Origin of the sequence: Bacillus sonorensis NBRC 101234 = KCTC 13918 (assembly GCF_001592005.1) — a bacterium.
Classification (GTDB): Bacteria; Bacillota; Bacilli; order Bacillales; family Bacillaceae; genus Bacillus; species Bacillus sonorensis.
This window is the reverse complement of record NZ_BCVZ01000020.1, coordinates 1-53,875: the sequence shown is the minus strand read 5'-3', so window position 1 is coordinate 53,875 and position 53,875 is coordinate 1. Positions and strand designations below refer to the sequence as shown.

76 protein-coding genes, 1 pseudogene and 1 other annotated feature (2 of these 78 running past the window's edge) are annotated in these 53,875 nt (G+C 44.4%); of the genes and pseudogenes, 64 read left to right on the top strand and 13 right to left on the bottom strand.

Features of this window, described 5'->3' with window-relative positions:
• Positions 1–4, top strand: a pseudogene (locus tag BTR1S_RS17965) (Mini-ribonuclease 3); it begins 456 nt to the left of the window's first position.
• On the top strand, positions 1–707 hold the 3' portion of the coding sequence (rlmB, locus tag BTR1S_RS17960; RefSeq protein ID WP_006640301.1) for a 23S rRNA (guanosine(2251)-2'-O)-methyltransferase RlmB. 43 nt of this gene lie to the left of the window's left edge; only the last 707 of its 750 coding nucleotides appear in the window; its start codon lies off the left edge, out of view; its stop codon occupies positions 705–707. The pseudogene BTR1S_RS17965 and the gene rlmB overlap by 47 nt, the downstream one beginning before the upstream one ends.
• Before the next feature lie 6 nt (positions 708–713).
• The gene (gene rae1, locus BTR1S_RS17955) at positions 714–1,226 is read left to right on the top strand and encodes a ribosome-dependent mRNA decay endonuclease Rae1/YacP (protein WP_006640302.1); all 513 of its coding nucleotides are present in this window, start codon (positions 714–716) and stop codon (positions 1,224–1,226) included.
• Positions 1,227–1,289: 63 nt separating this feature from the next.
• On the top strand, positions 1,290–1,961 hold the full coding sequence (gene sigH, locus BTR1S_RS17950) for an RNA polymerase sporulation sigma factor SigH (RefSeq protein ID WP_006640303.1): 672 nt from the start codon (positions 1,290–1,292) through the stop codon (positions 1,959–1,961).
• 83 nt (positions 1,962–2,044) lie between these two features.
• Positions 2,045–2,194, top strand: coding sequence for a 50S ribosomal protein L33 (gene rpmG, locus BTR1S_RS22160; protein ID WP_006640304.1), 150 nt, complete (start codon positions 2,045–2,047; stop codon positions 2,192–2,194).
• A gap of 34 nt (positions 2,195–2,228) precedes the next feature.
• The gene (secE, locus tag BTR1S_RS17945; protein WP_006640305.1) at positions 2,229–2,408 is read left to right on the top strand and encodes a preprotein translocase subunit SecE; all 180 of its coding nucleotides are present in this window, start codon (positions 2,229–2,231) and stop codon (positions 2,406–2,408) included.
• Positions 2,409–2,585: 177 nt separating this feature from the next.
• The gene (gene nusG / locus BTR1S_RS17940) at positions 2,586–3,119 is read left to right on the top strand and encodes a transcription termination/antitermination protein NusG (protein WP_003178298.1); all 534 of its coding nucleotides are present in this window, start codon (positions 2,586–2,588) and stop codon (positions 3,117–3,119) included.
• Positions 3,120–3,288: 169 nt separating this feature from the next.
• Entirely contained in the window at positions 3,289–3,714 is a 426-nt protein-coding gene (gene rplK, locus BTR1S_RS17935) for a 50S ribosomal protein L11 (RefSeq protein WP_003178300.1), read from the top strand.
• Positions 3,715–3,815: 101 nt separating this feature from the next.
• Complete coding sequence (gene rplA, locus BTR1S_RS17930; RefSeq protein WP_006640306.1) at positions 3,816–4,514, top strand: 50S ribosomal protein L1; 699 nt, start codon at positions 3,816–3,818, stop codon at positions 4,512–4,514.
• A 48-nt stretch (positions 4,515–4,562) separates the two neighbouring features.
• Positions 4,563–4,704 (top strand) — a sequence feature (ribosomal protein L10 leader region).
• Between the two features lie 67 nt (positions 4,705–4,771).
• Positions 4,772–5,272 carry a 50S ribosomal protein L10 gene (gene rplJ / locus BTR1S_RS17925; protein ID WP_006640307.1) on the top strand — a complete coding sequence of 167 codons (501 nt, stop codon included), beginning with the start codon at positions 4,772–4,774 and terminating at the stop codon, positions 5,270–5,272.
• 43 nt (positions 5,273–5,315) lie between these two features.
• A complete protein-coding gene (gene rplL / locus BTR1S_RS17920) occupies positions 5,316–5,684 on the top strand; it encodes a 50S ribosomal protein L7/L12 (protein ID WP_006640308.1) in 369 nt (122 codons plus the stop codon).
• 137 nt (positions 5,685–5,821) lie between these two features.
• Positions 5,822–6,427: a class I SAM-dependent methyltransferase gene (locus tag BTR1S_RS17915; protein ID WP_029418440.1), complete on the top strand. Its 606-nt coding sequence runs from the start codon at positions 5,822–5,824 to the stop codon at positions 6,425–6,427.
• A gap of 251 nt (positions 6,428–6,678) precedes the next feature.
• Complete coding sequence (gene rpoB, locus BTR1S_RS17910; protein ID WP_006640310.1) at positions 6,679–10,260, top strand: DNA-directed RNA polymerase subunit beta; 3,582 nt, start codon at positions 6,679–6,681, stop codon at positions 10,258–10,260.
• Between the two features lie 59 nt (positions 10,261–10,319).
• A complete protein-coding gene (rpoC, locus tag BTR1S_RS17905) occupies positions 10,320–13,919 on the top strand; it encodes a DNA-directed RNA polymerase subunit beta' (RefSeq protein WP_006640311.1) in 3,600 nt (1,199 codons plus the stop codon).
• Positions 13,920–14,040: 121 nt separating this feature from the next.
• Positions 14,041–14,289: a 50S ribosomal protein L7ae-like protein gene (locus tag BTR1S_RS17900; RefSeq protein ID WP_006640312.1), complete on the top strand. Its 249-nt coding sequence runs from the start codon at positions 14,041–14,043 to the stop codon at positions 14,287–14,289.
• A 105-nt stretch (positions 14,290–14,394) separates the two neighbouring features.
• A complete protein-coding gene (gene rpsL, locus BTR1S_RS17895) occupies positions 14,395–14,811 on the top strand; it encodes a 30S ribosomal protein S12 (protein ID WP_006640313.1) in 417 nt (138 codons plus the stop codon).
• A gap of 165 nt (positions 14,812–14,976) precedes the next feature.
• Entirely contained in the window at positions 14,977–15,447 is a 471-nt protein-coding gene (gene rpsG, locus BTR1S_RS17890; protein WP_006640314.1) for a 30S ribosomal protein S7, read from the top strand.
• Between the two features lie 48 nt (positions 15,448–15,495).
• Positions 15,496–17,574, top strand: coding sequence for an elongation factor G (gene fusA / locus BTR1S_RS17885; RefSeq protein ID WP_006640315.1), 2,079 nt, complete (start codon positions 15,496–15,498; stop codon positions 17,572–17,574).
• A 119-nt stretch (positions 17,575–17,693) separates the two neighbouring features.
• The gene (gene tuf, locus BTR1S_RS17880) at positions 17,694–18,881 is read left to right on the top strand and encodes an elongation factor Tu (protein ID WP_006640316.1); all 1,188 of its coding nucleotides are present in this window, start codon (positions 17,694–17,696) and stop codon (positions 18,879–18,881) included.
• Between the two features lie 347 nt (positions 18,882–19,228).
• Positions 19,229–19,537 carry a 30S ribosomal protein S10 gene (rpsJ, locus tag BTR1S_RS17875; protein WP_003156464.1) on the top strand — a complete coding sequence of 103 codons (309 nt, stop codon included), beginning with the start codon at positions 19,229–19,231 and terminating at the stop codon, positions 19,535–19,537.
• A 37-nt stretch (positions 19,538–19,574) separates the two neighbouring features.
• Positions 19,575–20,204, top strand: a complete 630-nt coding sequence (rplC, locus tag BTR1S_RS17870) for a 50S ribosomal protein L3 (protein ID WP_006640317.1) — start codon at positions 19,575–19,577, stop codon at positions 20,202–20,204.
• 27 nt (positions 20,205–20,231) lie between these two features.
• Entirely contained in the window at positions 20,232–20,855 is a 624-nt protein-coding gene (gene rplD / locus BTR1S_RS17865; protein WP_006640318.1) for a 50S ribosomal protein L4, read from the top strand.
• Positions 20,855–21,142, top strand: coding sequence for a 50S ribosomal protein L23 (gene rplW / locus BTR1S_RS17860; RefSeq protein ID WP_006640319.1), 288 nt, complete (start codon positions 20,855–20,857; stop codon positions 21,140–21,142). Before rplD ends, rplW begins: the two co-directional genes overlap by 1 nt.
• 31 nt (positions 21,143–21,173) lie before the next feature.
• The gene (gene rplB / locus BTR1S_RS17855; RefSeq protein ID WP_029418439.1) at positions 21,174–22,007 is read left to right on the top strand and encodes a 50S ribosomal protein L2; all 834 of its coding nucleotides are present in this window, start codon (positions 21,174–21,176) and stop codon (positions 22,005–22,007) included.
• Between the two features lie 57 nt (positions 22,008–22,064).
• Positions 22,065–22,343 (top strand): 30S ribosomal protein S19, encoded by a 279-nt coding sequence (gene rpsS / locus BTR1S_RS17850; protein WP_006640321.1) that lies wholly within the window; start codon positions 22,065–22,067, stop codon positions 22,341–22,343.
• 17 nt (positions 22,344–22,360) lie between these two features.
• Positions 22,361–22,705: a 50S ribosomal protein L22 gene (rplV, locus tag BTR1S_RS17845; RefSeq protein ID WP_006640322.1), complete on the top strand. Its 345-nt coding sequence runs from the start codon at positions 22,361–22,363 to the stop codon at positions 22,703–22,705.
• Positions 22,706–22,708: 3 nt separating this feature from the next.
• A complete protein-coding gene (gene rpsC, locus BTR1S_RS17840) occupies positions 22,709–23,365 on the top strand; it encodes a 30S ribosomal protein S3 (RefSeq protein ID WP_006640323.1) in 657 nt (218 codons plus the stop codon).
• 1 nt (position 23,366) lies between these two features.
• Positions 23,367–23,801: a 50S ribosomal protein L16 gene (gene rplP / locus BTR1S_RS17835; protein ID WP_006640324.1), complete on the top strand. Its 435-nt coding sequence runs from the start codon at positions 23,367–23,369 to the stop codon at positions 23,799–23,801.
• On the top strand, positions 23,791–23,991 hold the full coding sequence (gene rpmC, locus BTR1S_RS17830; protein WP_003178343.1) for a 50S ribosomal protein L29: 201 nt from the start codon (positions 23,791–23,793) through the stop codon (positions 23,989–23,991). The genes rplP and rpmC overlap by 11 nt, the downstream gene beginning before the upstream one ends.
• A gap of 24 nt (positions 23,992–24,015) precedes the next feature.
• Positions 24,016–24,279 (top strand): 30S ribosomal protein S17, encoded by a 264-nt coding sequence (gene rpsQ / locus BTR1S_RS17825; protein ID WP_006640325.1) that lies wholly within the window; start codon positions 24,016–24,018, stop codon positions 24,277–24,279.
• 40 nt (positions 24,280–24,319) lie between these two features.
• The gene (rplN, locus tag BTR1S_RS17820; RefSeq protein ID WP_006640326.1) at positions 24,320–24,688 is read left to right on the top strand and encodes a 50S ribosomal protein L14; all 369 of its coding nucleotides are present in this window, start codon (positions 24,320–24,322) and stop codon (positions 24,686–24,688) included.
• A gap of 37 nt (positions 24,689–24,725) precedes the next feature.
• Complete coding sequence (rplX, locus tag BTR1S_RS17815) at positions 24,726–25,037, top strand: 50S ribosomal protein L24 (protein WP_006640327.1); 312 nt, start codon at positions 24,726–24,728, stop codon at positions 25,035–25,037.
• 25 nt (positions 25,038–25,062) lie between these two features.
• Complete coding sequence (rplE, locus tag BTR1S_RS17810) at positions 25,063–25,602, top strand: 50S ribosomal protein L5 (protein WP_006640328.1); 540 nt, start codon at positions 25,063–25,065, stop codon at positions 25,600–25,602.
• 22 nt (positions 25,603–25,624) lie between these two features.
• Positions 25,625–25,810, top strand: coding sequence for a 30S ribosomal protein S14 (gene rpsN / locus BTR1S_RS17805; protein ID WP_003178353.1), 186 nt, complete (start codon positions 25,625–25,627; stop codon positions 25,808–25,810).
• 31 nt (positions 25,811–25,841) lie between these two features.
• Complete coding sequence (gene rpsH, locus BTR1S_RS17800; RefSeq protein ID WP_006640329.1) at positions 25,842–26,240, top strand: 30S ribosomal protein S8; 399 nt, start codon at positions 25,842–25,844, stop codon at positions 26,238–26,240.
• A 30-nt stretch (positions 26,241–26,270) separates the two neighbouring features.
• Positions 26,271–26,807 (top strand): 50S ribosomal protein L6, encoded by a 537-nt coding sequence (rplF, locus tag BTR1S_RS17795; RefSeq protein ID WP_006640330.1) that lies wholly within the window; start codon positions 26,271–26,273, stop codon positions 26,805–26,807.
• A gap of 31 nt (positions 26,808–26,838) precedes the next feature.
• On the top strand, positions 26,839–27,201 hold the full coding sequence (rplR, locus tag BTR1S_RS17790; RefSeq protein ID WP_006640331.1) for a 50S ribosomal protein L18: 363 nt from the start codon (positions 26,839–26,841) through the stop codon (positions 27,199–27,201).
• A gap of 24 nt (positions 27,202–27,225) precedes the next feature.
• Positions 27,226–27,726 (top strand): 30S ribosomal protein S5, encoded by a 501-nt coding sequence (rpsE, locus tag BTR1S_RS17785; protein ID WP_006640332.1) that lies wholly within the window; start codon positions 27,226–27,228, stop codon positions 27,724–27,726.
• A 13-nt stretch (positions 27,727–27,739) separates the two neighbouring features.
• A complete protein-coding gene (rpmD, locus tag BTR1S_RS17780; protein ID WP_006640333.1) occupies positions 27,740–27,919 on the top strand; it encodes a 50S ribosomal protein L30 in 180 nt (59 codons plus the stop codon).
• 30 nt (positions 27,920–27,949) lie between these two features.
• Positions 27,950–28,390: a 50S ribosomal protein L15 gene (gene rplO, locus BTR1S_RS17775; RefSeq protein ID WP_029418438.1), complete on the top strand. Its 441-nt coding sequence runs from the start codon at positions 27,950–27,952 to the stop codon at positions 28,388–28,390.
• A 1-nt stretch (position 28,391) separates the two neighbouring features.
• Complete coding sequence (gene secY / locus BTR1S_RS17770) at positions 28,392–29,687, top strand: preprotein translocase subunit SecY (protein ID WP_006640334.1); 1,296 nt, start codon at positions 28,392–28,394, stop codon at positions 29,685–29,687.
• A gap of 54 nt (positions 29,688–29,741) precedes the next feature.
• A complete protein-coding gene (locus BTR1S_RS17765) occupies positions 29,742–30,395 on the top strand; it encodes an adenylate kinase (protein ID WP_006640335.1) in 654 nt (217 codons plus the stop codon).
• Positions 30,392–31,138, top strand: coding sequence for a type I methionyl aminopeptidase (gene map / locus BTR1S_RS17760; protein WP_006640336.1), 747 nt, complete (start codon positions 30,392–30,394; stop codon positions 31,136–31,138). The genes BTR1S_RS17765 and map overlap by 4 nt, the downstream gene beginning before the upstream one ends.
• 9 nt (positions 31,139–31,147) lie before the next feature.
• Positions 31,148–31,477, top strand: a complete 330-nt coding sequence (locus BTR1S_RS23410; protein WP_006640337.1) for a KOW domain-containing RNA-binding protein — start codon at positions 31,148–31,150, stop codon at positions 31,475–31,477.
• On the top strand, positions 31,455–31,673 hold the full coding sequence (gene infA / locus BTR1S_RS17750) for a translation initiation factor IF-1 (protein WP_003178377.1): 219 nt from the start codon (positions 31,455–31,457) through the stop codon (positions 31,671–31,673). The genes BTR1S_RS23410 and infA overlap by 23 nt, the downstream gene beginning before the upstream one ends.
• Positions 31,674–31,706: 33 nt before the next feature.
• Entirely contained in the window at positions 31,707–31,820 is a 114-nt protein-coding gene (gene rpmJ / locus BTR1S_RS17745; RefSeq protein WP_003156543.1) for a 50S ribosomal protein L36, read from the top strand.
• A 22-nt stretch (positions 31,821–31,842) separates the two neighbouring features.
• Entirely contained in the window at positions 31,843–32,208 is a 366-nt protein-coding gene (gene rpsM, locus BTR1S_RS17740) for a 30S ribosomal protein S13 (RefSeq protein WP_006640338.1), read from the top strand.
• Between the two features lie 20 nt (positions 32,209–32,228).
• Entirely contained in the window at positions 32,229–32,624 is a 396-nt protein-coding gene (rpsK, locus tag BTR1S_RS17735) for a 30S ribosomal protein S11 (RefSeq protein ID WP_006640339.1), read from the top strand.
• Between the two features lie 174 nt (positions 32,625–32,798).
• Positions 32,799–33,743, top strand: a complete 945-nt coding sequence (locus BTR1S_RS17730; RefSeq protein ID WP_006640340.1) for a DNA-directed RNA polymerase subunit alpha — start codon at positions 32,799–32,801, stop codon at positions 33,741–33,743.
• A gap of 77 nt (positions 33,744–33,820) precedes the next feature.
• On the top strand, positions 33,821–34,183 hold the full coding sequence (gene rplQ / locus BTR1S_RS17725; protein ID WP_003178384.1) for a 50S ribosomal protein L17: 363 nt from the start codon (positions 33,821–33,823) through the stop codon (positions 34,181–34,183).
• Between the two features lie 123 nt (positions 34,184–34,306).
• Positions 34,307–35,152 carry an energy-coupling factor ABC transporter ATP-binding protein gene (locus tag BTR1S_RS17720; RefSeq protein ID WP_006640341.1) on the top strand — a complete coding sequence of 282 codons (846 nt, stop codon included), beginning with the start codon at positions 34,307–34,309 and terminating at the stop codon, positions 35,150–35,152.
• Positions 35,128–35,997, top strand: a complete 870-nt coding sequence (locus BTR1S_RS17715; RefSeq protein ID WP_006640342.1) for an energy-coupling factor ABC transporter ATP-binding protein — start codon at positions 35,128–35,130, stop codon at positions 35,995–35,997. Before BTR1S_RS17720 ends, BTR1S_RS17715 begins: the two co-directional genes overlap by 25 nt.
• Positions 35,994–36,791 carry an energy-coupling factor transporter transmembrane component T family protein gene (locus BTR1S_RS17710; RefSeq protein WP_029418437.1) on the top strand — a complete coding sequence of 266 codons (798 nt, stop codon included), beginning with the start codon at positions 35,994–35,996 and terminating at the stop codon, positions 36,789–36,791. The genes BTR1S_RS17715 and BTR1S_RS17710 overlap by 4 nt, the downstream gene beginning before the upstream one ends.
• Before the next feature lie 10 nt (positions 36,792–36,801).
• Positions 36,802–37,545 (top strand): tRNA pseudouridine(38-40) synthase TruA, encoded by a 744-nt coding sequence (truA, locus tag BTR1S_RS17705; RefSeq protein WP_006640344.1) that lies wholly within the window; start codon positions 36,802–36,804, stop codon positions 37,543–37,545.
• A gap of 161 nt (positions 37,546–37,706) precedes the next feature.
• Positions 37,707–38,144: a 50S ribosomal protein L13 gene (gene rplM / locus BTR1S_RS17700; RefSeq protein WP_003178393.1), complete on the top strand. Its 438-nt coding sequence runs from the start codon at positions 37,707–37,709 to the stop codon at positions 38,142–38,144.
• Positions 38,145–38,162: 18 nt separating this feature from the next.
• Positions 38,163–38,555 carry a 30S ribosomal protein S9 gene (rpsI, locus tag BTR1S_RS17695; RefSeq protein ID WP_006640345.1) on the top strand — a complete coding sequence of 131 codons (393 nt, stop codon included), beginning with the start codon at positions 38,163–38,165 and terminating at the stop codon, positions 38,553–38,555.
• A gap of 309 nt (positions 38,556–38,864) precedes the next feature.
• Here rpsI and BTR1S_RS23405 read toward each other — a convergent pair whose 3' ends face one another.
• The 11 genes from BTR1S_RS23405 to BTR1S_RS17645 form a co-directional block, all read right to left on the bottom strand.
• Positions 38,865–38,984, bottom strand: coding sequence for a hypothetical protein (locus BTR1S_RS23405; RefSeq protein ID WP_255265728.1), 120 nt, complete (start codon positions 38,982–38,984; stop codon positions 38,865–38,867).
• A gap of 176 nt (positions 38,985–39,160) precedes the next feature.
• Positions 39,161–39,334 carry a DinB family protein gene (locus BTR1S_RS23400; protein WP_236834668.1) on the bottom strand — a complete coding sequence of 58 codons (174 nt, stop codon included), beginning with the start codon at positions 39,332–39,334 and terminating at the stop codon, positions 39,161–39,163.
• Between the two features lie 549 nt (positions 39,335–39,883).
• Entirely contained in the window at positions 39,884–41,287 is a 1,404-nt protein-coding gene (locus BTR1S_RS17685) for a S8 family peptidase (protein WP_034325644.1), read from the bottom strand.
• Positions 41,288–41,365: 78 nt separating this feature from the next.
• Positions 41,366–42,124 (bottom strand): ABC transporter permease, encoded by a 759-nt coding sequence (locus BTR1S_RS17680; RefSeq protein WP_006640348.1) that lies wholly within the window; start codon positions 42,122–42,124, stop codon positions 41,366–41,368.
• Between the two features lies 1 nt (position 42,125).
• Positions 42,126–42,824 carry an ABC-2 transporter permease family protein gene (locus BTR1S_RS17675; protein WP_006640349.1) on the bottom strand — a complete coding sequence of 233 codons (699 nt, stop codon included), beginning with the start codon at positions 42,822–42,824 and terminating at the stop codon, positions 42,126–42,128.
• Positions 42,821–43,726, bottom strand: coding sequence for an ABC transporter ATP-binding protein (locus tag BTR1S_RS17670; RefSeq protein ID WP_029418435.1), 906 nt, complete (start codon positions 43,724–43,726; stop codon positions 42,821–42,823). Before BTR1S_RS17670 ends, BTR1S_RS17675 begins: the two co-directional genes overlap by 4 nt.
• 24 nt (positions 43,727–43,750) lie before the next feature.
• Entirely contained in the window at positions 43,751–43,984 is a 234-nt protein-coding gene (locus BTR1S_RS17665; protein WP_006640351.1) for a helix-turn-helix transcriptional regulator, read from the bottom strand.
• 23 nt (positions 43,985–44,007) lie between these two features.
• The gene (locus BTR1S_RS17660; protein ID WP_029418433.1) at positions 44,008–44,748 is read right to left on the bottom strand and encodes an ABC transporter permease; all 741 of its coding nucleotides are present in this window, start codon (positions 44,746–44,748) and stop codon (positions 44,008–44,010) included.
• Between the two features lies 1 nt (position 44,749).
• Entirely contained in the window at positions 44,750–45,457 is a 708-nt protein-coding gene (locus tag BTR1S_RS17655; protein WP_006640353.1) for an ABC transporter permease, read from the bottom strand.
• Positions 45,454–46,374 (bottom strand): ABC transporter ATP-binding protein, encoded by a 921-nt coding sequence (locus BTR1S_RS17650; protein WP_006640354.1) that lies wholly within the window; start codon positions 46,372–46,374, stop codon positions 45,454–45,456. Before BTR1S_RS17650 ends, BTR1S_RS17655 begins: the two co-directional genes overlap by 4 nt.
• A 52-nt stretch (positions 46,375–46,426) precedes the next feature.
• A complete protein-coding gene (locus BTR1S_RS17645) occupies positions 46,427–46,729 on the bottom strand; it encodes a hypothetical protein (protein ID WP_006640355.1) in 303 nt (100 codons plus the stop codon).
• 194 nt (positions 46,730–46,923) lie between these two features.
• On the opposite strand from BTR1S_RS17645, the gene BTR1S_RS17640 reads away from it, so the two are divergent.
• The 7 genes from BTR1S_RS17640 (at position 46,924) to salA (ending at position 51,505) form a co-directional block, all read left to right on the top strand.
• On the top strand, positions 46,924–47,379 hold the full coding sequence (locus BTR1S_RS17640) for a sensor histidine kinase (protein WP_029418432.1): 456 nt from the start codon (positions 46,924–46,926) through the stop codon (positions 47,377–47,379).
• Positions 47,372–47,788, top strand: coding sequence for an accessory gene regulator B family protein (locus BTR1S_RS17635; protein WP_029418431.1), 417 nt, complete (start codon positions 47,372–47,374; stop codon positions 47,786–47,788). Before BTR1S_RS17640 ends, BTR1S_RS17635 begins: the two co-directional genes overlap by 8 nt.
• 213 nt (positions 47,789–48,001) lie before the next feature.
• Positions 48,002–48,142 carry a cyclic lactone autoinducer peptide gene (locus tag BTR1S_RS22155; RefSeq protein WP_081723718.1) on the top strand — a complete coding sequence of 47 codons (141 nt, stop codon included), beginning with the start codon at positions 48,002–48,004 and terminating at the stop codon, positions 48,140–48,142.
• Entirely contained in the window at positions 48,135–48,842 is a 708-nt protein-coding gene (locus tag BTR1S_RS17630; protein WP_255265727.1) for a LytR/AlgR family response regulator transcription factor, read from the top strand. The genes BTR1S_RS22155 and BTR1S_RS17630 overlap by 8 nt, the downstream gene beginning before the upstream one ends.
• A gap of 281 nt (positions 48,843–49,123) precedes the next feature.
• A complete protein-coding gene (locus BTR1S_RS17625; RefSeq protein WP_006640360.1) occupies positions 49,124–49,567 on the top strand; it encodes a YbaK family protein in 444 nt (147 codons plus the stop codon).
• A gap of 81 nt (positions 49,568–49,648) precedes the next feature.
• Positions 49,649–50,362, top strand: coding sequence for an N-acetylmuramoyl-L-alanine amidase CwlD (gene cwlD, locus BTR1S_RS17620; protein WP_029418429.1), 714 nt, complete (start codon positions 49,649–49,651; stop codon positions 50,360–50,362).
• A gap of 87 nt (positions 50,363–50,449) precedes the next feature.
• Positions 50,450–51,505: an iron-sulfur carrier protein/transcriptional regulator SalA gene (gene salA / locus BTR1S_RS17615; RefSeq protein WP_029418428.1), complete on the top strand. Its 1,056-nt coding sequence runs from the start codon at positions 50,450–50,452 to the stop codon at positions 51,503–51,505.
• 51 nt (positions 51,506–51,556) lie between these two features.
• Here the strand turns inward: salA and gerD are convergent, their stop codons facing one another.
• Positions 51,557–52,138 carry a spore germination lipoprotein GerD gene (gene gerD / locus BTR1S_RS17610; protein WP_029418427.1) on the bottom strand — a complete coding sequence of 194 codons (582 nt, stop codon included), beginning with the start codon at positions 52,136–52,138 and terminating at the stop codon, positions 51,557–51,559.
• Positions 52,139–52,251: 113 nt separating this feature from the next.
• On the opposite strand from gerD, the gene BTR1S_RS17605 reads away from it, so the two are divergent.
• Positions 52,252–52,851 carry a KinB-signaling pathway activation protein gene (locus BTR1S_RS17605; protein ID WP_006640364.1) on the top strand — a complete coding sequence of 200 codons (600 nt, stop codon included), beginning with the start codon at positions 52,252–52,254 and terminating at the stop codon, positions 52,849–52,851.
• A 5-nt stretch (positions 52,852–52,856) separates the two neighbouring features.
• On the opposite strand, the gene pdaB is transcribed toward BTR1S_RS17605, so the two are convergent.
• Entirely contained in the window at positions 52,857–53,621 is a 765-nt protein-coding gene (pdaB, locus tag BTR1S_RS17600; protein ID WP_006640365.1) for a polysaccharide deacetylase family sporulation protein PdaB, read from the bottom strand.
• Between the last annotated feature and the right edge of the window lie 254 nt (positions 53,622–53,875).

Here is a 53,875-nt window from a genome sequence, read left to right as displayed (position 1 = left end):
TTGAGACGTTAAAATCCGGCCGTGAACTTTACAAGCTATGGATGGCGGAAAACACGGTGAAGGGACAGGCTCAGCAAGTCGTTGATCTCGCAGCTAAAAAAGGCATCACGATTCACTATGTCCCGCGCAAAAAACTCGATCAAATGGTTTCTGGCCAGCATCAGGGCGTCGTCGCTCAAGTCGCGGCTTATGAGTACGCCGAATTGGAAGACCTTTTTCAAAAGGCCGAGGACAGGGACGAACAGCCGTTTTTGATCGTGTTGGATGAAATCGAAGACCCGCATAATCTTGGATCGATCATGCGTACGGCTGACGCTGTCGGGGCCCATGGCATTATTATTCCGAAAAGGCGTGCCGTCGGCCTTACGACAACTGTCGCAAAAGCCTCGACAGGAGCGATTGAGCATATCCCGGTAGTGAAAGTGACGAACCTTTCGCGGACATTGGAAGAATTGAAAGAGCGGGGCGTATGGATCGTCGGCACCGATGCTTCAGGCCGGCAGGACTACAGGTCGCTGGATGGAAACATGCCTCTCGCGCTTGTGATCGGCAGCGAGGGCAAAGGCATGGGAAGGCTTGTCAAAGAGAAATGTGATTTTCTCATCCGCCTCCCGATGGCAGGAAAAGTCACATCCCTAAACGCTTCAGTTGCAGCCGGACTGCTGCTGTATGAAGTGTACCGTAAACGAAGCCCCCTGGGAGAATAGAAAAGGATGGACATCCTGTTAGTCGATGGCTATAACATGATCGGGGCATGGCCACAGCTGAAGGATCTAAAAGCGAACAGTTTTGAGGAAGCAAGGGACCTTTTGATTCAAAAAATGGCGGAATATCAATCTTATACCGGTTATCGGGTGATTGTCGTATTCGATGCGCATCTTGTAAAAGGAATCGAGAAGAAAAGGATCAATCACCGCGTGGAGGTGATCTTCACGAAGGAAAATGAAACGGCTGACGAACGGATTGAAAAGCTTGCGTCAGATCTGAACAATATCCAGACGCAAATCCATGTCGCCACATCAGATTATACCGAGCAGTGGGCGATCTTTGGACAGGGAGCGCTTCGAAAGTCTGCGAGGGAGCTGCTGAGGGAAGTTGAAGCGATCGAAAGAAAAATTGAAAAAAGGGTAAAAAAAATTACGTCCGAGCGTCCCGCCGGAAAGATTCCTTTATCAGAGGATGTCTTAAAGATATTCGAAAAATGGCGGCGGGGCGACTTGGAGTAGGTTGACGCTTTTTTGCCCATTACTGTATAATATTTCTATCTACGTGCGGTCGGGGGGATCGGAGTGAACTTACAAAACAACCAGGGAAAATTCAGCAAAGAACAGTTCAACAAAGAACGGTTTTGCCAGTTGGAAGACGAGCAGGTCATTGAAATGGTTCATGTCGGAGACAGTGATGCGTTAGATTACTTGATTACAAAGTACCGTAACTTTGTAAGGGCAAAAGCGAGATCCTATTTTCTGATAGGGGCTGATCGTGAGGATATCGTTCAGGAAGGCATGATTGGACTCTACAAATCTATCCGTGATTTTAGAGAGGACAAGCTGACTTCATTTAAAGCTTTTGCAGAATTGTGCATTACCCGCCAAATTATTACCGCTATTAAAACAGCTACTCGCCAGAAACATATTCCGCTGAATTCTTATGTGTCGCTGGACAAGCCTATTTATGACGAAGAGTCAGACCGGACGCTTCTTGATGTAATTTCAGGAGCCAAAGTGATGAATCCGGAGGAACTGATCATCAATCAGGAAGAATTTGATGACATCGAACTGAAAATGGGCGAACTGCTCAGCGATTTGGAAAGAAAAGTTCTTACGCTCTATCTCGACGGAAGATCCTATCAGGAAATATCCGAAGAATTAAACCGCCATGTAAAATCAATTGATAATGCGCTCCAGCGCGTCAAAAGAAAGCTGGAGAAGTACCTGGAGCTCCGCGAAATCAGCTTGTAGTCAATGCCTACGGCATATTGACATCAATTTTGGGACTGTGATAATGTTACTAAAGAAATGATTGTCCAGAAAAAGGTGTAGACATGAAGAAAAAAATAACGTTGGCCTGTAAAAATTGCGGGAACCGTAATTATACGACAATGAAAAGCTCCGCAGCTTTGGCTGAACGACTCGAAGTAAAGAAATACTGCAATAACTGCAATTCACATACAGTACATCTGGAAACAAAATAGGATTTTTGTTTTTAGGTTGTGGAGGTTTCTTACCATGGGTATTATGAAATTCTTTAAGAATGTCGGAAAAGAAATGAAAAAGGTCACATGGCCTAAAGGAAAAGAATTAACGCGCTATACCATCACTGTTATTACCACCGTTATCTTTTTCGCCATTTTTTTCGCATTGATCGATTCAGGAATTACGCAATTAATTCGTTTAATAGTTGAATAATGATCAGCATAACGTGTTATAATAGATCTTAATATGACTAGCCAAAAAACCCGTTCAACGGGTTTTTTCATTGTTTCAAAATATGAGGCTCGTATAAAAGAAAGCGTCAGTTTCCCGGTACGGCCAATAAACATTAAGGTGTGGGGAGGGAAGGACTTTAAAGGGTCCTGAATGAGAATGGAAAAGAAATGGTATGTTGTGCATACGTACTCCGGCTATGAAAACAAGGTAAAAGCGAATTTGGAAAAACGGGTCGAATCGATGGGTATGCAAGATAAAATCTTCCGCGTCGTCGTGCCTGAAGAAGAAGAAACAGATATTAAAAACGGCAAGAAGAAAGTTGTGAAAAAGAAAGTCTTCCCTGGCTATGTTCTTGTAGAGCTTGTCATGACGGACGATTCCTGGTATGTTGTGCGGAATACGCCGGGTGTGACGGGATTTGTCGGATCTGCCGGATCAGGCTCGAAGCCGACGGCTCTCCTTCCGGGCGAAGCCGAAAAAATTCTGAAGCGCATGGGGCTTGAAGAACGGAAAACAGAAATTGACTTTGAATTGAAAGAAACCGTGAAGGTGATTGACGGGCCGTTTGCTGATTTCACAGGGACGATCGAAGAAATCGACCATGATAAAAACAAAGTCAAAGTATTCGTTAACATGTTCGGGAGAGAGACCCCTGTTGAACTTGAATTTACTCAAGTTGACAAATTGTAACGGAAAAGCGCTTGAAATCACTATATAAAAGTGGTAATATACAAAGGTGCGTCTTGGCAAATTGGTCAAGGCAGCTAGCTTGATATTTTCATCATTCATATAAAGAATGAGACCTTGAGTGGGAGGGTTCACCCTATTACCACATCACGGACTTAAGGAGGTGTGTCTCGTGGCTAAAAAAGTAGTTAAAGTTGTGAAATTGCAAATTCCTGCTGGAAAAGCGAATCCAGCTCCGCCAGTTGGTCCTGCATTAGGTCAAGCCGGTGTTAACATCATGGGATTCTGTAAGGAGTTCAACGCTCGTACATCTGACCAGGCTGGTCTTATCATTCCTGTAGAAATTTCGGTTTACGAAGACCGTTCATTTACATTTATCACAAAAACTCCGCCTGCTGCTGTATTGCTTAAAAAAGCGGCTGGAATTGAGTCAGGTTCTGGTGAGCCTAACCGTAATAAAGTCGCAACCGTTAAACGCGATAAAGTACGTGAAATCGCCGAAACAAAAATGCCTGACTTGAATGCGGCAGATGTTGAAGCGGCTATGCGTATGGTTGAAGGAACTGCCCGCAGTATGGGTATTGTGATCGAAGACTAATTTTTTGTTTCTTTGTGGGTTGCGAGTTTGGATCAGACAAGTTCGCAACCCTTATTCGTGGGAGGTTATTCCGCTAAAACCACTAAGGAGGAAATTTTAAAATGGCAAAAAAAGGTAAAAAGTACGTCGAAGCTGCCAAGCTTGTAGACCGTACAAAAGCTTACGATGTAAACGAAGCGATTGAGCTCGTGAAAAAAACAAACACAGCTAAATTCGATGCTACTGTTGAAGCGGCATTTCGTTTAGGTGTTGACCCTCGTAAAAACGACCAGCAAATCCGCGGTGCGGTTGTTCTTCCAAACGGAACAGGAAAAACTCAGCGCGTCCTTGTTTTCGCTAAAGGAGAAAAAGCGAAAGAAGCAGAAGCTGCTGGTGCAGATTATGTAGGCGATACAGATTACATCAACAAAATCCAGCAAGGCTGGTTTGAATTTGATGTGATCGTTGCGACTCCTGACATGATGGGTGAAGTCGGTAAAATCGGACGCGTGCTTGGACCAAAAGGTCTTATGCCAAACCCTAAAACAGGAACAGTAACATTTGAAGTTGAAAAAGCAGTTAAAGAAATCAAAGCGGGTAAAGTTGAATACCGCGTTGATAAAGCCGGAAACGTACATGTTCCAATCGGTAAAGTGTCATTCGAAGAAGGGAAGCTTGTTGAAAACTTCGCGACAATGTATGACACAATTCTAAAAGCGAAACCTGCTGCTGCTAAAGGTGTATACGTGAAGAATGTATCCGTTACATCTACAATGGGACCTGGAATCAAAGTGGACCCTTCAACTTTCAACGTAAAATAATATTGACTCGCATCACACGTTCTGATATAATTCAAAACGTTGTAAAATAAAATATGTCCATTTATACCGTAGACAGTAGGTGCCCCAAAGGCTTAATTTCCTACCGAGGTGTATATATATCACAGCTTTTACGCTACGTATGCTTGTATATACAGCCTCCATGTCGAATGGAGGCTTTTTATATGGAACCCGTCGTTAAAGAACGTGATCACCAAACGGTATAAGTGTTACACATGAATCTAACAGGAGGTGTAACCATGAGCAGCGCAATTGAAACAAAAAAAGTTGTTGTTGAAGAGATTACTTCTAAACTGAAAGAAAGTAAATCAACGATCATCGTTGACTACCGCGGTCTTAACGTATCTGAAGTAACAGAACTTCGTAAACAGCTTCGCGAAGCTAACGTTGAGTTCAAAGTTTACAAAAACACAATGACTCGCCGTGCGGTAGAACAAGCTGAACTTGATGGTTTGAACGATTTCTTAACTGGACCGAATGCGATTGCATTCAGTACTGAAGATGTTGTCGCTCCGGCTAAAGTTCTTAACGAGTTTGCTAAACAGCATGAAGCTCTTGAAATCAAAGCTGGCGTTATCGAAGGCAAAGTGTCTACTGTTGAAGAAGTGAAAGCTCTTGCTGAACTTCCATCACGCGAAGGCTTGCTTTCTATGTTGCTTAGCGTACTTCAAGCTCCAGTTCGCAACCTTGCTCTTGCTGCAAAAGCTGTGGCAGATCAGAAGGAAGAACAAGGCGCTTAATTCAATCAGTTATTAAAAATTAAAACAAATGGAGGAATTACAAATGGCTTTAAATATCGAAGAAATCATTGCTTCCGTTAAAGAAGCAACTGTTCTTGAGTTGAACGACTTAGTAAAAGCAATCGAAGAAGAATTCGGCGTAACTGCTGCTGCTCCTGTAGCTGTAGCTGGCGGAGCTGCTGCCGGTGCTGCTGAAGAGAAAACTGAATTTGATCTTATCCTTGCTGGTGCAGGAGACCAAAAGATCAAAGTTATCAAAGTTGTGCGTGAAATCACTGGTCTTGGCTTGAAAGAAGCTAAAGAACTTGTTGACAACACTCCAAAACCTCTTAAAGAAGGTATTGCGAAAGAAGAAGCTGAAGAGCTTAAAGCTAAACTTGAAGAAGTTGGCGCTTCTGTAGAAGTTAAGTAATCTTCGCCTAATCTTTAGGGGAAAGCTCGCTTTTAAAAGCGGGCTTTTTCTTTGCTAAATAATGAGTCCTTTCCGCATAAGATAAGCCATCTTGTTTCAAGATATTCAGAGAGTTCACCAACTGAGGAGGTTCTAGGATGACTGACCATTATTATTCGGAAAAACCTTCAGCAAAAAGCAGCAGAAAAACGTGGACATTCCAATTAAGAAACCGGGCGTTTGCATTTATCAGCGACAGCGGAGTCTTTTCAAAAAAAGAGGTGGACTTTGGTTCCAGACTGCTGATTGAAGCTTTCCGTGAACCTGATGCAGACGGTGATTTTTTGGATGTGGGCTGCGGCTACGGCCCGATTGGCCTTTCTCTTGCTGCGGATTTCGAAGATCGAACGGTTCATATGATCGATGTCAATGAAAGAGCTGTCGAACTTTCAAAGGAAAATGCGTTAAATAATCAGATCGTGAATGTTGAAATTTATCAAAGTGATCTGTTTTCCAACGTCGAACCTGCAAAACAATTCGCTTCCATTATCACCAATCCCCCCATACGAGCCGGGAAAAAAACCGTACACGCCATTTTTGAAAAAAGCGCTGAACACTTAAGACCTTCTGGTGATTTGTGGGTCGTCATTCAGAAAAAACAAGGCGGACCTTCTGCCATTGAAAAATTAAAAGAACTTTTTGCGGATGTTGAAGTCGTCCAGAAAAAGAAAGGCTATTATATCCTCAGAGCAAAAAAAGTTTGACTCGGATTTTCAGCTATGTTAACATTATAAAATGCCAATGTATATATTTTGCCTGCCGTTTTTAAGAAACGCCCAGGCTTGTATAAAATATACATTTATGGGAACACTAATAAAATCGGTATTTTGTTTTTGGATGTGGTTTTCTAAATTAGAAACCCTTTTTTCTTTTGTCTTGTAAAAGTATTTCTTACATATATGAGGGAGAAATACTTGTTACACATATATTACGCATGATTTGAGGGGTGAATCAGTTGACAGGTCAACTAGTTCAGTATGGACGACACCGCCAGCGCAGAAGCTATGCACGCATTAGCGAAGTGTTAGAATTACCAAATCTCATTGAAATTCAAACCTCTTCTTATCAGTGGTTTCTTGATGAGGGGCTTAGAGAGATGTTTCAAGACATATCGCCAATTGAGGATTTCACTGGTAACCTCTCTCTGGAATTTATCGACTACAGCTTGGGTGAGCCTAAGTATCCGGTAGAAGAATCAAAAGAACGAGATGTGACTTACTCAGCACCGCTGCGGGTCAAAGTTCGCTTAATCAACAAAGAGACCGGCGAGGTTAAGGACCAGGATGTCTTTATGGGCGATTTCCCTATTATGACTGACACTGGAACCTTCATTATTAACGGTGCGGAGCGTGTTATCGTATCTCAGCTCGTCCGTTCTCCAAGTGTATATTACAGTGGTAAAGTAGACAAAAACGGTAAAAAAGGTTTTACTGCGACTGTCATTCCAAACCGTGGCGCATGGTTAGAATACGAGACTGATGCGAAAGATGTTGTTTATGTCCGCATTGATCGCACACGTAAGTTGCCGGTTACGGTTCTTTTGCGTGCTCTTGGCTTCGGATCTGATCAGGAAATCATCGATCTGATCGGTGAAAACGAGTACTTGCGCAATACACTTGATAAAGATAATACAGAAAACACCGACAAAGCGCTGCTTGAAATCTACGAGCGCCTCCGTCCGGGAGAGCCGCCGACAGTAGAAAACGCGAAAAGCTTGCTTGATTCCAGATTCTTTGATCCAAAAAGATATGATCTTGCAAGTGTAGGACGCTACAAAATTAATAAAAAGCTTCATATCAAAAATCGCCTTTTCAACCAGCGGCTTGCTGAAACGCTTGTGGATCCTGAAACAGGTGAAATCCTTGCTGAAAAAGGAGCGATTTTAGATAGAAGAACCCTTGACAAAGTGCTGCCATACCTGGAAAACGGAATCGGTTTTAAAAAGCTGTATCCAAATGGCGGAGTAGTCGAAGATGAAGTGACGCTTCAATCTATTAAAATTTATGCTCCGAATGACCCAGAAGGGGAGCAGACGATCAATGTGATCGGAAATGCTTATATCGAAGAAGGCGTAAAAAACATTACACCTTCCGACATTATTTCTTCCATCAGCTATTTCTTTAACCTGCTTCACGGAGTAGGCGATACTGATGATATCGACCATTTAGGAAACCGCCGTCTTCGTTCCGTAGGCGAGCTTCTGCAAAATCAGTTCAGAATCGGTCTCAGCAGAATGGAGCGCGTTGTTCGTGAAAGAATGTCCATTCAGGATACAAACACGATTACGCCTCAGCAGCTGATTAATATTCGCCCTGTCATCGCGTCAATTAAAGAGTTTTTCGGAAGCTCTCAGCTTTCTCAGTTCATGGATCAGACGAATCCGCTTGCTGAGCTGACGCATAAACGCCGTTTATCAGCCCTTGGGCCAGGTGGTTTGACGCGTGAACGCGCCGGAATGGAAGTGCGTGACGTTCACTACTCCCACTATGGCCGGATGTGTCCGATTGAAACGCCTGAGGGTCCGAACATCGGACTGATCAACTCGCTTTCTACATTTGCGAAAGTGAACCGGTTCGGCTTTATTGAAACGCCTTACCGCCGCGTTGATCCTGAGACTGGAAAAGTAACGCCGAGAATCGATTATTTGACGGCTGATGAAGAAGATAACTATGTAGTGGCACAAGCAAACGCCCGCCTTAATGAAGACGGTTCATTTGTAGACGACAGCATCGTCGCCCGCTTCAGAGGGGAAAACACCGTTGTCCCTAAAGACCGCGTTGATTACATGGACGTTTCGCCTAAACAGGTTGTTTCTGCGGCGACTGCATGTATTCCTTTCTTGGAGAACGACGACTCCAACCGCGCCCTGATGGGAGCGAACATGCAGCGTCAGGCTGTTCCGCTTATGCAGCCTGAGTCTCCGATCGTCGGAACTGGAATGGAATATGTATCTGCGAAAGACTCCGGCGCCGCCGTTATTTGCCGCCACCCGGGTATCGTTGAACGGGTAGAAGCGAAAAACATTTGGGTGCGCCGATACGAAGAAGTAGACGGACAAAAAGTAAAAGGAAACCTTGATAAATACAGCCTGCTGAAATTCGTCCGCTCCAACCAGGGAACGTGCTACAATCAGCGTCCGATCGTAAGCGTCGGAAACGAGGTTGAAAAAGGTGAAATTTTAGCTGACGGTCCATCTATGGAAAAAGGCGAGCTTGCCCTGGGACGCAACGTCATGGTCGGCTTTATGACATGGGATGGCTACAACTATGAGGATGCCATCATCATGAGCGAACGCCTTGTAAAAGACGACGTTTATACGTCTATCCATATTGAAGAATACGAATCAGAAGCCCGGGATACAAAACTCGGACCTGAAGAAATCACCCGTGATATTCCAAACGTCGGTGAGGATGCTCTCCGCAATCTGGATGAGCGCGGAATTATCCGCGTTGGTGCTGAAGTAAAAGACGGAGACCTGCTGGTAGGAAAAGTAACACCAAAAGGGGTTACAGAGCTTACAGCGGAAGAACGCCTGCTTCATGCCATTTTCGGAGAAAAAGCGCGCGAAGTCCGTGATACGTCACTCCGTGTTCCGCACGGCGGCGGCGGTATCATCCTTGATGTGAAAGTCTTCAACCGTGAAGACGGAGATGAACTTCCTCCTGGCGTCAACCAGCTTGTCCGCGTGTATATCGTTCAGAAGCGTAAAATTTCTGAAGGGGACAAAATGGCCGGACGTCACGGTAACAAAGGTGTTATTTCGAAGATTCTTCCTGAAGAAGATATGCCGTATCTTCCAGACGGAACACCGATTGACATCATGTTAAACCCGCTCGGCGTTCCATCGCGTATGAACATCGGGCAGGTACTGGAGCTTCACCTTGGTATGGCTGCACGCCGTCTCGGCCTGCACGTCGCATCACCGGTATTTGACGGTGCCCGTGAGGAAGACGTTTGGGAAACGCTTGAAGAAGCCGGCATGTCAAGAGATGCGAAAACCGTCCTATATGACGGCCGTACCGGAGAGCCATTTGATAACAGGGTTTCCGTGGGTATCATGTATATGATCAAACTTGCCCACATGGTTGATGACAAACTCCATGCCCGTTCAACTGGTCCTTATTCACTCGTTACCCAGCAGCCTCTCGGAGGTAAAGCGCAGTTCGGCGGACAGCGCTTCGGTGAGATGGAAGTATGGGCGCTTGAAGCTTACGGCGCAGCATACACGCTTCAAGAAATTCTTACTGTTAAATCCGATGATGTCGTGGGTCGTGTGAAAACATACGAAGCTATTGTAAAAGGCGACAACGTTCCAGAACCGGGTGTTCCGGAATCATTCAAAGTATTGATTAAAGAGCTTCAAAGCTTGGGAATGGACGTCAAAATTCTGTCAAGTGATGAAGAAGAAATTGAAATGAGAGACTTGGAAGACGATGAAGATGCAAAACAAAACGAAGGCCTTTCATTAGCCAATGATGAAGAAGCTGAAGAGTTTGTTTCTGCCGACGCAGAACGCGATGTCGTCACAAAAGAATAAACGATTTTTTACGCAAGTGACATGGGTATAACCCGAAGATAAAAAGGGAGGTAGGCCCCTTGCTGGATGTGAACAATTTTGAGTATATGAACATCGGTCTCGCTTCACCTGATAAAATCCGTTCATGGTCTTACGGAGAAGTGAAAAAGCCTGAAACAATCAACTATCGTACTTTGAAACCTGAAAAAGATGGTCTGTTCTGCGAGCGCATTTTCGGTCCTCAAAAGGACTGGGAATGCCATTGCGGAAAGTACAAGCGAGTTCGTTATAAAGGCGTAGTTTGCGACCGTTGTGGAGTTGAAGTAACCCGGGCTAAAGTCCGTCGTGAGAGAATGGGGCATATCGAACTGGCAGCCCCGGTTTCTCACATCTGGTATTTTAAAGGAATTCCAAGCCGTATGGGTCTTGTGCTGGATATGTCTCCGCGTGCATTGGAAGAAGTCATCTACTTTGCTTCTTATGTCGTAACAGATCCGGCAAACACGCCGCTTGAGAAAAAGCAGCTTCTTTCTGAAAAAGAATACCGTGCGTACCTTGATAAATACGGCAATAAATTTCAAGCTTCCATGGGGGCTGAAGCGATTCATAAGCTCCTTCAGGATATCGATCTTGATAAAGAAGTCGATATGCTCAAGGAAGAGCTGAAAACGTCACAGGGGCAGCGTCGTACACGTGCGATCAAGCGTCTTGAAGTGTTGGAAGCATTCCGTAATTCCGGAAATAAACCGTCTTGGATGATCCTTGATGTTCTTCCGGTTATTCCTCCTGAGCTGAGACCAATGGTACAGCTTGATGGCGGACGTTTTGCGACTTCCGACCTTAACGATTTGTACCGCCGCGTGATCAACCGTAACAATCGCTTGAAACGCCTGCTCGATCTTGGAGCCCCAAGCATCATCGTTCAAAACGAAAAGCGGATGCTTCAAGAAGCCGTTGACGCATTAATCGATAACGGACGCAGAGGCCGTCCGGTTACGGGTCCTGGAAACAGGCCGCTAAAATCCCTTTCCCACATGCTGAAAGGTAAACAAGGCCGTTTCCGTCAAAACCTTCTCGGTAAGCGTGTTGACTATTCAGGACGTTCGGTTATCGTCGTTGGTCCGAACCTGAAAATGTACCAATGCGGCCTTCCGAAAGAAATGGCTTTGGAACTGTTCAAGCCTTTCGTCATGAAAGAGCTTGTTGAAAAAGGTCTTGCTCATAACATTAAGAGTGCGAAGCGTAAAATTGAACGCGTTCAGCCTGAAGTTTGGGATGTTCTTGAGTCAGTTATCAAGGAGCACCCGGTTCTTCTCAACCGTGCACCTACGCTTCACAGACTCGGAATCCAGGCATTTGAGCCTACGCTTGTTGAAGGCCGTGCCATCCGTCTTCACCCGCTCGTATGTACGGCATACAACGCCGACTTTGACGGTGACCAAATGGCGGTTCACGTTCCTTTATCAGCAGAGGCGCAAGCTGAAGCGCGCATTCTCATGCTTGCTGCGCAAAACATCTTAAACCCTAAAGACGGAAAACCGGTTGTTACGCCGTCTCAGGACATGGTTCTTGGAAACTACTACCTCACGCTTGAACGGCCAGGCGCTGTCGGCGAAGGTATGATTTTCAAAGATACGGATGAAGCGCTGCTTGCATATCAAAACGGATATGTTCATCTGCATACAAGAGTGGCCGTTGCGGTCAACTCCTTGAAAAATGAAACATTCACGGAAGAACAGCGTTCCAAACTGCTGATCACAACAGTCGGTAAGCTGATCTTCAACGAAATTCTTCCGCCATCGTTCCCGTACATGAACGAACCGACGAAGAGCAACATCGAAGAAAAAACGCCTGACCGTTTCTTCGTGGATTACGGCGTCGATGTAAAAGAGGCAATCCGAAACCAAGAAATCAATGCGCCGTTCAAAAAAGGCATTTTGGGTAAAATCATTGCGGAGATCTTCAAAAGATTCCACATTACCGAAACGTCCAAAATGCTTGACCGCATGAAAAACCTCGGCTTTAAATATTCAACAAAAGCCGGAATTACGGTCGGTGTTTCTGATATCGTCGTTTTGGATGATAAGCAGGAAATTCTTGAAGAAGCACAAGGAAAAGTCGATAATGTCATGAAACAGTTCAGACGCGGTCTGATTACTGAAGAAGAGCGTTATGAACGCGTCATTTCCATCTGGAGCGCCGCTAAAGATACCATTCAAGGCAAGCTGATGAAATCCTTGGATGAAATCAACCCGATCTACATGATGAGTGACTCTGGAGCCCGGGGTAACGCGTCAAACTTTACACAGCTTGCAGGAATGCGCGGTCTGATGGCCAACCCGGCCGGACGGATTATCGAGCTTCCGATCAAATCAAGCTTCCGCGAAGGTTTAACAGTGTTGGAGTACTTTATCTCCACCCACGGTGCGCGTAAAGGTCTTGCCGACACAGCCCTGAAAACGGCTGACTCAGGTTACTTGACACGCCGTCTCGTAGACGTGGCTCAGGATGTCATCATTCGTGAGACAGATTGCGGTACTGACCGCGGTATTCTGGCGAAAGCCATCACTGAAGGCACTGAAGTGATCGAGCGTCTTGAAGAACGTCTCGTCGGCCGCTTTGCAAGAAAACCTGTGAAACATCCTGAAACGGGAGAAATCCTTGTTAAAGAAAATGAACTGATCGACGAAGACAAAGCGATCGAAATTGTCGAAGCAGGCATTGAAGAAGTGTGGATCCGCTCCGCATTTACATGTAATACGTCGCACGGAGTATGCAAACGATGCTACGGCCGCAACCTGGCGACTGGAACCGATGTTGAAGTCGGGGAAGCAGTCGGAATCATCGCCGCCCAGTCTATCGGTGAGCCGGGTACTCAGTTAACAATGCGTACCTTCCACACAGGCGGGGTTGCCGGAGACGATATTACACAAGGTTTGCCGCGTATTCAGGAATTGTTCGAAGCGCGTAATCCTAAAGGCCAGGCGACGATCTCCGAAATTGACGGTGTCGTAGCCGAAATCAATGAAGTGCGCGATAAGCAGCAGGAAATCGTCGTTCAGGGTGAAGTTGAAACCCGCTCCTACACGGCGCCTTACAACGCCCGCCTGAAAGTGGCAGAAGGCGATAAGATTTCCCGCGGTCAAGTCCTGACAGAAGGTTCGGTTGATCCGAAAGAGCTTCTGAAAGTAACGGACATCACAACCGTTCAGGAATATCTTCTGCATGAGGTGCAGAAGGTTTACCGCATGCAGGGTGTTGAAATCGGGGATAAACACGTCGAGGTTATGGTTCGCCAGATGCTTCGCAAAGTTCGTGTCATCGATGCCGGCGACACAGACGTGCTGCCTGGCACATTGCTCGACATTCACCAGTTTACTCAAGCAAACAAAAAAGTGCTGCTTGAAGGAAAACGACCTGCGACAGGCCGTCCGGTGCTTCTCGGTATCACAAAAGCATCACTTGAAACAGATTCCTTCCTGTCTGCCGCATCATTCCAGGAGACAACACGTGTCCTGACAGATGCAGCGATCAAAGGAAAACGAGATGAGCTTCTCGGTCTGAAAGAGAATGTCATTATCGGTAAGCTTGTTCCGGCTGGAACAGGTATGCTGAACTACCGTAAAGTGAAGCCGGTGCTGCAAGTCAAATCTTCCGAAGAAATGGTTCCGGCAGAATAGAGATAAAGAATCCTAAAGAAGGATGTCACTAAAAATTGTCATACTGTGTTGACATCCTTCTTTCAGGATGATAATATAACCAAGGTGCTCAATTTAAACCTGTTACTTTGGAGGATGTATAATGTCTTATGATAAAGTATCACAGGCTCAATCTATTATTATCGGTACGAAGCAAACAGTCAAAGCGCTCAAACGCAATTCTGTAAAGGAAGTTGTCGTCGCAAAAGACGCAGATCCTTGTCTGACGGCAGGTGTTATCAATCTGGCAAATAAACAAGGCATTCCCGTCTCAATGGCGGAGTCCATGAAAAAGCTCGGCAAAGCCTGCGGAATTGAAGTCGGTGCGGCAACTGTTGCCATTATTCAATAACGTACTCGCTGTTTTTGCTAATCTTGCAAAGACATTGTTTTTTGGTTTTAAATGAACCACCTGGGTATGTGGGTTATAAAACATGATGAAGGGAGGAAATACAACATGCCTACAATTAATCAATTAGTACGCAAGGGACGCGTGAACAAAGTAGAAACTTCTAAGTCTCCTGCACTTAACAAAGGATACAACAGCTTTAAGAAAGAGCACACTAACGTATCTTCACCACAAAAACGCGGGGTTTGTACTCGTGTTGGTACAATGACACCGAAGAAGCCGAACTCAGCGCTTCGTAAATATGCCCGTGTTCGCTTGACAAACGGAATCGAGGTTACTGCCTACATTCCTGGTATCGGGCACAACCTGCAAGAGCACAGTGTCGTATTGATCCGCGGCGGACGTGTTAAAGACTTACCGGGGGTACGCTACCACATCGTGCGTGGCGCACTTGATACTGCCGGAGTTGAAAACCGTGCACAAGGCCGTTCTAAATACGGTACAAAACGTCCTAAGAAAAAATAATTCAGTTTCATATAAATAAAAGGGTTTTTAAAAGCGGGGAATTCTGGCAAAGCTGTTAGGGTATCGGACTTCCGCGGGAAGCGGATGCTTCCGTGCTGTATCAGAAGCCGGAACAAATCCCTTTGCTTGCTTTAAGCCCGCAACAAGAGAAGGGAGGATAATCAGATGCCACGTAAAGGTCCTGTAGCAAAAAGAGACGTTTTACCTGATCCAATTTACAACTCTAAGCTGGTTACTCGTTTGATCAACAAAATGATGATCGACGGTAAAAAAGGTAAAGCTCAAACAATCCTATACAAGTCATTCGATATCATTAAAGAACGTACCGGCAACGATGCAATGGAGGTTTTCGAACAAGCCTTGAAAAACATCATGCCTGTACTTGAAGTTAAAGCACGCCGTGTAGGTGGTGCGAACTACCAAGTGCCTGTAGAGGTTCGTCCTGAACGTCGTACGACTCTTGGACTTCGCTGGTTAGTAAACTACGCTCGTCTTCGCGGTGAAAAAACGATGGAAGAGCGTCTAGCTAACGAAATTTTAGATGCGGCCAACAACACTGGTGCTGCTGTTAAGAAACGTGAAGATACTCATAAGATGGCTGAAGCGAACAAAGCGTTTGCTCACTATCGCTGGTAATCTTACGCGATAAAATATTATTTCCTAAGAAGGAAGGAGAAAGACCCAATGGCAAGAGAGTTCTCCTTAGAAAAAACTCGTAATATCGGGATCATGGCTCACATTGATGCCGGTAAAACGACTACAACTGAACGTATCTTGTTCTACACAGGCCGTATCCATAAAATTGGTGAAACTCATGAAGGGGCTTCCCAAATGGACTGGATGGAGCAGGAACAAGAACGCGGTATCACGATTACATCTGCTGCGACTACTGCACAATGGAAAGGACACCGCGTCAACATCATCGATACACCAGGACACGTAGACTTCACAGTTGAAGTTGAACGTTCCCTGCGCGTGCTTGATGGTGCCGTTGCTGTTCTTGACGCACAATCCGGCGTTGAGCCGCAAACTGAAACAGTTTGGCGTCAGGCAACTACTTACGGAGTACCCCGTATCGTATTCGTCAACAAAATGGACAAAACGGGTGCGGATTTCCTTTACTCTGTAGGTACTCTGAGAGACCGTCTTGAGGCAAACGCTCATGCGATCCAATTACCGATTGGAGCCGAAGACAACTTCGAAGGGATCATCGATCTTGTAGAAAACGTAGCATACTACTACGAAGATGATCTTGGAACACGCTCTGATGCGCGTGAAATCCCTGCCGAGTACAAAGACAAAGCTGAAGAGCTTCGCGCCAGCTTAATCGAAGCTGTTGCAGAGCTTGATGAAGAGCTTATGATGAAGTACTTGGAAGGAGAAGAAATCACAGTTGACGAGCTGAAAGCAGCGATCCGTAAAGGAACTTGTAACGTTGAATTCTATCCGGTTCTTTGTGGTTCAGCTTTCAAAAACAAAGGTGTTCAATTAGTGCTTGACGCAGTTCTTGACTACCTTCCAGCTCCAACTGACGTACCAGCAATCAAAGGTATTCTGCCTGATTCTGACGAAGAGGTTACGCGTGAGTCTTCTGACGACGCACCTTTCTCAGCATTGGCGTTTAAAGTTATGACTGACCCTTACGTTGGTAAACTGACGTTCTTCCGTGTGTACTCAGGAACGCTTGATTCAGGTTCATACGTAAGAAACTCAACAAAAGGCAAACGTGAGCGTGTCGGCCGTATTCTGCAAATGCACGCCAACAGCCGTGAAGAAATCTCTACTGTTTACGCAGGGGATATCGCAGCAGCTGTAGGTCTGAAGGATACAACAACAGGTGACACTCTATGTGACGAGAAAAACCTTGTTATCCTTGAATCAATGGAATTCCCTGAGCCTGTTATCCACGTTGCGATCGAGCCTAAATCTAAGGCTGACCAAGACAAAATGTCTACCGCACTGGCTAAACTGGCTGAAGAAGATCCAACATTCCGTGCGCATACAGACGCTGAAACAGGCCAAACGATCATCGGCGGTATGGGTGAGCTTCACCTTGATATCATCGTTGACCGTATGAAACGCGAATTTAAAGTAGAAGCCAACGTCGGTGCTCCTCAAGTTGCGTATCGTGAAACATTCCGTGCGAGCGCGCAAGTTGAAGGTAAATTCGTACGTCAGTCCGGTGGACGCGGACAATTCGGACACGTTTGGATCGAATTCTCTCCAAACGAAGAAGGAAAAGGCTTTGAATTCGAAAATGCAATCGTCGGCGGTGTCGTTCCACGTGAATACATCCCGGCTGTTCAGGCGGGGCTTGAAGATGCACTGCAAAACGGTGTTATCGCAGGCTACCCTGTCATCGACATCAAAGCAAAACTGTTTGATGGTTCTTACCACGATGTCGACTCTAACGAAATGGCGTTTAAAATCGCCGCTTCCATGGCGCTTAAAAACGCGGCAAGCAAGTGTAACCCGGTTATTCTTGAGCCGATCTCCAAAGTTGAAGTCGTTATCCCAGAAGAATACATGGGAGACATCATGGGAGACATTACATCACGCCGCGGTCGCGTAGAAGGTATGGAAGGACGCGGAAACGCTCAGGTCGTTCGCGCGATGGTTCCGCTTTCTGAAATGTTCGGTTACGCTACGGCGCTCCGTTCAAACACACAAGGACGCGGTACGTTCACAATGGTCTTTGACCACTACGAAGAAGTGCCTAAGAGCATCGCTGATGAGATCATCAAAAAAAATAAAGGCGAATAATTGATTTTGCCACTTCATTAAAGTATAACTACTATTGTAAGATGAGAAAGTGAAACTAAGCTTTCACTTTCTATCACTCTATATATTAAAAATAAACCCTTTTAAGGAGGATTTTCAGAATGGCTAAAGAAAAATTCGACCGTTCCAAATCACATGCCAACATCGGTACAATTGGACACGTTGACCATGGTAAAACTACATTAACTGCAGCTATCACAACTGTTCTATCTAAAACAGGTAAAGCGGAAGCACGTGCATACGATCAAATCGACGGTGCGCCGGAAGAGCGTGAGCGTGGAATCACAATCTCTACTGCACACGTTGAGTACGAAACTGACACTCGTCACTATGCACACGTTGACTGCCCAGGACACGCTGACTATGTTAAAAACATGATCACTGGTGCTGCGCAAATGGACGGAGCGATCCTGGTTGTTTCTGCAGCTGACGGTCCAATGCCGCAAACTCGTGAGCACATCCTTCTTTCTCGTAACGTAGGCGTGCCTTACATCGTTGTATTCCTTAACAAATGCGACATGGTAGACGACGAAGAGCTTCTTGAGCTAGTTGAAATGGAAGTTCGCGATCTTCTTTCTGAGTACGAATTCCCTGGTGACGATGTACCAGTTATCAAAGGTTCTGCTCTTAAAGCTCTTGAAGGAGACGCTCAATACGAAGAAAAAATTCTTGAACTGATGGCTGCTGTTGACGAGTACATCCCAACTCCAGAACGTGAAACTGACAAGCCGTTCATGATGCCGGTTGAGGACGTATTCTCAATCACTGGTCGTGGTACTGTTGCTACTGGTCGTGTAGAACGCGGTCAAGTTAAAGTCGGTGACGAAGTTGAAATCATCGGTCTTCAAGAAGAAAACAAGAAAACAACTGTTACAGGTGTTGAAATGTTCCGTAAGCTTCTTGACTATGCTGAAGCTGGAGACAACATCGGTGCACTTCTTCGCGGTGTATCCCGTGAAGAAATTCAACGCGGTCAAGTACTTGCTCAACCAGGTACAATCACTCCGCACAAAAAATTCAAAGCTGAAGTTTACGTTCTTTCTAAAGAAGAAGGTGGACGTCACACTCCATTCTTCTCTAACTACCGTCCGCAGTTCTACTTCCGTACAACTGACGTAACTGGTATCATTCAGCTTCCAGAAGGCGTAGAAATGGTTATGCCTGGAGACAACATCGAAATGAACGTTGAACTGATCTCAACGATCGCGATCGAAGACGGTACTCGCTTCTCTATCCGTGAAGGCGGACGTACTGTTGGATCAGGCGTTGTAACTTCTATCGTTGAATAATACTTATTTCAATAAAAAAACGGGATCCGCTTGGATCTCGTTTTTTTCTTATTCAGTCAGCGATTTTTCAAGATCAATATGCTTTCATGATGGGAGATATTTTCCGCTGATAAGTTCTTGATTACCGGAGGCTCAATCTGTATAATTAAAAAAGTGTGCAAATGCCGGTAATATTCAATATTACCTTGCAACATGCCTATAAATTTTGTATAATAGTGCATGTTGGTCTTTGACTGCGATGAAGTGAGAGGTTGCTGACACACCCGGCCGCTTTGCCATGGCAAGGTGATTCAGGTTTTTCTCACGGAGAATTGTCTAATGTAAGTAGGCGAAAAGGAGGGAAAATAATGGCAAAACAAAAAATTCGTATTCGTTTAAAAGCGTATGATCATAGAATCCTTGATCAATCCGCTGAGAAGATTGTTGAAACGGCAAAACGCTCCGGTGCCAGCGTATCTGGTCCGATTCCGTTGCCAACTGAAAAATCAGTTTACACAATCCTTCGTGCGGTGCACAAATACAAAGATTCTCGTGAGCAATTTGAAATGCGTACACATAAACGTTTAATCGACATTGTGAACCCAACCCCACAAACTGTCGATGCATTAATGCGATTAGATTTACCATCTGGTGTCGATATCGAAATTAAACTTTAATCTAAATATAGAATGATCTTAACAGGAGGTGTGACGAATGACCAAAGGAATCTTAGGAAGAAAAATTGGTATGACGCAAGTTTTCGCAGAAAACGGTGATCTTATTCCGGTAACTGTTGTTGAAGCTGCAGCTAACGTTGTACTTCAAAAGAAAACTGTTGAAAACGACGGCTATGAAGCGATTCAGATCGGTTTTGACGACAAGCGTGAAAAGCTTGCCAACAAGCCGGAAAAAGGCCACGTCGCAAAAGCGGAAACTGCACCTAAGCGCTTCGTTAAAGAATTACGCGGAGTGGATATGGATGCGTATGAAGTTGGTCAGGAAGTCAAAGTTGATATTTTCTCTAACGGAGAAATCGTAGATGTAACAGGAACATCAAAAGGTAAAGGTTTCCAAGGTGCGATCAAACGCCACGGACAATCTCGCGGACCTATGTCTCACGGTTCACGCTACCATCGTCGTCCTGGTTCAATGGGACCGGTAGACCCTAACCGTGTATTCAAAGGAAAGCTGTTGCCTGGACGTATGGGCGGAGAGCAAATCACTGTTCAAAACCTTGAAATCGTAAAAGTTGATGCTGAGCGCAATCTTCTTTTAATCAAAGGAAACGTTCCTGGTGCCAAAAAATCACTAGTCACTATTAAAAGTGCTGTTAAATCTAAATAATTCTCTTAGGAAAGGAGGAAATTGATCATGCCAAAAGTAGCATTATATAACCAAAACGGTTCTACTGCTGGTGAAATCGAATTGAACGACTCTGTATTTGGAATCGAGCCAAATGAGAGCGTGGTATTCGACGCTATTCTTATGCAAAGAGCTTCCTTGCGACAAGGAACTCACAAAGTCAAAAATCGTTCTGAAGTTAGTGGCGGAGGTCGCAAACCTTGGCGTCAAAAAGGCACTGGCCGTGCCCGTCAGGGATCTATCCGTTCACCACAATGGCGCGGAGGTGGTATCGTATTCGGTCCGACACCACGCAGCTATGCTTATAAATTACCGAAAAAAGTTCGCCGCTTGGCAATCAAATCAGCATTGTCTTCTAAAGTGAACGACAACAACCTGATCGTACTTGAAGATCTTACTCTTGATGCGGTTAAAACAAAAGAAATGGCAGCTGTCCTTAAAGGCCTGTCTATCGAAAAGAAAGCTTTAATCGTTACTGCAGACTCTAACGAAACAGTTGCACTATCTGCTCGCAACCTTCCTGGAGTTACTGTTGTTGAAGCTAACGGAATCAACGTACTTGATGTTGTCGGTCACGAGAAGCTTGTGATGACAAAAGCAGCGGTTGAAAAAGTAGAGGAGGTGCTTGCATAATGAAAGATCCTCGTGATGTTCTTAAGCGCCCCGTCATTACTGAACGTTCTGCTGATTTAATGGCTGAAAAGAAATATACGTTTGAAGTAGACGTTAAAGCTAATAAAACAGAAGTGAAAGACGCAGTTGAAGAAATCTTTGGAGTGAAGGTTGAAAAAGTCAACATTATGAACTACAAAGGGAAATTCAAACGTGTCGGCCGCTACTCTGGTATGACAAACCGTCGCAGAAAAGCAATTGTAAAACTTACTGCAGACAGCAAAGAAATCGAAATTTTTGAAGCTTAATCACTTGTAAAAAGAAGGAGGGAAATTCAAAATGGCGATTAAAAAGTACAAACCGACCTCTAACGGACGTCGCGGCATGACATCTTCAGATTTCGCAGAAATCACGACAGATCAGCCGGAAAAATCCTTGCTTGCCCCGCTTCACAAAAAAGGCGGACGCAACAACCAAGGTAAATTAACTGTACGTCATCAAGGCGGCGGACATAAACGCCAATACCGTATTATCGACTTCAAACGCGATAAAGATGGTATACCTGGACGCGTTGCTACAGTTGAGTACGATCCAAACCGTTCAGCGAACATTGCTCTAATTAACTATGTAGACGGAGAAAAACGCTACATTCTGGCTCCTAAAGGCCTTCAAGTAGGAACTGAAATTATGTCAGGTGCAGAAGCTGACATCAAAGTAGGTAATGCACTTCCACTTATCAACATCCCAGTTGGTACAGTTGTGCACAACATTGAATTGAAACCTGGAAAAGGCGGACAGCTGGTACGTTCAGCTGGTACATCTGCCCAAGTTCTTGGTAAAGAAGGTAAATACGTTCTTGTACGTCTTAACTCCGGTGAAGTTCGCATGATTCTTTCTGCTTGCCGCGCCACAATCGGCCAAGTGGGTAACGAACAGCACGAACTGATCAACATCGGTAAAGCCGGACGTTCTCGCTGGAAAGGCGTTCGCCCTACAGTTCGCGGTTCTGTTATGAACCCTAACGATCACCCGCACGGTGGTGGTGAAGGACGCGCTCCAATCGGACGTAAATCACCTATGTCTCCATGGGGTAAACCAACTCTCGGATTCAAAACGCGTAAGAAGAAGAACAAATCAGATAAATTCATCGTACGTCGTCGTAAAAATAAATAACGGGGTTGTCTACGGTTCTTATCGGACCGTAGTGCAATCACGAAGGGAGGTTCCAAAATGGCTCGCAGCTTAAAAAAAGGACCATTTGTCGATGATCATCTAATGACAAAAATCGAGAAATTAAATGAAACGGATAAGAAGCAAGTTGTGAAAACTTGGTCACGCCGTTCTACTATTTTCCCGCAATTTATCGGTCACACAATCGCAGTCTATGACGGACGCAAACATGTGCCTGTTTACATCTCTGAAGATATGGTAGGTCACAAGTTGGGTGAATTCGCACCAACTCGCACTTACAAAGGTCATGCTAGTGATGACAAAAAAACAAGACGCTAATGAGAGGAGGCTTTTAAATGCAACAAGCTAAAGCTGTCGCAAGAACAGTCCGTATTGCTCCTCGTAAGGCACGTCTAGTAATGGACCTGATTCGAGGCAAGCAAGTAGGTGAAGCAGTATCGATTTTAAATCACACGCCAAAAGCTGCTTCTCCGATTATTGAAAAAGTTTTAAAATCTGCTGTCGCTAACGCTGAGCACAACTATGAAATGGACGCAAACAACCTGGTTGTTACTCAAGCTTACGTGAACGAAGGCCCTACGTTAAAAAGATTCCGTCCACGTGCTATGGGACGTGCAAGCCAAATCAACAAACGTACGAGCCACATTACTATCGTTGTATCAGAAAAGAAGGAGGGATAACTCGTGGGTCAAAAGGTAAATCCAGTCGGTCTTCGTATTGGGGTTATACGTGATTGGGAATCTAAGTGGTACGCTGGCAAAGATTACGCTGACTTCCTTCACGAAGATCTAAAAATCCGTGAATTTATTAACCAACGCTTGTCTGACGCTTCTGTTTCCAAAGTGGAAATCGAACGTGCGGCAAACCGTGTAAACATTACGATCCACACAGCTAAGCCTGGTATGGTTATCGGTAAAGGCGGTTCTGAAGTCGAAGCGCTTCGCAAAGCCCTTAACAACCTTACTGGCAAGCGTGTTCACATTAACATTCTTGAAATCAAAAAAGCTGATCTTGATGCTCAGCTGGTTGCAGATAATATCGCTCGTCAATTGGAAAACCGTATTTCATTCCGTCGTGCGCAAAAGCAACAAATCCAACGCACAATGCGCGCTGGTGCACAAGGTGTGAAAACAATGGTATCCGGTCGTCTTGGCGGCGCAGATATCGCTCGCTCTGAATACTACAGTGAAGGAACTGTTCCATTGCACACATTGCGTGCAGACATTGACTATGCTACATCAGAAGCTGATACGACTTACGGTAAGCTTGGTGTAAAAGTCTGGATCTATCGTGGAGAGGTTCTTCCTACTAAGAAGAAAACTGAGGAAGGAGGAAAATAATATGTTAATGCCAAAACGCGTTAAATATCGCAGAGAGCATCGCGGAAAAATGCGCGGCCGTGCCAAAGGCGGCACTGAAGTGCATTTCGGTGAATACGGTATCCAGGCTCAAGAAGCTTCTTGGATTACAAACCGCCAAATCGAAGCTGCCCGTATTGCGATGACTCGTTACATGAAACGTGGCGGTAAAGTTTGGATCAAAATTTTCCCTTCTAAACCATACACAGCTAAGCCTCTAGAGGTTCGGATGGGTTCCGGTAAAGGTGCTCCAGAAGGATGGGTAGCTGTTGTAAAACCGGGCAAAGTTTTATTTGAAATTTCTGGTGTGTCTGAGGAAGTCGCTCGTGAAGCTCTTCGTCTTGCATCTCACAAATTGCCAATTAAAACGAAGTTCGTAAAACGTGAAGAAATTGGTGGTGAATCAAATGAAAGCTAATGAAATTCGTGACCTTACCACTGCTGAAATTGAACAAAAAGTAAAGTCTCTTAAAGAAGAACTTTTCAATCTTCGCTTTCAATTAGCGACAGGACAACTTGAAAACACTGCTCGCATCCGTGAAGTGCGCAAGTCAATCGCGCGCATGAAAACTGTGATTCGGGAAAGAGAAATTGCTGCCAACAAATAATACCGGAGGGAGGTTCTCTAAAACATGAGCGAACGCAATCAGCGCAAAGTTTACCAAGGACGTGTCGTTTCTGACAAAATGGATAAAACCATTACTGTTGTTGTTGAAACATACAAAAAACACCCGCTTTACGGTAAACGCGTAAAGTACTCTAAAAAATTCAAAGCACATGATGAAAATAATCAAGCTAAAATCGGAGACATCGTAAAGATCATGGAAACTCGTCCATTATCTGCGACTAAACGTTTTCGTCTAGTTGAGGTTGTCGAAGAAGCTGTTATTATCTAATAAAGTTCGGAAACCTTTTTCCGAAGGGAGGTAACAAATAATGATTCAACAAGAGACTCGTTTAAAAGTAGCTGACAACTCTGGTGCTCGTGAAGTATTAACGATCAAAGTTCTTGGCGGTTCCGGACGCAAGACAGCTAACATTGGTGATGTCATTGTTTGCACGGTTAAACAAGCAACACCAGGAGGCGTTGTCAAAAAAGGTGATGTCGTAAAAGCTGTTGTCGTTCGTTCAAAAAGCGGAGCACGCAGAAACGACGGATCTTACATCAAATTCGATGAGAATGCATGTGTTATCATCCGTGATGACAAAAGCCCGCGCGGAACTCGTATCTTCGGACCTGTAGCACGTGAACTTCGTGACAACAACTTTATGAAAATTGTTTCTCTAGCTCCAGAAGTACTTTAATGATATCAATGCCGGACTTTAAGGAGGTGCGATCAGGATGCATGTTAAAAAAGGCGATAAAGTAATGGTTATCTCTGGTAAAGATAAAGGGAAACAAGGAGTGATCCTTGCTGCATTCCCTAAGAAAGACCGTGTAATTGTCGAGGGTGTCAACATTGTTAAGAAACACTCAAAGCCTACTCAGGCAAACCCTCAAGGCGGAATCTTGAACCAAGAGGCGCCAATTCATGTGTCAAACGTAATGCCGCTCGATCCTAAAACAGGTGAAGTGACTCGCGTAGGATACAAAGTAGAAAATGGCAAAAAAGTTCGTATTGCAAAAAAATCTGGGCAAGTTCTAGATAACTAGTAATAAAGGAAGGGAGGTCTATCTCATGAACCGCCTTAAAGAAAAGTACAATAAAGAAATTTCACCTGCATTAATGAAAAAGTTTAACTACAAATCTGTGATGCAAGTGCCTAAAATCGAAAAAATCGTAATCAACATGGGTGTTGGTGACGCTGTTCAAAACGCTAAAGCAATCGATAGCGCTGTTGAAGAACTAACGTTTATCGCAGGTCAGAAACCTGTCGTTACTCGTGCGAAGAAATCTATTGCTGGATTCCGTCTTCGTGAAGGAATGCCGATCGGTGCGAAAGTAACTCTTCGCGGAGAGCGCATGTATGATTTCCTTGATAAACTGATTTCTGTTTCTTTACCGCGTGTACGTGACTTCCGCGGAATCTCCAAAAAATCTTTTGACGGACGCGGAAACTACACATTAGGAATTAAAGAACAGCTGATCTTCCCTGAAATTGACTATGATAAGGTAACTAAAGTTCGCGGTATGGACATCGTTATTGTAACGACTGCCAATACAGATGAAGAAGCACGTGAACTATTAACTCAATTAGGTATGCCATTCCAGAAATAATCAATGAAAGGGAGGCGAAATCGTGGCTAAAAAGTCAATGATTGCGAAGCAAAAACGTACACCGAAGTTTAAAGTACAAGAGTACACTCGCTGCGAACGCTGCGGACGTCCACACTCTGTTATTCGTAAATTTAAGCTTTGCCGTATTTGTTTCCGTGAACTTGCATATAAAGGACAAATTCCTGGCGTTAAAAAAGCCAGCTGGTAATCCCCGTTTATGGGAAGGAGGTTATTAAATAATGGTTATGACAGATCCGATTGCAGATATGCTGACTCGTATTCGTAATGCAAACATGGTACGTCATGAGAAGCTTGAAATTCCTGCTTCTAAATTGAAAAGAGAAATCGCTGAAATCTTGAAAAGAGAAGGTTTCATCCGTGACGTAGAATACATTGAAGACAACAAACAAGGCATCATCCGTGTTTTCTTGAAATACGGACAAAACAACGAACGTGTCATCACTGGTCTTAAAAGAATCAGCAAACCTGGTCTGCGCGTTTACGCTAAGTCAAACGAAGTGCCTCGCGTACTTAACGGACTCGGAATCGCAATTCTTTCTACATCACATGGAGTGTTGACAGATAAAGAAGCCCGCGCTAAACAAGCTGGCGGAGAAGTATTAGCATACGTTTGGTAAGAAAGTTTAACATGAATGGAGGTGCTTGGTATGTCTCGTGTAGGTAAGAAGCTACTTGAGATTCCTTCAGGCGTTACAGTTGCGTTGAACGACAACACTGTAACCGTGAAAGGACCAAAAGGAGAATTAACTCGTACGTTTCATCCTGATATGAACATCAAAATTGAGGACAATGTACTGACTGTAGAACGTCCTTCTGATAATAAAGAACATCGCGCGCTGCATGGTACGACCCGCAGCATCATCGGAAACATGGTTGAAGGTGTATCCAAAGGCTTTGAAAGAGGTTTGGAATTAGTCGGTGTCGGTTACCGTGCTTCTAAATCCGGAAACAAACTTGTTTTAAACGTTGGATACTCACATCCTGTAGAAATCGTTCCTGAAAACGGAATTGAAATCGAAGTTCCATCTCAAACAAAAATAGTCGTAAAAGGTACAGATAAAGAGCGCGTTGGAGCTACTGCTGCCAACATCCGTGCTGTACGTTCTCCAGAGCCTTACAAAGGTAAAGGGATCCGCTATGAAGGAGAAATGGTTCGTCGTAAAGAAGGTAAATCTGCTAAGTAAAACCGCTTAAAGTGAGAAAGGAGTGACCCAGATGATTACGAAAACAAGCAAGAATGCTGCACGTCTTAAAAGACACGCTCGTGTTCGTGCGAAGCTTTCAGGAACGCCTGAGAGACCTCGTCTAAATGTTTTCCGTTCAAACAAACATATTTACGCGCAAGTGATCGATGACGTGAACGGTGTTACACTTGTGAGTGCATCTACTCTTGATAAAGACTTTAACGCCGAGAACAGCGGCGATACGTCTGCGGCTGCAAAAGTTGGAGAGCTTGTTGCAAAACGCGCTTCTGAGAAAGGTATTACCAATGTCGTATTTGACCGCGGCGGATACCTTTACCATGGACGTGTAAAAGCTTTGGCTGACGCTGCACGCGAAGCTGGATTGGAATTTTAATAAAAGAAGGAGGGACATATGAATATGCGTCGTATTGACCCAAGCAAATTAGAGTTAGAAGAACGCTTAGTTACCGTTAACCGCGTAGCGAAAGTTGTTAAAGGTGGTCGTCGTTTCCGTTTCGCAGCTCTAGTCGTTGTCGGTGACAAAAACGGTCACGTCGGATTCGGAACTGGTAAAGCACAAGAAGTGCCGGAAGCGATCCGCAAAGCTGTTGAAGATGCGAAAAAGAATTTGATCGAAGTACCAATGGTTGGAACTACAATTCCACACGAAATCATCGGACGTTTCGGTGCAGGAAACATCTTGTTAAAACCTGCTGCTGAAGGTACGGGAGTTATCGCTGGAGGCCCAGTACGTGCGGTGCTTGAGCTTGCCGGTGTATCTGATATCCTTTCTAAATCTTTAGGTTCTAACACACCGATCAACATGATCCGTGCAACAATTCAAGGATTAAGCGAACTGAAACGCGCTGAAGATGTTGCGAAGCTTCGTGGAAAATCTGTAGAAGAACTGTTAGGATAAGGAGGGAACATTAATGGCTAAATTAGAAATTACCCTCAAACGCAGTGTAATCGGTCGCCCGGAAGATCAGCGCATCACTGTGAGAACGCTTGGTTTAAAGAAAACAAACCAAACAGTCGTTCACGAAGATAACGCTGCTATCCGCGGCATGATTAACAAAGTATCTCATTTAGTTTCTGTAAAAGAACAATAAAAATAAATGATAGGCTAAGGAGGTGTCCTAATGAAACTTCATGAATTAAAGCCCGCAGAAGGTTCACGCAAAACGCGCAACCGCGTAGGTCGTGGTATTGGTTCAGGTAACGGTAAAACAGCTGGTAAAGGTCATAAAGGTCAAAACGCTCGTTCTGGCGGCGGTGTACGTCCTGGATTCGAGGGTGGACAAATGCCTTTATTCCAACGTCTTCCTAAACGCGGTTTTACAAACATCAACCGCAAGGAATTCGCCGTGATCAACCTAGACAAACTCAACAGCTTTGCAGAAGGGACGGAAGTTACTCCTGAACTTCTTCTGGAAACAGGTGTAATCAGCAAGTTGAAATCTGGAGTGAAAATTCTTGGCGACGGTAAATTAGAAAAAAAATTAACTGTTAAAGCCAATAAATTCTCCGCTTCTGCTAAACAAGCAATTGAGGCTGCTGGCGGTACAGCTGAGGTGATCTAACTTGTTTAAGACAATCTCCAATTTTATGCGTGTGAAGGATATTCGGAATAAGATTATCTTCACTCTTTTAATGCTTATCGTCTTTCGTCTCGGTTCATTCATTCCTGTGCCGAATGTAAATACAGATGTCCTGAAGGCACAGGATCAAATGAGCGTATTTGGGATCCTAAACACATTTGGCGGCGGTGCATTATACAACTTCTCCATTCTTGCGATGGGGATCATGCCGTACATCACCGCTTCAATCATCATTCAGCTTCTGCAGATGGATGTTGTTCCGAAGTTTACGGAATGGTCGAAGCAAGGGGAAGTTGGTCGCCGAAAATTAGCTCAGTTCACAAGGTACTTCACAATCGTTCTTGGATTTATCCAGGCTTTAGGTATGTCTTACGGGTTTAATAACATGGCCGGCGGCGCGTTAATCAGTGACCCGGGAGTCGGCACCTATTTGACCATTGCGATTGTTCTGACTGCTGGAACTGCTTTTTTAATGTGGCTGGGTGAACAAATTACGTCCCATGGAGTAGGCAACGGAATTTCCATCATCATCTTTGCTGGGATCGTTGCCGGCATTCCGCAGACGATCAATCAGATCTACGTTCAGCAGTTTGAAGATGCTGGAGATCAGCTGTTCATGCAAATCTTAAAGGTTGTCATTATATTGCTTGCGATTTTGGCGATTGTCGTTGGCGTTATTTTTATCCAACAGGCAGTTAGAAAAATCTCAATTCAATATGCGAAAGGTTCAGGCCGTTCACCTGCTCCCGGCGGTCAGTCTACACATCTGCCGCTGAAGGTCAATCCGGCGGGTGTCATTCCAGTCATCTTTGCTGTTTCGTTTATCATTACGCCGCGGACTGTGGCATCATTCTTTGGCTCCAATGATGTAACGAACTGGATTCAAAAAACGTTTGATTACACGCATCCGGTCGGAATGGCAATCTATGCAGCATTGATTATTGCCTTTACCTATTTCTATGCATTTGTCCAGGTGAACCCTGAACAAATGGCCGATAATCTTAAAAAACAAGGTGGCTATATTCCGGGAGTTCGTCCAGGAAAAATGACTCAGGATAGAATTACGAGCATTTTGTATCGACTTACATTTGTCGGCTCCATATTTTTGGCCGTGATTGCCATTCTTCCTGTCTTGTTCGTTAATATTGCTGGGCTGCCTTCTTCTGCACAAATTGGCGGAACAAGTTTGCTGATCGTGATCGGTGTAGCACTCGAAACAATGAAGCAGCTTGAAAGCCAGCTGGTGAAACGAAACTATCGTGGATTTATGAAGCACTAGAGGAAATGGGATGGGCCCATTCCCTCTTAAAATAGAGAGGACGGGGAATCCAAAATGAACTTAGTCTTAATGGGACTGCCTGGAGCCGGTAAAGGAACACAGGCTGAACGGATTGTTGACGATTTTGGGATACCTCATATCTCAACAGGAGACATGTTCCGCGCTGCGATGAAAGAAGAAACGGATCTGGGACTTGAAGCCAAATCATACATTGATAAAGGCGAGCTTGTTCCTGATGAAGTGACGATTGGTATTGTCAGGGAGAGACTTGGCAAGAATGATTGTGACCGGGGTTTTCTTCTGGACGGATTTCCGAGAACAGTCGCACAAGCTGAAGCACTTGAGGAAATTCTTAAAGGACTAGGCAAGTCGATTGATCATGTCATCAATATTCAAGTCGATAAAGATGCATTGATGGAACGTCTTACCGGACGCAGAATCTGCAAAAATTGCGGTGCAACATATCATTTAGTCTTTAATCCGCCTGCAAAAGAAAATGTATGCGATAAGTGTGGAGGAGAACTTTATCAGCGCGCAGATGATAATGAAGCTACCGTTTCCACACGGCTTGAGGTTAACTTGAAGCAAACTCAGCCTTTACTCGATTTTTATGCGGATAAAGGATATCTCGTAAACATTGACGGGCAACAGCACATCAATGAAGTTTACGCTGATATAAGAAAGCTTCTCGGAGGCCTGGACAAATGATTATTTGTAAAACTCCCCGAGAAATCGAAATCATGCGTGAAGCGGGCCGGATTGTTGCTTTAACTCACCAGGAGCTGAAAAAGCACATTAAACCCGGCATCTCGACAAAAGAATTGGATCAAATTGCCGAACGTTTTATTACGAAGCAGGGTGCAATCCCATCTTTTAAAGGGTATAATGGTTTTCGCGGGAGCATTTGCGTTTCGGTCAACGAAGAACTGGTTCACGGTATTCCGGGCAGCCGGGTGCTTCGTGACGGAGACATCATCAGCATCGATATCGGTGCGAAGCTAAACGGTTATCATGGTGACTCTGCATGGACTTATCCAGTAGGAACGATCAGCGATGATGATCAAAAGCTGCTGGACGTGACAGAGGAATCTTTATATAGGGGCTTGCAGGAAGCAAAACCGGGTGAACGTTTGTCGAATATTTCCCACGCAATACAAACGTATGTCGAAAGCGAACATTTTTCAGTTGTTAGGGAATATGTCGGACACGGGGTCGGTCAGGATCTGCATGAGGATCCGCAAATTCCTCACTACGGTCCGCCGAACAAAGGCCCGCGGTTAAAGCCTGGCATGGTCTTGGCCATTGAACCGATGGTCAACGCAGGCAGCCGGTATGTCAAAACACTGGCTGATAACTGGACGGTTGTTACTGTGGACGGGAAAAAGTGTGCTCATTTTGAACACACGATTGCGATTACGGAGACAGGTTTTGATATACTGACAAAAGCCTAGGTGAATGAGATGAGTCGGAAAACGCCTGAAATTGGACAGTTCGTTCGTATTATACGAGGTCGCGAATTGGACCAATACGCAATTGTCATTGGAATATTCGATCATCATCATGTGCTGGTAGCAGACGGAGAAAAGCGTAAATTTCATTCTCCTAAGAAAAAGAATATCAATCATTTAACCTTTTATGATTGCGTATCTCCGGAAGTTCAGAACAGTATAAACGAAACTGGGCGTGTGACAAATGGAAAATTGAGATTTTCTCTATTGAAATTTGTCAGAGAGCAAGTTACTGATTTGAAGAAGGGAGAACACTTGAATGGCGAAAGACGATGTAATTGAAGTGGAAGGTACTGTAGTCGAAACGCTGCCAAACGCAATGTTCAAAGTTGAACTTGAAAATGGCCACACGGTTTTGGCTCATGTATCCGGTAAGATCCGCATGCACTTCATTCGCATTTTACCTGGAGACAAAGTTACGGTAGAATTATCTCCATATGACTTAACTCGTGGTAGAATTACGTACCGTTACAAATAAAGCACTCCGGAAATTGAAGGAGGTTGGAAACACATGAAAGTGAGACCATCAGTTAAACCGATCTGTGAAAAATGCAAGGTCATTCGCAGAAAAGGAAAAGTAATGGTGATCTGTGAAAATCCAAAGCATAAACAAAAACAAGGATAATTTTTAAGGAGGTGCGAGAGAGATGGCTCGTATTGCTGGTGTAGATATCCCACGTGACAAGCGTGTTGTTATTTCATTAACATACATCTTTGGAATCGGCCGTACAACGGCTCAGCAAGTGTTAAAAGAAGCTGGTGTTTCTGAAGACACTCGCGTTCGTGATTTAACTGAAGAGGAACTTGGTAAAATCCGTGACGTAATCGACAAATTGAAAGTTGAAGGTGACCTTCGCCGTGAAGTGTCTCTTAACATCAAACGTCTGATCGAAATCGGAAGCTACCGCGGAATTCGTCATCGTCGCGGATTGCCTGTTCGCGGTCAAAATACTAAAAATAACGCGCGTACTCGTAAAGGTCCGCGTCGTACTGTAGCTAACAAGAAAAAATAAGCAAGGGAGGTAATTAATCAATGGCTGCTGCTCGTAAATCAAACACGCGTAAACGTCGCGTGAAAAAGAATATTGAATCTGGAATCGCTCATATTCGTTCAACTTTCAACAACACGATTGTTACAATCACTGATGTTCATGGCAATGCTATTTCTTGGTCAAGTGCCGGAGCTCTAGGATTTAAAGGTTCTCGTAAATCCACTCCGTTCGCTGCACAAATGGCTGCTGAAACAGCTGCTAAAGGTTCTATCGAACATGGACTTAAAACTCTTGAAGTTACTGTTAAAGGACCAGGTTCTGGCCGTGAAGCTGCAATCCGTGCGCTGCAAGCTGCCGGACTTGAAGTAACAGCGATCAGAGACGTAACACCTGTTCCTCATAACGGATGCCGTCCGCCAAAACGTCGCCGCGTGTAATTTGTTTGTATAGATTTTGTGTCCCTGTCAATAATGGGTTATGATACAGTTAATTTATAAAACGAATGCACACTCGTTGCCTGAGCACATACGGGACTAAACAATGGGGAATTTCGGATAGAATCAGAGAAGTTCTTTCCGGGGTTTCGACGTTTTGAAGGAGGGTTTTATGAAATGATCGAGATTGAAAAACCAAAAATCGAAACGGTTGAAATCAGCGACGATGCCAAGTATGGTAAATTTGTCGTAGAGCCACTTGAGCGTGGATATGGTACAACTTTGGGTAACTCCTTACGTCGTATCCTTTTATCCTCACTCCCTGGTGCCGCTGTAACATCGATCCAGATAGATGGTGTACTGCATGAATTTTCGACGATCGAAGGCGTTGTTGAAGATGTTACAACGATTATCTTAAACATTAAAAAACTTGCACTGAAAATCTACTCTGAAGAAGAGAAGACGCTTGAGATTGATGTTCAGGGTGAAGGAGTTGTAACGGCTGCTGATATTACCCACGACAGTGATGTTGAGATTTTGAATCCTGATCTTCACATTGCGACTCTTGGCCAAAACGCGAGTTTCCGAGTTCGCTTAACCGCTCAAAGAGGTCGCGGGTACAACCCAGCTGACGCGAATAAAAGAGACGATCAGCCGATTGGCGTCATCCCGATTGATTCCATCTATACACCTGTTTCTCGTGTATCTTATCAAGTTGAGAATACTCGTGTGGGTCAGATTACAAACTATGACAAACTTACGCTTGACGTATGGACAGATGGAAGCACTGGACCAAAAGAAGCGATTGCGCTTGGTTCAAAGATTTTGACTGAACACCTTAATATTTTTGTCGGTTTGACCGACGAAGCCCAGCATGCTGAAATCATGGTTGAAAAAGAAGAAGATCAGAAAGAAAAAGTTCTGGAAATGACAATTGAAGAGCTTGATCTTTCCGTTCGTTCTTACAACTGTTTGAAACGTGCGGGCATTAATACGGTTCAAGAGCTTGCGAACAAGACTGAAGAAGATATGATGAAAGTCCGCAACCTGGGTCGCAAGTCACTCGAAGAAGTGAAAGCGAAACTTGAAGAGCTTGGACTTGGCCTTCGCAAAGACGATTGACTAGTTTCAATGTGAACTAGGATTTTCGTGTGTTTTTTATTTCAGATAGAGTATTTCAATAAAGGAGGGGACACTACATGTCATACAGAAAACTAGGACGCACTAGTGCACAGCGTAAAGCAATGCTGCGTGATCTTACAACAGACTTGATCATCAACGAAAGAATCGAAACAACAGAAGCTCGTGCTAAAGAACTTCGCTCTGTTGTAGAAAAAATGATTACACTTGGCAAGCGCGGAGATTTACACGCACGCCGCCAAGCAGCTGCATACATCCGCAATGAGGTAGCGGACGCAGAGAAAAACCAAGATGCACTTCAAAAGCTTTTCTCTGATGTAGCACCTCGCTATGAAGAGCGCCAAGGCGGATACACACGCATTATGAAGCTTGGTCCTCGCCGTGGTGACGGAGCACCAATGGCTATCATCGAATTGGTTTAATCACATATATTGTGTGTCTAAAGAAGGGCGGGACAGTTTTTAACTGGATCTATGCCCTTTTTTTAGATTGAACGACTAGTCAGATCAGCGGAGTTTTTAGATGAGAGGAGGCCGGACGGGCAAATGAATCAAGAGCGATTAATAGCTGTAGAGGATATCACCTTCCGTTATCAAAAAGAAGCGGAAAGACCTGCGCTTGATCATGTATCTTTTCATGTTTCAAAAGGGGAATGGCTGGCGATTGTCGGGCACAATGGTTCCGGGAAATCGACGCTTGCCCGTACTTTGAACGGCCTGATCCTGCCTGATGAAGGATCGATTGAAGTCGCCGGCATCAAGCTGACGGAAGATACGGTCTGGGATGTCAGAAAAAAAGTCGGCATGGTGTTTCAAAATCCCGATAATCAATTTGTCGGGACAACCGTTCGCGATGATGTGGCTTTTGGTTTAGAAAACAACGGAGTTCCAAGAGAAGATATGGTGGAAAGGGTGGATTGGGCTGTTAAACAGGTAAACATGCAGGACTTTCTCGATCAAGAGCCGCACCATCTCTCAGGAGGACAAAAGCAGCGTGTTGCGATTGCGGGAGTGCTTGCCGCCCGGCCTGACATCATGATTCTTGATGAAGCCACTTCAATGCTTGATCCGCTGGGGAGAGAAGAAGTGCTGGAAACGGTCAGACGGTTAAAAGACCAAGGAATGGTGACAGTCATTTCAATAACCCATGATTTAAACGAGGCGGCGAAAGCGGACCGGATCATTGTCATGAACGGCGGAAAGAAATATGCCGAGGGTTCTCCGGAGGAAGTTTTCCGCCTCAACAAAGACCTGATTGACATCGGACTGGACTTGCCTTTTTCCTATCAGCTCGGCCAGCTCTTAAAAGAAAAGGGGCTTGCTGTAAAGGGCGATCATCTGACACAAGAAGGATTGGTGAATGAGCTATGGACATTGCGATCAAAGATGTAGAACACCGATACCAGATGAAAACGCCATTTGAACGCCTGGCGATTTACGACATCAATGCCGTGATCAAGGAAGAAAGGTATGTCGCCGTTATCGGGCATACAGGGTCGGGAAAATCAACCTTGCTTCAGCATCTGAACGGGCTGCTAATGCCGACGAAAGGACAGATTCGGCTTGGCGACGACGTAATTGAAGCGGGCAAAAAGAACAAACAGCTCAAAGCCCTCAGAAAAAAAGTCGGCATCGTTTTTCAATTTCCGGAGCACCAGCTCTTTGAAGAAACGGTGTTGAAGGATATTGCCTTTGGTCCCGTTAATTTTGGCATGAGCCAGGAACAAGCGGAAAAAAAGGCGTGGGATATGCTGAATCTGGTTGGCTTGCCTGAAGAGGTGTCAGGCCGGTCACCGTTTGAGCTGAGCGGAGGACAAATGAGACGCGTGGCAATCGCGGGAGTGCTGGCGATGGAACCCGAGGTTCTCGTTCTTGATGAACCGACTGCAGGTCTTGACCCGAGAGGCCGCAAAGAGATCATGGATATGTTTTATGATCTTCATAAGCAGAAAAAGCTGACGACGATTCTTGTCACACACAGTATGGAGGATGCGGCAGCCTACGCCGATGAGCTTATCGTGATGCATAAAGGCACTGTAAAAGCCAAAGGAACCCCGCGGGAGATCTTTTCCAAAAGGGATGAAATAGCCGCTTTCGGTCTTGATCTGCCGGAAACGATTAAGTTTCAAAAACGGCTTGAAGAGACGCTTGGCATTACGTTCAAAGCGCCCATCCTGACGATTGAAGACGCAGCTTCTGAAATCAAAGCTCTCTTTCAGGAGGAAAATGCCCTATGATGGACAGTATCATTATCGGCAAGTATGTCCCGGGTTCCTCTGTCATTCACCGTCTTGATCCGCGTACGAAGCTGTTATCCATTTTTCTTTTTGTCTTTATCGTTTTTTTTGCTAACAATGCATTAACCTACGCTTTGCTTGGCGTGTTCACGGTTCTTGCGGCCGCTTTATCAGGCGTGCCGGTCCGCTTCCTTTTAAAAGGCATGAAGCCGGTTGTCTGGATCGTGCTGTTTACGTTTCTGCTCCACATCCTAATGACAAGAGAAGGGCCCGTAGTCGCCGATCTTCGCTTGTTTAAAATCTATGAGCAGGGACTTGTTCAGGGGATTTTTATTTCGCTTCGGTTTATTTATTTGATCGTCATCACGACGCTGTTAACATTGACGACGACACCGATCGAAGTAACCGATGGGCTTGAGCATCTGCTCGGTCCGTTTAAAAAGCTGAAGCTTCCCGTTCATGAACTCGCTTTAATGATGTCCATTTCGCTGAGATTTATACCGACCCTTATCGAAGAGACAGATAAGATCATGAAGGCGCAAATGGCGCGAGGCGCAGATTTCACAAGCGGCCCGCTGAAAGACCGCGTCAAGGCGATCGTGCCCCTTCTGGTGCCGCTGTTTGTCAGCGCCTTTAAAAGAGCCGAAGAACTGGCGACGGCCATGGAAGCGCGCGGCTATCGGGGAGGGGAAGGCCGCACGAAATACAGGCAGCTGACGTGGAAATGGAAGGATACTTCCGTTCTCCTCTTGTTAGCCGCTCTTGCCGTTTTATTAATCCTCTTGCGGACTTAGGTGATATGTGATGAGAATGAAGTGCACCATTTCATATGACGGGCATCTGTTTTACGGCTATCAGGTGCAGCCGGGGCAAAGAACCGTTCAGGACGAGCTGGAACGGGCGTTAAAGACCCTCCACAAGTCAAAGGAGCGCATCCCTGTCGTGGCATCCGGAAGGACAGACAGCGGTGTTCATGCGGTCGGACAGACGATTCATTTTGACACCCAGCTCTCCATCCCTGAAACAAAATGGCCGTATGCTTTAAATGCCCTTCTCCCGGATGATATAGCGGTAACCAAAGCGGAGGCCGTCGATGATCAATTTCACGCGAGATTTTCCGCCAAAAAAAAGGAATACCGGTATATGATCTACAGGGGCAGACACCTGAATGTGTTTAAACGGCATTATGCATATCATGTTCCATATGAGCTCGATTTGCAAATGGTGGAAAAAGCAGCACAACATTTAGTCGGCACCCATGATTTTACAAGCTTTTGCACGGCCAAAACCGAGGTGAAGGACAAAGTCAGGACGATATATGAGCTTGAATGGTCTGAAACCGAAGACGGTCTGCAAATGCGGATCGTCGGAAGCGGATTTTTGTACAACATGGTCAGAATTATTGCCGGAACGCTTCTTGATGTCGGTACCGGCAAATTTTTACCCGATGATATCGAAAAGATGATCGCTGCCAAAAATCGCGATGCGGCGGGGCGCACTGCACCGGCTCATGGGTTGTATTTATGGAACGTCATCTATGACAACTAAACCAGGTGTAACATTTTCTTGACAGCGAGTACAGAAAGTTATAAGATATCATATGGTATGTATTTCAACCCCACGATAAGCCCCGGAAACTTATTGTGTTTTGAAATAGAACGTAATTGAAGTTTATTGAAAATGGCAGATCCATTTAGGAGGGAAATTTAATGCGTACAACACCTATGGCTAACGCAAGTAATATCGAACGCAAGTGGTTAGTTGTTGATGCTGCTGGCAAGACGCTAGGACGTCTTTCTACAGAAGTTGCATCTATCCTTCGCGGAAAACACAAACCAACTTACACACCACACGTTGACACTGGAGATCATGTGATCATCATCAACGCTGAAAAAATCGAGTTAACTGGTAAAAAGTTAACGGACAAAATCTACTACCGCCACACTCAGCATCCAGGCGGATTAAAATCAAGAACAGCTCTTGAAATGCGTACGAACTACCCTGAGAAAATGCTTGAGCTTGCGATCAAAGGCATGCTTCCAAAAGGTTCTCTAGGTCGTCAAATGTTCAAAAAATTGAACGTATACCGTGGTTCTGAGCATCCACACCAAGCACAAAAACCTGAAGTTTACGAACTTCGCGGTTAATTAAAGGAGGTTACCAATTTGGCACAGGTTCAATATTACGGTACTGGCCGTCGTAAAAGCTCTGTAGCGCGTGTGCGTTTAGTTCCAGGAGAAGGCCGTATCGTCGTTAATAATCGTGAAATCAGCGAACACATCCCATCTGCAGCTCTAATTGAAGATATCAAACAACCATTGACTTTGACTGAAACAGCTGGTACTTATGACGTTTTAGTAAACGTACATGGAGGCGGCTTATCTGGTCAAGCTGGAGCAATCCGTCACGGTATCGCCCGCGCTTTGCTTGAAGCAGATCCGGAATACCGTTCAACTCTAAAACGTGCCGGTCTTCTGACTCGTGACGCACGTATGAAAGAGCGTAAAAAATACGGACTCAAAGGCGCACGCCGTGCACCTCAGTTCTCAAAACGTTAATTATGGCGTTTCAAAGACCCTCAAGCTTTATGCTTGGGGGTTTTTTATGTCTGAAAAGAGCTTTGACCACACCTTTTTTCTTTTAGTGGGATTTGTATATCAGAGTGAACTAAGCGCTGCTAGACTTCCTTAATACTTACCCATTGTTATTTTGTGAAGATGAAGCTTCATTTAGGTATATTTAATATCCGATGTATTCTTATTAGCTAAATGCACCTTTTTCACAGCTGCACCCGTTATTATGAAGCAGGTTTGGAGAGCAGTAATGAGTGCGGCATCTCAACCAAGAGCCTATTTCTTTAGCTCTCCTCATTCACGTGTATCATTAGAAATCCGCCGTTCTACATACGAAGCGGATACCGGAACACTGTTCATCTCCCCTGCCCAGACAGAAATTTGTCCGATATGGTGAATTTTATGGGCGATCAAGTGCCTTAAAATATCACCTTACGTGTATGCTTCTTCAGACCAAGACGCTTTAACCAGTTTTTTTCGGCTGCGCTGGTAAATTCGAAAACCACGTTTTCAACTTCTTCGGGGCGATATGTTTCAATGATTTGCTGAATCGTCTTGTAATCGGAAAAATTAGGGTTGAAGTCCGGCTTTTATAAAATGGCGTAGATCCAGCTCACCTCAACATCGACAATATGAAACAGGTTTATCAAAATGCTCTCCATACCGCCTGAACGCCTCTTTTCGAGTTCCTCCTGTGACTGATGCAAGCACCAGTCAAACCCTTCATTGCGAACCTGCCAATTATATTGAAACAATCCATTCATTGCCTCACCTCTCTTTATCTGTTCGGACTTTTCCTTCTTCTGAAAATCGGCTTCAAACTGCATAAAAGGAAACTGGTCAATTGGATTTTCCGGCGTTTATTTTTCATTTTTACTTGAAGCAGATCCGGAATACCGTTCAATTCTAAAAACGCGCTCGACTTCTGACTCGCAATGCGAATAAAAGAACGTACCCGTGCACCTCAGTTTTAAAAACGTAAATATAGCATGTTAAATGCTCTCAAATCATTTGATTGGAGGCCACGACGATTGTATAAGATAGCAGACATAGAAAAGCCTTTAAAAGACGGTTCTCAGCCTTCTGAAAATGGTTTAATGGGTTTTGGTTGTGCTTGGTCCTTTGACCTCTTAGCGGAGCTGTAAACGTTTATTGAGGCTGTTGAGGAGAGGGAGGGCAGCGAGAGGGTATAGCCCCCGGATGATGTGTGAAAACGGGCTTAAAATAATGGTCCAGCTATAAAAAGAGCAAAAGAACCGATGAGTTCTTTTGCTTTTTCAAAGGGAAGGGGGAAACTTTTTAGTTTCGCACACTCAATCAGTCAATGCTCGATAGACATTTAATACTCCCGCACCGGTGTCTATTTTGTCAGCGTTCCGATCAGCATTTTTTAACAGGATTTTAACAGCTTTGTCTGGTTTGTCATGCAATTGTTTCTGATCAATCAGAAGGGCCAGAGCGCCGGATACTTTTGGGGCCGCGATCGAAGTGCCTATTGAGAATGTATAGGTTACTCCGGGAGCTGCACCGAGAATGTATTCCTGCCTGAACAGTCCTTCTCCGTAATATCGATCCTCGCCCACTTCATTTAAAAGACGGAGATCGCCTCCATCGGCTGCAATGTCGACGACATTTTTTCCATAATTGGAAAAGACGGATCTCATTCCGCTTGGACCTATTGAGGAAACGGTGACGACATTCGGCAATTGGGCCGGAATCAAAATGACTTTGCCGTCTGCCGATAAGTCCTCCTGTTTGGTACTTCGCCAATATTCAAATACGGCATTTTTGTCTTTCAAGTCAAGGCCTTCATTTCCAATTGAGGCTACAACGGCACTGCCCTTTTTATGGGCAAACGAGACTGCTTTTTTAAAAGCTTTAATTTCAGCCAGATCATCCGTATCAGGCATTTGTTTGTTCTTCCGATTTTGTTTTACAAGAAATGTACCGAAGCTGACGTTGATAATATCGACATCATCGATCGCCGCTTGGATGATCGCATCAATAATCCAGACTGTGTCAGCGCTTTTCCCGCCGAATACTCTGTAAGATCTGATTCCTGTTTCTGGTGCGATCCCTTTCATCAATCCATTTGCCGCAATTTGACCGGCTACAAATGTTCCGTGTCCCAGGTAATCTGTGCTGTCGTTTATATCACCCTTTTCATATGGTTCCTGTCCTCTCAGTCCCCCTTTAGGCACAAAGTTTCGGACGGAGAGGATGTTTTCTTTCAAATCTGGATGGTTCATGTCAATTCCGGAATCAATGATACCCACGATTGTGTTTTTGCTTCCTTCGGTGATTTGATAAGTCTGTCCATTATTGGTCGCTTTTCTCATATCCCATTGGAAGTCGTCCCATAGAGTAGGGGTGCCCCCAAATATCGTCGCCTCCGCCGGAGCAGTGTTATGCAGTGAGGCAGGCTGCATGGCTACAGATTGGTTATGGCTGTTTATGTAGTTTATTTCAGCCGCCAGTTCTTGAACCTCTTTTTGTCTGCCTTCTATCTGATAAAGCCCGATTTCTTCGACTGAGTATACAAGTTTTATGTTTCGTTCAATAAGTGTCTTCACCCAATCATCGTGATGGGCTGGGCTCTCTAGGTAAATCGTATATCTATCAAGTTGACTGTTATTAGCGGAAGCCTGCTCGGGCAGGGCAAAGACGATCACGACGAGCAGGCACAATAATAATATGTGAATTCGTTTTATGTTCATGATTTTTCCTCCCAGCCTACCGTACATGTTGAATTCGCCGAGAAGTTAGTAGTTTTTATTGGCTTTTTTATCAGGCTATCATGAATAAAAGGTTCTGTTATTCAACTTTTTAATGCTGAGCAGCGAGAAGATCGCTGTCATCGCGACGCAGACGATAAAAAATACTGCCAGCCTGTCGGTGCCGGCATATACATTTGTCATCCCATAGAGCGGCAGTGCCCATGGATAAAGGACTGGAATCAACGAGTCCGTATTGTTCGAAAAGGCCAAGAAGGAGGGGAAACTTAAGAATATGCTGATCATCAGGGCCGTCCGAGCGGATTTCATTCGCAGATAAAAATAGAACAGTAGCGTTCCGAGACTGATTGCCCCGGCCGTTCCAAGGATTACGGCCGATAAGTAAGTGCCTATCGGGATTTGGTCCGTATATCCAGAAGCATAGCCAAGGACAATCTGCAAACCGAACATCAGCAATTGTGCGGACAGAATGATGATTACGGTCCAAGCCATCTTGCTTAAAAAGAACACTGTTCCCTTTGCAGGAATCATCAGCAAATGCTCCCAATTGTTTGCTTGTTTTTCGTATTTGGACATTGTGCCCGTAATCAGGGAGATGATAATCGGAAAGAAGACCGTACCATAAAACATCTGGGTCATCATCAGCAGCATCTGCCAAGAATTCGCCTCATTGTAATCGTACTTTCCAATCATGATTTTTGTATGAATAATCCATCCGTAGATGACAGGCAGGGCAACTAGGATAATGATCATCAGCCAGATTTTCATTTTTCTAATTTTGATCCATTCTGCCGAAAACGCCTGCTGAAAGCTTGCCATTTCACTCACCTCCGGAAGAAAAAGTTTTTTGGTAAAAAGTCAGTAAAGATAACATGCCGTACCCCAGTGTCGACACCAGCATGAGAACTGGTAATAAGCTGTTTGCCTGTGTTCCGGCCTGCAACAGTTCAGCAAGCGGCCCCCATGGGAGCCACCAATAAGGCAGCACAGCATGAAAGAGGAAAACCGCCATCCCGATGCTGACGGAAATATACGGATTTTCAACCACGACTGATGCAGACGTCTGAAAGACAACAAAAGGAAGTGCAAACAGAAATGCCGTGTAGAGCAATGGTTCAGGGAATGTCTCTCCGAATATGAAGCCTAGTCCGCCCATCAGCAGCCACAGGATCAAACCGAATAGCTGGACAAGTAAGGTGGCTAGAATAACTTTTACAAAAAAATGCTTCCACTTTGCATGCGGAGTGGAAAGGAGAACGGGCCACATTCCCGATTTGTGCTCAACCCCGCTCACTAACAAGGTGAACATCATCACCACAAAGATGATGAGATAGCTCCAAGTCAAGGTGCAAAGCTCATAAAGGACGGTGAAGGCCTGTTCCGCGGTTCGCCCGTTTTTTGTCAAATAGAGCATCACTGTCCAACAGGCCGCAAAAATCAGGAGCGGTCCGGAACATAATGGCAGCAGGAGGGCTGCCGGCCTTTGTTTCCGCCACTCGGCTGCAAAAACGCTTTTCATACAGACACCTCGGAGGAACGGATTAGCTGTAGATAGGCTTCTTCCAGCGTCCCTGGAGATTCGTTTATATGAAAATCGGTTATTTCATTTTCAATCAAAATGCCTTCTATTTTGTCTTTTACTGCTCCAGAAACTTGCACTTGCTCGGCCCGGTCAATGCGGGTCTCTAAGCCATGTTCGCGCAGAATATCGATGATTTTTCCGCTTTCAGTCGAGCGGATGATGCAACTAGATTTTTGATCGGAGAGCAATGTCGCCATTTCTCCTTGAAACAGAAGGTTTCCATGGTAAATGACACCTATCCGATTTGCCATTTGCTCGACCTCTCCAAGAAGATGGCTCGATACAAGAACAGTGGCACCTTCTTTTTTCGGCAGTTCGCGGATTAGCTCCCGTATTTCATGGATCCCCTCAGGATCCAATCCGTTTGTCGGCTCATCGAGCAGCAGGAGCCTGGGGTTGTGAAGAATCGCGCTGGCAATGCCTTGCCGCTGCTTCATGCCGAGTGAATATGACTTTACTTTTTTAGACCCGACGCGGTGCAGACCGACTCTTTCAAGCGCCCAGTCGATAGCCCTGTTGTCTGAGATTCCGCGCAGGGTGGCCAGTATACGTAAATTATCGCGTCCGTCCAGATGTTCATAGTAGGAGGGCTTTTCAATCAGGGCGCCCGTCTTGGCTAGAATTGAAATCCGGTTATCAGGCATTCTATTTCCAAACACAAGAATCTCACCGGAATCGGGGCGGATCAAGCCCATCAACATCCGCATCATCGTTGTTTTTCCTGAGCCATTAGGACCGAGGAATCCGTATACTTCTCCTTCCGGAACCAGCAAACCGGCATCTTTCACGACATCGATGCGGTTGTATGTTTTCGTCACGCCTTTCGTTTCGATGATCAAGAATCGTCGCTCCTTTCTATTTCGTTACACATCTTCTTTTTTGTATTCAAATACATCATCGATCGAACAGCCGAACGCATGTGCAATTTCAAATGCGAGCGTGAGGGAAGGGGTGTATTTCATTTTTTCAATTGAGATGATTGTTTGCCTGCTCACACCTGCCCGTTCCGCTAATTGCTGCTGGGTCATCTTGGTGCGCGCCCGCCATTCCGGAAGCCGGTTCGTCAGTTTTTTTTTCTGTTTGTTTTCTGCATTCATACCTGTCCCCCATTGATCAATTTCTATGTCCATTCCTTTTTGTGAAAATATAAAGCACCGCCGCCGATGAATGCAACGAAGCTGACAATCAGCGTCGGATAAAAAGCTGATTCATTCGCCAAAAAGCCAGCATCTCCGCCCATAGCAGCTGAAAAAGCCTGTGTCATGCTGAGCATTGGATGAGACCAAGGATAAAGAGGTCCCAACAGCTCCGAGTTGGCAATGAGGATAGCCGTCAATGTCAGCATTACATTGACGGTGCTTGGACCGGCAAAGCTTTTAAAATAGGTCGCAAGCCAAAACTGAAGGGCGGCAAGCGGAAGGCACGACAGCCATCCCATAAGGCAGCTCATGACCAGGCTGTACCAGGGGAACGGAGAGCCGAATCCTTGAACGCTTCCCACAAACCAGACGCCGATCAGGAAAAACAGCTGCGTGAATAGCAGCAAGATCATGATGATGACATATTTGGCAGCGTACACTTGAACCCTGCTCACCGGCAGGGTCAACAGCTGCTTCCATCCGCCGTGGGCATGCTCGTTACTGCACAGTAGAGCGGCAAGTACACCTGTCAACAATGGCAAAAACAGCGCACTGTGCGTAAGGATCATTTGTGTGCTCAGTGCAAGCCATTTGCTCGAGCCAATGCTGAAGAGCGGGAAAAAACCGATGACAGCGGAAAGGGCTGGACTGGAGAGCACGATAAACCAGATTTTTGAATTTTTTAGTTTCAGCCACTCCGAGTTCAATAGTTGATAGAACATACTATGCGACATCCTTTCGTGATAGGGATAACAAGGCAAATAAATAGATGAGCAGTCCCACGGCCAATCCCTTTATGACTGAGAGGGTGCTTTTCCCTATACCATCTATTAACAATGGCCATTTCCATGGCATCCACTCAGGCAGTCCGTAAGCATACATGATAAACACTGCACTTGCGATGCCGATTGTCAAAGCGATTCCTTGATTGGAATATTTCACTGAGAGCCAAAACTGTAAAAAAACGAAAGGTAGTGCTGCAAATAATGTATAAAAGCTCATCATCAACGCATCCCCGAGCGGAAATGTCTCCGAAAATCCAAGCAGTCTGCCGAGCACATATGTGCCCGCAGGAAGTATAGCTGTCGAGATCAGCATCATGGTGATAATGATGATAATCTTGGACTGGTACACTTTCCATTGTTTAACGGGGAGGGAAAAGAGTTTCTTCCACATATTTGCATGATGTTCCATTCCCGCGAGCAGCGAGTTGATCATCGTTGTTCCGAGAAGGAGGGCAGGCGGCCAGTAGGCATGGATGTTTTCAAGCAGGAACAGCCATTTATCCGGGTTCCGCGACATGAGGTAATCAAAGCGGAGCGCATAATTGGCCCCTTGCATCGCGACGACTCCGAGTGGGCCGAAAATGACGATTACCCATGTCAGTTTTCTGATCTTCAGAATTTCAGATTTCAACAGTTCAGAGATCACAGTGTTTCTCCCCCTTTAGTTATGTCGAGGAAGATATCTTCAAGTGATTTCGATTCGTCGTAAATTCGGAAGATGTCAATCTCATTTTCAAAGAGTTTTCTGGCGAGCCGGGAAATTTCCATATCAGTCCTGTCCTCAATCATCAGGCCGCGCTGTGTTTTAACTGCCTCTACGCCCTCACGCGAGAAAATGTCTAACGCCCCGTCCGTGTCACTTGTCGAAAATACAATCTTTGTATCGGCCTTCGAACGGAGCTCTCCGATCGCGTCTTGAAAGAGCATTTCTCCGTTGGCGATGATTCCTACCTGGGTGGCTACTTGTTCAATTTCAGAAAGCAAATGCGAGGAGATCATGACGGTAATGCCGTAATCGGACGGCAGTCTGAGGATGAGCTCGCGTATTTCAAGGATTCCCGCCGGATCCAATCCGTTTGTTGGTTCATCGAGAATGACGAGTTTCGGATATCCGAGCAGCGCTGCAGCTATGCCTAAGCGCTGCTTCATGCCGAGCGAATATTCTCCCGCTTTCTTGTCCGCCATTTTCGTCAATCTGACCATCTCAAGCACATCGTCAATATTAGACTTCGGAACATTCAGTATCTTCCGGATCGCCTCCAGATTCTCCTCGCCTGTGAGATGAGGATAATATGACGGCGATTCCACAAGTGAACCGACGTTTCGCAGAATGTCGAGCCGATTGCTTTTCAAGTCCTTCCCAAAGATTCTCGTTTCGCCTTTTGTCGGGTTGATGAGTCCGAGCAGCATGCGAATCGTCGTCGTTTTTCCCGCACCGTTTGGACCGAGGAAGCCATAAATTTCTCCCTCTTGAATGCACAAATTCACGTTTTTCACAACATCTGTTTTACGGTATGTTTTGGTTAATTGTCTCGTTTCCAGAATATATTGATGTTCATCCATTTTTTCATCCCCTTGATCGCATTTTTCCTTGTTTTATTCGTCAAATGTGGAATCAGTACTTTCTTTTCAAAATGAACAGATAGATAGTACCGAAAATTACGCTTAGTGCAAACATTAATGACGTTATTTTTTGATACATTAGTCCACTGATGTCATGGCCGAATCCGAAGAAAATACTCAGTGCGATAAGCGCTGCAAGCACATAAAACATAGAGGAGTAGACTCTTAGGAAAATTGCTTCTGACCGTTCATCCCTGCCCATACGCTTCGATACTATCCAGATAATTGCCAGGCAGGCGAGGATCACCACTCCTCCAATACTATTTCCGTATACCGCAATCTGTTCGATATTCATGGTAATCATCCTCCATAATTAGTTATTTCAGTTAAATTGTAAAGTATACTTCACTTATTGTAAAGCTTGCTTTACGAATTTTAGAAAAAGACACGCTTCTTGACGATCCAAGAGCGTGTTATGAAATCATTTCTTTATAGAATTCACTGTAGAAACTGGACTTTTTCAGCAACTCATGGTGTGTGCCCGATTCGATGATTGTCGCGCTCAGCGCCCTGCTCCTTTCGTATAAGGATAAAGCCTTAAAGGAAGATATTTGTATTCACTATAAAATCAGCGATAGTCTGAGGGATTTTCCATGCAAGCTTTTTGAAACAAATAAAATATTTGGAAACCTGATTATGAATGCAGTGGAAGCCATAAAAGAACTCGGTGATATTCCAGAACGGACAGTATATGTCCAGATTGATTCCGGAGAAGGTTACTACAGAATAGATGTAGGCAACTTTGGAGACGTAGAGCGGTTCGCTGAGATGGTAGATCGGATTTTTGAAGAAGGATTTTCTACGAAAGGCAAGAAGGGAAGGGGATATGGCCTCCATATCGTTAAATCAGTCGTTGAGAAGCATCAAGGATTCATCTTTCCGAAGATCATCGATAGGATGATCGTCTTCAAAGTCAGGATTCCGAAGGAGTTAGGCGATGGTTAAGTTCACACCCAATTACTTGTCAAAAAAAATTTCGGAACAGATCATTTATTACAACCCTGATTTTCGTAGTAGGCAAGATAGCATACGATACGGGCTTGAGTGGATGCTTGCCGCCATCAATCAAATACTGCTGGTATTTATTATAGCTTGTTATTTTGACTGCGTGATACAAGCCATGGTCATCTTGTCGGCGGGCGGATTTTTGAGAATGTTTTCAGGGGGAAGCCACTTTAAAGGTTATTACTCCTGTTTATTTTTCAGCACGTTTCAAATTATGGTGATCACGTACATATCCATAGAATTTGCTTTTCACTTCTCCCGGGGGATGAAATGGATGCTGATTGGCCTGATTGTCTTGTCATTTTTCATTATCTTAAAAAAATCACCGAAACTGCATAAAAAGATGTAGGTATTCAGTCCTCAACAGAGAACAAAGATTAAATATAGGTCGATTGGCGTTTTTCTGGGTCTCATGCTGGTCAGCCTTTTGGTTGACAGCCAGCTTCAATACGGCATTTGGATCGCAATGATCATGCAAAGCATTACCTTGACTGACTCATGGCATAAAATCATCTTATCTTTTGATAAGAGGTTTAATAAAAAATAAAAGGGGACTAGGGATATGGTGAAATTTATTACTTATTTGATTGGTGTATCCGCTTTGTTTTTCAATTCAATTACTTCACTAAGCAGCTGTTTCTGGTTTGCTTATGAACCGGAATTGCCTGAGGATTTAAAGAGTGGTAAGAATATGCGTGATTGATGATGATCAAGATATTCTTGATTTCTTCAATGAGGTTTCGGACAGCATCAGTCATGCTAGATTTGAATTAATCACAAGAGAAATAAGCGAGTTGATTTCCCACCTGGAGTCTGTGAATGAAGTCGATCTGGTCATTATCGATATCAATCTGAAGCAGTCAAGCGGTTTCGATTTAGCTGAATATCTGAAAGAGTATTATCCCAGTATCAGCATCATGTTCATGAGTTCCTACACAGAATACGCTCTGGATGGATATAAGTTTTATCCTATTGATTTTTTAGTCAAACCGATTAACATTTTAAGACTCAAATCAGCTGTAGAGCTTCTTCGAAATCATAAGGCTTTTTCAAAAAGAAACAATAAAAAGATAGGCATCAGTTCTAGCGGCAAAATCCATCTCGTAGATGTAGACAGCATTTTGTATATTGAAAAGGTGGGGAGAAAATCCTGCATAAATCTTGAAAATGGAAAGATTATTAAGTCAAGTCAATGTTTGATGACACTTGAGGAAATGCTTAAAGGGAGCAACTTTTTTAGAACCCATCAGTCTTTCCTCGTTCCGTTGGATAAGATTGAGGAAATCATCCAAGACACCTACATGAAGTCGTATAATCTAAAAATTAAAAACTGCAAAAAGATTATCAATGTGAGCCGTAACAAATACCGTGAGCTCAAAGAACTTCTCACCGCGGTGATATAAAAGTAAAACTTTTGCTTGATACAAGGCACGATGAATCGATTTAGCCAATCGATCATTGCGCCTTTATTTATGCTGCTGGATAGATGATTAAACAAGTATTGAAAAGAAGAAAAGACTAAAAACTGATTTTCCTTTGCAGAACACTTTTTGGATGGCGCGCATAAATGAGCTGAAACTAACCTCTCCTAATATTTTCGGCTTCTTCCTCTGTTTCCCTTCACCGCTTGAGCATGATTTTCCGATCCTAATTGCACAATACAAGGTAAAAAGGAGGCGGTGTTATGGGAGTTGTTTTATCCTTTATGAATGAGAAACAAAAGAAACAGATGAATTTGGAAAAGAAGCTTCTGCGGGAGCTCTCGATTGAAAAAATCATGAATATTGCAGAGGAATGCTTCACTCCTCTAATTCATTTTTTTTCAAAACATACGGATATTTTATATGACGGCTGTATTGATTTTGCGATTGAAGCATATTTGCTCGGCGCTCAATTCGGGAAGTTCGGTTATTATGGAGAGTCCGTCCAAAAAGCAATGACACGTTCCGAACAAGAAGAAAAACAGCTGCTGCATGAACTTTATGAATACGCCTTGAGCTGGTCGGAGGCTTTCAATATTACAATTTCCCATGAAGGGCTCTATTATGCCTGTGAACACTTTATCCAAACCTGGTGGAAGGAAGGTTTCAGCGAGAGGGAAAAACGCATCAAGCTCCGCCTCAGATAAAATGGGCGGATCGCCGAACCAGAATCATATTTCCTTTCCTTGTCCCATATCTTGTATTAAGGACAAGCGGGAGGGAAAGGGATGAAAGAAAAAATAAAATGGCTCGGGTTTTTGCTCGGCTTTGTCGTTTTATTATGTTTGTTTCAGTATCAATTCAATAATGATGGTTCATGGAAGTCGTGGAATCTGCCGTTAAGCGGAAAAATCATTTACATTGATCCAGGGCACGGGGGCCCTGACGGGGGCGCTACAAGCGGAGAAATTCTCGAAAAGGACGTGGCGCTGGAAGTTTCTTTGCGAATCAGAGATTATCTTCAAGAGCAGGGTGCTTTGGTGCTGCTGACAAGGGAAGATGATCATGATCTTGCGCTCGAAGAAACGAAAGGACTCAGCCGAAGAAAAGCTGAAGATTTGCGGAAGCGGGTGGATATGATCAATAATTCGGAAGCCGACCTTTATCTCAGCATTCATCTAAATGCGATTCCTTCAGCGCGGTGGAGCGGCGCCCAAAGTTTTTTCTACGGGCAGTATGAAGAAAACGAACGGGCAGCCAAGTTTATTCAGGATGAATTAAGGCACAACCTTGAAAATACGGAGCGGAGAGCAAAACGGATTCATGGCATTTATCTGATGCAAAATGTAAAAAAACCGGGAGCGCTTGTTGAAATCGGGTTTTTATCGAACCCGAAAGAAGCGAAACAGCTGGCAAAGCCCAAATATCAGGACAAGATCGCAGCGTCAATTTATAAAGGCGTGCTCCGTTACTTTACAGAAGACAGAGACCCCCCTGAATAAGGAGGGTTTCTTTTTACGTCAAAGACACTATAAGGAAAGATATGCTATACTTATTTTGTAAACGAATACAACAGAGGGTGAGATTCAATGATGCGAGAAGACGATGTAAAAAAAATAGTCGGCGATTTGTACGAGCCTTTTCTTCAAAAGCCGCTTAAAGAGCTTGCTGCTGTCAAAGACGTCAAAGTAAAGCCTGAAAAACAGCATGTCAGCGTAAAAGTGGCGCTCGCAAAAACGGGATCTGCCGAACAAATGCAGCTGCAGCAGGAGATCGTGACAAGGCTGAAGGAAGCCGGAGCCGAAACAGTAGGCCTGCGTTTTGAAGAGCTGCCGGAAGAAATTGTTGTGAAATATGCACAATCCGCTCCCGAAGGGGACAGGACATTGCTGAACAAGGAAAATCAGCCCGTCTTTTTAGCGGTTGCAAGCGGTAAAGGCGGTGTCGGCAAATCGACTGTTTCAGTCAATTTGGCTGTTTCCCTTGCACGGATCGGAAAAAAAGTCGGGTTAATTGATGCTGATATTTACGGATTCAGCGTGCCTGATATGATGGGAATCACCGTCAGACCGACAATAGAAGGCGAAAAGGTCATACCTGTTGAAAGGTTTGGCGTCAAGGTTATTTCTATGGGATTTTTCGTTGAAGACAACGCGCCTGTCATTTGGAGAGGTCCGATGCTTGGAAAAATGCTGAACAATTTCTTTAATGAAGTGGAATGGGGAGATGTCGATTATATTATCTTAGATCTTCCGCCTGGTACGGGAGACGTGGCCCTTGATGTTCATTCAATGCTTCCGAGCTGCAAGGAAATCATTGTTTCCACTCCGCATCCGACCGCTGCCTTTGTCGCCGCCAGAGCAGGGGCCATGGCCTTGCAGACCGACCATGACATCGTGGGAATCGTCGAAAATATGGCTTACTATGAAAGCGCCAAAACAGGTGAAAAAGAGTATGTATTTGGCAAAGGCGGGGGAGAAAAGCTGGCCGAAGAGCTTGGCGTTCCTTTATTGGGGAAAATCCCGTTAAAGCAGCCGGATTGGGATGACAGCGATTTTGCACCGTCAGTATATGATGAAACCCACCCGACAGGTCTTATCTATATGGATATCGCCAAAAAAATTGATGAAAGCATCAGCATATAAGGAAAATATGTAAACAAGCTTCTTCCAAGGAAGAAGCTTGTGGCGGGTGCTTTAACTTTGTTTATCCCCGCCGCCTTTCATTTCGTCTTTGACGCTTTCTTCAACTGCCTTTTTCAGCTCTTCTTCAAATTGTTTTTTATAAAGAGGGCTTGCAAGAGTTTCTGTGATGACTTGCTGAAGTTGGGTTCGAAATTCCCTGGTTTTGACGAGATCGCCGTATCTTTTCGCCATTTCAGGATCCTGCAGGACACCCATCAGCATTTTCTGATAATCCGGATCTTTCATCAGCTTCTTAAGCACAGTTTCGTGCTCATTTTGAAGCGTTTTGGCGAAGCCTTCAGCGAATTTCGAATCATCGAAAACCTTCTTCCAAAATTCAGTTCCTTTTTTGGAAGTCAGCGTTTTTTCAACCGTTTCTTTGACCGTTTTTTCATCCATCACAAGCGTTTCATTCATTTTGTCATCATTCAATATTTCTTGAATCGCTTTTTTTCCGTCATCTGTTTTTAATATATCGACAACCATTTTTTTGGTTTCATCATAGTCCATCTCAGCTGCTTGGTCCTTGGGAGCACAAGCTGTTACAGATAGGAACAAAAAACAGCTTATCCATAGCATTGCGGGTTTTAACATGCTTAAGCTCCTTTCGATAACTCGTCTTACTTTTAATATGAATGTCTTTCATAAATTTATGCATAACAAAATATCGCATCGTGAAGCGATAACTTAGGGGTTGGAAAGTCTAAATGAAAAGCCGTAATCTCGTTCGATTTTTCTTTTCTGTTTTAGGAGTAGGAGCGCTGACGACAAGCATTGTCGGTTTTGCCATTGAATGGGGAAGATACAAGGAGCTGTTTCTATCGTTTGAGGTTTTGGAGATTCTTTCTGTATTGTTTTGGTTTATCGGTGTGGGCATGATTTTCAGCGTCATCGCCCAAATGGGATTTGTTATTTTTTTGACGATCCACCGATTTGCGCTGGAAATATTCAGATCTCACTCTTTATGGAATTCAATCCAGCTGTTTCTGATTGTATTTGTCCTGTTTGATTTGGCGTATTTGCGCTATTTGTTTTTTGGAGCGGATGGCGGATCAATGATACCGTATATATGGCTGCCGTTATTTATATTAATCATCGGGATGATAGCCGCCTATATGAAACAAAAACAGTCCTCGAAGAAAACATTTGTTTCCGCATTGTTTTTAATGATCGTCTATACGGTCATGGAATGGTTCCCGGCGTTAAGAGTGAACGAAGAGGACTGGCTTTATTTAATGCTGCTTCCTCTGTTAGCCTGCAATGCTTTTCAGGTATTAATGCTGCCAAAATTCATTAGCCGTTCATAGATCTTTTACTTTACTTCGGATGACTTTGCATCGGTATTTGCGATTAACTCGCTGACGGTTACATTTTTAAGCCCTTTGCTTCGCAGATGATGAACAATCTCAGGCAGGGCTTCTTTAGTTTGCTTTGCAGAATCTGAAGCGTGAAGAAGGACGATGTCTCCGGCATTCACAGCTCCATTGACATTTTGGACGATTTTTTGAACACCGGGGTTCATCCAGTCATCGGAATTAATGCTATAATGAACGATTGTGTAACCGTATTGTTTTGCAACGTCAAGAACATCCTTATTAAATTGGCCTGTCGGCGGTCTGAGCAGCGTGAGATCCTCGATTCCGAGTTTTTGAAAGGAATTCTGCGCTTTGATCAGGTCTTTCCTGATGTCGCTTTTCTTCATTTGAGAGTAGTTTTTGTAAGCATATCCCATACTTCCGATCTGATGGCCGTCTTTTTGAATTCTTTTCACGACGTCCGGATGGCGTTCTGCCCAGGAAGCGGACAGAAAGAAAGTGGCATTTTTGATTCCGTTTGTTTTTAATGTATCTAAGATAGGTAACGCTCTTTCATCTCCCCAGCTGATATTAAATGTAAGAGCAACCTCATTTGTGTCCGAATCTCCTCTATAAACCGCCCTTGCCTCTCCGTTTGATGAAAACACGGGAAGAGGAATCAGGTTTTGGACATAAAAAAAACTTGCTGTAGCAAATGCGGCAATTAAAATAATGATCAGCTGCTTTACACGTCTTATATGCCACACATAAAAATGATTCACTGAAAAACTCCTCCTTGTCCATGCTGCTTTGTTTTCATCTTATGCTTGTTTAAAATAGAACATAACAATTATTCATCTTTAGAAATAAAATAAAAAGATGGTTGACTTCATAAGATGACCCATGGTATATTATTAATCGTCGCTGATGAACAGCAGACATGAAAAAGCTCCAATGAATAATTTTAAAAAAAGTTATTGACAATAAAGTGAGCTTGGTGTTATATTATTAAAGCCGCTAAATGAAGCGGAAATGA

What these genes read in the sequence shown, in the direction of transcription:
- rpmJ (WP_003156543.1), top strand. Translation starts at nt 31,707, where the DNA reads ATGAAAGTGAGACCATCAGTTAAACCGATCTGTGAAAAATGCAAGGTC.
- BTR1S_RS17650 (WP_006640354.1), bottom strand. Translation starts at nt 46,374, where the DNA reads ATGGATGAACATCAATATATTCTGGAAACGAGACAATTAACCAAAACA.
- map (WP_006640336.1), top strand. Translation starts at nt 30,392, where the DNA reads ATGATTATTTGTAAAACTCCCCGAGAAATCGAAATCATGCGTGAAGCG.
- BTR1S_RS17665 (WP_006640351.1), bottom strand. Translation starts at nt 43,984, where the DNA reads ATGAATGCAGAAAACAAACAGAAAAAAAAACTGACGAACCGGCTTCCG.
- BTR1S_RS17640 (WP_029418432.1), top strand. Translation starts at nt 46,924, where the DNA reads ATGATTGTCGCGCTCAGCGCCCTGCTCCTTTCGTATAAGGATAAAGCC.
- BTR1S_RS17915 (WP_029418440.1), top strand. Translation starts at nt 5,822, where the DNA reads ATGACTGACCATTATTATTCGGAAAAACCTTCAGCAAAAAGCAGCAGA.
- rpsS (WP_006640321.1), top strand. Translation starts at nt 22,065, where the DNA reads ATGGCTCGCAGCTTAAAAAAAGGACCATTTGTCGATGATCATCTAATG.
- BTR1S_RS17765 (WP_006640335.1), top strand. Translation starts at nt 29,742, where the DNA reads ATGAACTTAGTCTTAATGGGACTGCCTGGAGCCGGTAAAGGAACACAG.
- BTR1S_RS17730 (WP_006640340.1), top strand. Translation starts at nt 32,799, where the DNA reads ATGATCGAGATTGAAAAACCAAAAATCGAAACGGTTGAAATCAGCGAC.
- rplQ (WP_003178384.1), top strand. Translation starts at nt 33,821, where the DNA reads ATGTCATACAGAAAACTAGGACGCACTAGTGCACAGCGTAAAGCAATG.
- BTR1S_RS17680 (WP_006640348.1), bottom strand. Translation starts at nt 42,124, where the DNA reads ATGGCAAGCTTTCAGCAGGCGTTTTCGGCAGAATGGATCAAAATTAGA.
- nusG (WP_003178298.1), top strand. Translation starts at nt 2,586, where the DNA reads ATGGAAAAGAAATGGTATGTTGTGCATACGTACTCCGGCTATGAAAAC.
- infA (WP_003178377.1), top strand. Translation starts at nt 31,455, where the DNA reads ATGGCGAAAGACGATGTAATTGAAGTGGAAGGTACTGTAGTCGAAACG.
- BTR1S_RS17720 (WP_006640341.1), top strand. Translation starts at nt 34,307, where the DNA reads ATGAATCAAGAGCGATTAATAGCTGTAGAGGATATCACCTTCCGTTAT.
- rplO (WP_029418438.1), top strand. Translation starts at nt 27,950, where the DNA reads ATGAAACTTCATGAATTAAAGCCCGCAGAAGGTTCACGCAAAACGCGC.
- BTR1S_RS17660 (WP_029418433.1), bottom strand. Translation starts at nt 44,748, where the DNA reads ATGTTCTATCAACTATTGAACTCGGAGTGGCTGAAACTAAAAAATTCA.
- rplM (WP_003178393.1), top strand. Translation starts at nt 37,707, where the DNA reads ATGCGTACAACACCTATGGCTAACGCAAGTAATATCGAACGCAAGTGG.
- rplX (WP_006640327.1), top strand. Translation starts at nt 24,726, where the DNA reads ATGCATGTTAAAAAAGGCGATAAAGTAATGGTTATCTCTGGTAAAGAT.
- secE (WP_006640305.1), top strand. Translation starts at nt 2,229, where the DNA reads ATGGGTATTATGAAATTCTTTAAGAATGTCGGAAAAGAAATGAAAAAG.
- BTR1S_RS22155 (WP_081723718.1), top strand. Translation starts at nt 48,002, where the DNA reads ATGGTGAAATTTATTACTTATTTGATTGGTGTATCCGCTTTGTTTTTC.
- rpsJ (WP_003156464.1), top strand. Translation starts at nt 19,229, where the DNA reads ATGGCAAAACAAAAAATTCGTATTCGTTTAAAAGCGTATGATCATAGA.
- BTR1S_RS17605 (WP_006640364.1), top strand. Translation starts at nt 52,252, where the DNA reads ATGAAAAGCCGTAATCTCGTTCGATTTTTCTTTTCTGTTTTAGGAGTA.
- fusA (WP_006640315.1), top strand. Translation starts at nt 15,496, where the DNA reads ATGGCAAGAGAGTTCTCCTTAGAAAAAACTCGTAATATCGGGATCATG.
- rpmG (WP_006640304.1), top strand. Translation starts at nt 2,045, where the DNA reads ATGAAGAAAAAAATAACGTTGGCCTGTAAAAATTGCGGGAACCGTAAT.
- rplF (WP_006640330.1), top strand. Translation starts at nt 26,271, where the DNA reads ATGTCTCGTGTAGGTAAGAAGCTACTTGAGATTCCTTCAGGCGTTACA.
- rplW (WP_006640319.1), top strand. Translation starts at nt 20,855, where the DNA reads ATGAAAGATCCTCGTGATGTTCTTAAGCGCCCCGTCATTACTGAACGT.
- rae1 (WP_006640302.1), top strand. Translation starts at nt 714, where the DNA reads ATGGACATCCTGTTAGTCGATGGCTATAACATGATCGGGGCATGGCCA.
- rplJ (WP_006640307.1), top strand. Translation starts at nt 4,772, where the DNA reads ATGAGCAGCGCAATTGAAACAAAAAAAGTTGTTGTTGAAGAGATTACT.
- rplA (WP_006640306.1), top strand. Translation starts at nt 3,816, where the DNA reads ATGGCAAAAAAAGGTAAAAAGTACGTCGAAGCTGCCAAGCTTGTAGAC.
- BTR1S_RS17635 (WP_029418431.1), top strand. Translation starts at nt 47,372, where the DNA reads ATGGTTAAGTTCACACCCAATTACTTGTCAAAAAAAATTTCGGAACAG.
- BTR1S_RS17645 (WP_006640355.1), bottom strand. Translation starts at nt 46,729, where the DNA reads ATGAATATCGAACAGATTGCGGTATACGGAAATAGTATTGGAGGAGTG.
- rpmC (WP_003178343.1), top strand. Translation starts at nt 23,791, where the DNA reads ATGAAAGCTAATGAAATTCGTGACCTTACCACTGCTGAAATTGAACAA.
- truA (WP_006640344.1), top strand. Translation starts at nt 36,802, where the DNA reads ATGAGAATGAAGTGCACCATTTCATATGACGGGCATCTGTTTTACGGC.
- rplR (WP_006640331.1), top strand. Translation starts at nt 26,839, where the DNA reads ATGATTACGAAAACAAGCAAGAATGCTGCACGTCTTAAAAGACACGCT.
- rpmD (WP_006640333.1), top strand. Translation starts at nt 27,740, where the DNA reads ATGGCTAAATTAGAAATTACCCTCAAACGCAGTGTAATCGGTCGCCCG.
- rplV (WP_006640322.1), top strand. Translation starts at nt 22,361, where the DNA reads ATGCAACAAGCTAAAGCTGTCGCAAGAACAGTCCGTATTGCTCCTCGT.
- gerD (WP_029418427.1), bottom strand. Translation starts at nt 52,138, where the DNA reads ATGTTAAAACCCGCAATGCTATGGATAAGCTGTTTTTTGTTCCTATCT.
- rpsQ (WP_006640325.1), top strand. Translation starts at nt 24,016, where the DNA reads ATGAGCGAACGCAATCAGCGCAAAGTTTACCAAGGACGTGTCGTTTCT.
- rpsL (WP_006640313.1), top strand. Translation starts at nt 14,395, where the DNA reads ATGCCTACAATTAATCAATTAGTACGCAAGGGACGCGTGAACAAAGTA.
- rplE (WP_006640328.1), top strand. Translation starts at nt 25,063, where the DNA reads ATGAACCGCCTTAAAGAAAAGTACAATAAAGAAATTTCACCTGCATTA.
- rplD (WP_006640318.1), top strand. Translation starts at nt 20,232, where the DNA reads ATGCCAAAAGTAGCATTATATAACCAAAACGGTTCTACTGCTGGTGAA.
- salA (WP_029418428.1), top strand. Translation starts at nt 50,450, where the DNA reads ATGATGCGAGAAGACGATGTAAAAAAAATAGTCGGCGATTTGTACGAG.
- rplN (WP_006640326.1), top strand. Translation starts at nt 24,320, where the DNA reads ATGATTCAACAAGAGACTCGTTTAAAAGTAGCTGACAACTCTGGTGCT.
- cwlD (WP_029418429.1), top strand. Translation starts at nt 49,649, where the DNA reads ATGAAAGAAAAAATAAAATGGCTCGGGTTTTTGCTCGGCTTTGTCGTT.
- BTR1S_RS17710 (WP_029418437.1), top strand. Translation starts at nt 35,994, where the DNA reads ATGATGGACAGTATCATTATCGGCAAGTATGTCCCGGGTTCCTCTGTC.
- rplB (WP_029418439.1), top strand. Translation starts at nt 21,174, where the DNA reads ATGGCGATTAAAAAGTACAAACCGACCTCTAACGGACGTCGCGGCATG.
- BTR1S_RS23400 (WP_236834668.1), bottom strand. Translation starts at nt 39,334, where the DNA reads ATGAATGGATTGTTTCAATATAATTGGCAGGTTCGCAATGAAGGGTTT.
- rplC (WP_006640317.1), top strand. Translation starts at nt 19,575, where the DNA reads ATGACCAAAGGAATCTTAGGAAGAAAAATTGGTATGACGCAAGTTTTC.
- BTR1S_RS17900 (WP_006640312.1), top strand. Translation starts at nt 14,041, where the DNA reads ATGTCTTATGATAAAGTATCACAGGCTCAATCTATTATTATCGGTACG.
- BTR1S_RS17625 (WP_006640360.1), top strand. Translation starts at nt 49,124, where the DNA reads ATGGGAGTTGTTTTATCCTTTATGAATGAGAAACAAAAGAAACAGATG.
- rpsE (WP_006640332.1), top strand. Translation starts at nt 27,226, where the DNA reads ATGCGTCGTATTGACCCAAGCAAATTAGAGTTAGAAGAACGCTTAGTT.
- BTR1S_RS17685 (WP_034325644.1), bottom strand. Translation starts at nt 41,287, where the DNA reads ATGAACATAAAACGAATTCACATATTATTATTGTGCCTGCTCGTCGTG.
- rpsM (WP_006640338.1), top strand. Translation starts at nt 31,843, where the DNA reads ATGGCTCGTATTGCTGGTGTAGATATCCCACGTGACAAGCGTGTTGTT.
- rpsG (WP_006640314.1), top strand. Translation starts at nt 14,977, where the DNA reads ATGCCACGTAAAGGTCCTGTAGCAAAAAGAGACGTTTTACCTGATCCA.
- rplL (WP_006640308.1), top strand. Translation starts at nt 5,316, where the DNA reads ATGGCTTTAAATATCGAAGAAATCATTGCTTCCGTTAAAGAAGCAACT.
- BTR1S_RS17715 (WP_006640342.1), top strand. Translation starts at nt 35,128, where the DNA reads ATGGACATTGCGATCAAAGATGTAGAACACCGATACCAGATGAAAACG.
- tuf (WP_006640316.1), top strand. Translation starts at nt 17,694, where the DNA reads ATGGCTAAAGAAAAATTCGACCGTTCCAAATCACATGCCAACATCGGT.
- rpsH (WP_006640329.1), top strand. Translation starts at nt 25,842, where the DNA reads ATGGTTATGACAGATCCGATTGCAGATATGCTGACTCGTATTCGTAAT.
- BTR1S_RS17675 (WP_006640349.1), bottom strand. Translation starts at nt 42,824, where the DNA reads ATGAAAAGCGTTTTTGCAGCCGAGTGGCGGAAACAAAGGCCGGCAGCC.
- rpsK (WP_006640339.1), top strand. Translation starts at nt 32,229, where the DNA reads ATGGCTGCTGCTCGTAAATCAAACACGCGTAAACGTCGCGTGAAAAAG.
- BTR1S_RS23410 (WP_006640337.1), top strand. Translation starts at nt 31,148, where the DNA reads ATGAGTCGGAAAACGCCTGAAATTGGACAGTTCGTTCGTATTATACGA.
- rplP (WP_006640324.1), top strand. Translation starts at nt 23,367, where the DNA reads ATGTTAATGCCAAAACGCGTTAAATATCGCAGAGAGCATCGCGGAAAA.